Source organism: Hahella sp. HN01 (assembly GCF_018986435.1).
GTDB lineage: Bacteria > Pseudomonadota > Gammaproteobacteria > Pseudomonadales > Oleiphilaceae > Hahella.
In genome coordinates, this window is sequence record NZ_JAHMIN010000001.1 from 57,672 (window position 1) to 115,342 (window position 57,671).

Sequence of the window (57,671 nt, forward strand, 5' to 3'; positions counted from 1 at the left end):
GCCGGTCGGACTCAACGATATTTCAGCCATATCTCGGGGGAGTCGCCTCCCCCTTTCGATGACGCTCTACACATCGATTTCGATTTACGCGCAGCCCGTCTTTACGCAGCGCGGCTGCGGGGTTTGGCGGCGGGCGGATTCATCTTCACCACTTTCGGCCGCAATGCGTATTTATTCAGCCCCGCCACATGGACTTCCCGCAGGTAGTGCGCCCAGTCATACATCCCGGCGTTCACCGGGAATTCGCTCTGGTCGTACTCGCCGAGACGGGTGGACAGCTCCTGCAGGCGACGGTTGCTGAAGGTATAGTTGGGAGAGGTATAGAAAGAAAACACCTTGGACAGTTTCATGGTGGTTTCCATGTTGCTCAGCTTGCGCCCGGACGTTTTACGCCCGAACAAGCCTTGCAGACGCGAACTCCATTTCAGCATGTGGAAGCTGATCGCCATCAAGGCATGAAACACAGTCCCTGGAATCATCACAAAGGGTTTCTTCGGCTTACGGTAAAACAGCTTGTCATGGGCCTGGTAATTATGTTCCGCCTCTTGCTGCACATGACCGATCACCTCACGGATCTTGATCGGGTTAGCCTCACTGCTGCAGCACTGGTAAATGCGGTGCGCGCCGGAGTCCAACAACGCTTCCGTAGCGCTGAGTATGATGCTGTTGGCCACGAGGTCCGCCGGAATGATATCGATGACCGCATTCTTCTTGCCGGGAAACAAAGACACCTTTTCTCTGGCGTAAGCAAGAATGATCGCATCCGCCACCTTGACGCCTTCAATCCAGCCAGGCACCGGCCCCTGCAGCGTACTTTCAACGATAGAAGGACGCAGAATGGTGAGGGTTTTGCCATGCAGCTCTTTCATCAGTAACTGCTCGCCCATCCATTTAGTGAAGGTGTAAGTGTCATTCCAGCCGTATTTATTGGCTTCTTTGATGCCCAGGTCGATCAGGTCCTTTTCCCTGCTATGGTCATCCGCCGCCGCGGCGGAAACCTGCTCCACGTCCTGCAGCAAACGCGCAATCAGCGGCTCCACTTCATAATAGCCCCGCTCTGAACGCTCAATGCGCTCTCCCGCCGGACTGACGATATCCTCTTCCATCACGCCCTGATTGAAGCCGTTGACGTAGCAGGTGGATACCTGTACGACAGGACAGTCCGCCGCGCGCCGCGACAGTTCAATGATATTTTTAAGGCACAGGGTGTTAATGGTGAGAGCCTGATCCAGCGCTTCGCGGAAGTTAACGCTGGCGGCTGAATTGATAATGATGTCGATGTCCGCCGCCAGATCGGTAAAATCCTTCTCCGACAAACCAAACAGAGGCTCAGTCACCTCGCCGGTCACACAGTGGATGCGCGTTTCGCATAACTCGTCGAAACGACTTCCCTGCGATGCTTTGAGCGTATCGAAAATAGATGAGGTCGCGATCTCATTCTGGAACCGCTTTCGCGCTGTAGGGTTCTTTGAATTCCCCCTTATCAGCAAATAAATCTTCCCGACTGTCGGAACGCTGCGCAGCAGCTTCTCCAATACCACCTTACCGACAAATCCCGTTGTCCCCGTGATCAGTACATTCTTATTTGCAAAAGCAGTTAACGTAAGTGATTGCTTCATATTCGCTTAGACCTCTCTCTCCTTAAACACATTGCCGCTTGGCGTCCTAGCTTATGCGAGTCTTTTGATAATGATATTTACATTAGGTTACATCTATATGTGTGACTGTCTCCGCAATTTCCCTAACGAAGGAGCCCCGCAGCGTACCCCGTGATATATCTCACAGCAAAAATCTGACCACCTTTACAACTTGGTCACTGATTGTTTTACAATCGATCGGCGAACCAATCACAAGCCAACCGGATAATCTCCACCTTCTTCTTGTCCATATGTCCTACATGACCGCTGTCAGCGACAATATGCAGCGCTTTGGTTCCCCGCAGGCTGTCATATAAAAGCTTGGCGCTGGCGGGCGGATCAACGCGGTCCTCCGCGCCATGAATCACACAAACGGGGCACTGTACATTCTTTGTGCGCCGAAATGTGTCAACGATGAAGCATTCAATGGCGCCGGGAACCGGTAAGCCTGAGTATGCCTGCACCAAATAGGGGTCGCCGACGACGGCGTCATTGATGCGCGGGTCCACCGCAGCGGGAACCGACTTCAGCGCAAAGGCGAGCGGCAGCCTGAGATCGCCAAATCCCAAGCGACGCTTGAATGATCCAACCAGATTGGCGGTTTTAAAAAACGGCCACTGCCACCAATTCAACACGTTACGCACGGTGGCGCTCAATGTCACCAAGGCGCGCAGAGACGCGCCCTGCGCCGCCGCTTCCAATACAGCCGTACCGCCGGAAGAAAAACCCAGCGCGCCAATGCGGTGAGATTCTATTTCGCGGCGCGATTGGAGGTATTCCAGCGCTGCGACGACATCAGCCCGCCATGCTTGCATGCTCACATGAAAGCGGGGACCCGCCGATTCGCCATGCCCGCGCATATCCAGGGCCAAGGCCGCTACGCCGCGATGCGCAAGCGCTTCAGCCAGTTCATAAAAATGTTCTTTGTAGCCAAAGGCGCCATGACAAATGATCGCCGCAGGAAAGCGCCCTTCCCTGGCGGGCAGGAATAAGCGGCCGACCAGCTCATCTCCCTGGGAGGAAAACTGCACCGGCTCCTGCTGCACAATCGGGAGAAGGTTCTGCATATCCATGCTTAAAACTTACCGTCTGGGCTGTTCGGTTGGCGGACATATGCGCAGAGACCGTCGTCAGTGAAAACCGCTTCCGCGAGTCGACGACATCGGAAACAAAAGACTGCATCATTCCCTGACTCAATCATCTGCAAATAGGATTGTTCGCACCGCTGGTTCGACTCCCAAGCCGCTGACCTTCATCTGCGCCTTCAAACCAATACGGGCGTGGCTATGTTAAGCCCTCGCCGGTAAATATTAAACAAGTTAATTAGAGCACTTACTCTTAAATGCAATACGCCAAAAGTCGCACCCGCTTAGATGCATGTGAACTTGCGCACAACCCTCGTTAACATTGTCTTACAATCCAAATTAACCATTTGAATTTTTATGGTTTTCGCCCTCATTTCGTTAAATCGAGCAAGGTAAAAGTGAGGCCTGACGCACAGTCTTGTTACGATAAGTTAATTTAGTATTCCCCCATAACAATAACTAACAAGGGCGAAACACAACATGACCACCAACGCAGTTGGCGTAAAGAACGCCAGGGATAAATATCGTCTCATCGGTCCGGTCTACGACTTCCTCAGCGCGCTGTACAGCGGCAAATCCATACACCAGTGCAAGATCGGCATGATCAATCCGGAGAACGTCAAACCCGGAGATAAAATCCTGTTCGCCGGCGTCGGACACGGCAAAGACGCCATCCATGCCGCTGAGCTGGGCGCGGAGGTCACCGTCGTTGACCTGTCCGCCACTATGCTCAGCAAGTTTCAGGATGGGCTGAACGCATCCGGCAAGCAGCACCTGAAAATCCGTCAGGTCCATAGCGACATTTTCAAATTTAACGCGGTGGAGCACTACGACATGGTGGTCGCCAACTTTTTCCTCAATGTATTCAGTGAGAGCATGATGGAAGAAGTGTTGCGCCACTTGATTGAGCTGGCCAAACCAGGCGCCGCAATTGTGGTCGGAGACTTCGCCTTTCCTACCGGCAATATCGTATCCCGCGTATTCAAACAGGCCTACTGGTATGTCGCGGTGTCTTTGTTCTGGCTGATGGCGAATAACGCCATGCACAACATCTACAACTATCCCGAGTATATGGAGAGACAAGGGCTGGATATCCGCAGCAAAAAGTTCTTCAAGCTCCTGAACATGAATTGTTACTGGTCCGTACTCGGACGCAAACAAGCCTGACCCGGTTGTAAGGGTTACAAACCCCGACGCCGGCAAAATACAAAATAACAACGAAGGAGTCAGGAAATGAGCAACCAGGCGATAGCGCTGGACTCGCTCGGCGAGTTAGGCGCAGGCAACTTTACTTTCTCTGAACGCGTTAATTACCTTAAAGAGTTCGGTTCCCATTCGCAGGCGTTCTCTACTCTGCAACCGGATATGCAGTATTTCGATATCCGCGGCGTGGGCTACATCGCCTACATGCGCAAGTGGGGACGGATATTCGTGTTGTCCGATCCGGTCTGCGCGCCGCACAACTTCGAGCTGATGCTGACCCGTTTCCACAATCGTTATCCCCACGCCAATCACGTTCAGGTGACCAAGACGGTAGTGGATATTCTGCATCGTCGCTTCGGTATGTATGGCACTCAGTTTGGCTCCGAATCGCGCATTGCGTTGAAAGACTGGAGCTTGAGCGGCAAGAAGAAACAGGTGCTGCGCACGGCGCTGAACCAGGCGGAAAAACAAGGCGTCACAGTAAGGGAACGCTTCAGCGACGACCACACTCGGGAGATTTCCGAAGCCTGGATCAAGACCCGCAAGTGCAAGAGTAATGAAATCCGCTTTCTGATTCGTCCGATGGAGATGAACTACAAGGAGAATGAGCGCCATTTTTATGCGTATCAAAACGGCGAGGCAGTGGGCTTTATCTATTTCGATCCCATCTATTACAAGAATGAGATCATCAGCTACGTGCCCAACATTTCCCGCGCCAGCGCCAATTTCAAACAGGGGCTTTTTTACACCATCATGGCCCACGCCATGGACGTGTTTAAACAGGAAGGCGTTCCTTATCTGGATTTGGGCTTGATTCCGTTGATGCTATCTGCTGATGACGAGGTTCAGGAAGCCAAATTACTGAAAAAGATGCTGCGACTCGTCTACGCCAAAGGCAACTTTCTCTATAACTTCAAAGGGCTGGAGTTCACTAAAACCCGCTTTCGCGGAGAGGTGGAGAAAACTTATTGCTGCCACCACAAGGCGACGCCGTTGTTGGAGTTTTTCTGCATGTTCAAATTGACCCGGCTGTTCTAAGCCCGGTCGACTTCGCTTCGTTGACGCATGGATCGCGTCGTCCTGACTCAGCCAATCTTTTACAACACAATCTGTTCTGCGGAAGAAAAGCCTAACGCTGTCGCGCCCCGCTCCCAGTCGCGGTCCTGTTTAGCGCCGGAATAAAACGCCCGATGGCTCGTCGACTCTATGCTTCTCATCCCCGCTCCATCATCGCTCTGTTGCCCTTGAAGAAGGTAAGCGACCCGGCGCGCAATGGCCTCGCCGGAGTCCACCCAGTTGATGTCCGGCGCCAATTGGCAAAGAAACGGCTTCAACAAAGGAAAGTGAGTGCAGCCAAGCACCACCTGATCCGCCTCCGCATCCAGAAACGGCTGGATGACTGCGCGCAGTCGCGTCATGTCCGGACTGTGTCCGCGAACCCAGTCCTCTCCCCACTGCACCAAGTCCGGCGCGCCGACTTTAATGACCTGACAATGGCTGGCGAAGTCCCGAATCAGTTCGTCGGTATACGCACGGCGTACGGTTCCCTGGGTCGCCAGCAAGCCGATGACCTGCTTCTTAGTGTGCGTCGCCGCCGTCTTGATCGCCGGCACCACGCCAACCACAGGCTGCTCGAAGCGGGCGCGCAAATGATCCAATACGACCGTGCTGGCGGTATTGCAGGCGACGACAATCAACTGTGCGGGATAGCGTTCGCTGATCTGCTCCACAATATGACGCACGCGGGTTTCTATCTCCTGCTCGCTTTTATCGCCATAGGGATAAAAGCCGAAGTCAGCGAGATACAGGGTGGGCAGCCAGGGCGTGTGGCGACGAATATGCCCCCAGATAGAAAGGCCACCGCTGCCGGAGTCGATAATCAACGCCGGTGCGATTGCCCCTGTCGTCTCATGCGCGTTCGCCGTCATCTCAGGCGATCACCGGAACTTGGCCACATAGGCGTCGATCAGGCGACCGGCAATGGTTTTCATCGGCGAAACCGCAGGCAATTGATCAACTTTGAACCAGGCGGCTTCTTTCAATTCCGTCGTGTCGATATTGAGATCGCCGGACACATAACGGGCGTGATACCCCAGCATCAGCTGATGAGGAAATGGCCAAGCCTGGGAGGTGACGTATTCGATATCGGACACCAATACCCCCGACTCCTCCATCACTTCTCTGACCACCGCCTCTTCCGCACTCTCTCCCGCCTCAATGAAACCCGCCAGACAACTGAATGTAGGCAGTTTGCTGAAAGAGCGATGAGACCGCGCCAGCAGAATTTCATCGCCACGGTGCACCACCACGATGACACAGGGAGACACCTTAGGATAGGAAATGTAGCCGCAACCATGACAGCGCAGGCCACGGTCTTTTTCGTTGAAGCTCAGGCGTTCCCCGCAGCGACTGCAGAAATTCTGGGTGCGCAGCCAGTAGAGCAATTGCGAGGCGGCGTTAATCACCCGGAAGTCTTCAATGTCCGCGCAGCCAAGCAGGTAGTCCCGCAAGCCCACTTCCGTCCATCCAGCCGGCGTTTGCTTGAGACTGCCGACACTGCAGCTGACGCCGTCGACTTCTCCCAACAGAAACACCGGGCCTTCCGGGTTATCGACTTCTTCCGCATCCCAGGGTTGAGCATCCGGCGCGGGCAGCAATAGCTTGTCTTCGTGAAAATAAATATGGCGACGGGCGCCGCTTTCCAGACCGCTCACCAGCGCAGGATGATAACTAAACGAAACCGCCACCGCCTGTCTCCTTCAACTTCCGATATTTTATTAAACGCTTTTTTTGACGCCGCGTCTGCGCCACAACATCACGATCAACGCGAGAACCGTCAACGCCAGCGGCGCCATCAGGATATTGACCAGCTTCAACTGTCGTCCGAGATCATCGATATCTCGATCCAGGTTATGTTGCACATCCCGCAGCGCTTTGCGAATACGCAGTTTCTCCTCCTGGAAGTCCTGCAGCGCCTTTTCCTGTTCAGGCGTCAACAATACGCCGCTACCGGCTTCGTCGCCGCCCTGCCGCGCCTGTTGCAACTCCGCCAGTTGTTCTTCCGTTTCCGAGAGACGATCCTGCAGTTCCCTCTGTTGATCCGCGAACTTCTCCTCCGCAGTACGGCGTAGCTCATCCACTTTCTCAAACGGACGGGTAAAACGCCCCCGCGAGCGGATATTGATCAAACTGGGGTTGCCGGCCAAATAATCCAGCGCATTCACCACCAGGTCGCCATTGTTCGCCCAGGGGCTGGCGATGCGCTGCCCAAAAAACTCCTGCACCTGCACCCAGAGACGGTCCGTCAGGATGTCCGTGTCAGCGATGACGACCACATTAATGTTATCGCTTTGGATAACGTCTGGAGCGACATGCCGGGTCACAGTCTTGGGCTCGGCAGGGGCGGCGCCTTCACCCTCAGCGGCGTCTTTCGCCGGATCATCTTGCGCCGCTTCGTCTTTTACTTCTTCAGTGACGTCGATACCGTCAGGAAACGCCGTCTTGGCCGGTCCTTCCACCCGCGCGGCCATGGCGTACTGTTCGCCGGTGGCTTTGAATTTTTCGAACAGCGACTCAGGGTTCTGCATATTGGCGAACGCGCTTTCTTCAATAGGCGCGGACTCGTCGCTGGAAGTCAGCAAAGGCTTGAAGCTGGTGGTCGCGCCTTCGACTTTTTCCAGTATTCCCGGCGTAGAGACATTAATGCTCTCCAGCCCCGCCAGCATGATGTCGCTCTGGGTCATGCTGTCTTCCGCAAGCCCCAATAACGCCAAGTGACGCACCGGCGTACGCGCCTGACCAACGCCGACCACCATGCTGTTTTTAAAGTCAGCCAGCACCGCGTTTTCTTTCAAATTGACGCCCCAGGCTTTCAGTAATGAATCCAGCTGACTGCGACGAGGCATATTCGCCGCCATCATCGGCATGCCGGGTTGATCCTGCTCCGCATTGGGATCGACGAACACCAAAGCGCGACCGCCCTTCAACACAAACTGATCGATGGCCAGCTGCGCCTGCAGGGACAAGTCTTTGGGGTGCACGATCATGAGAACGTCCACATCCTCATCGACTGCGTCGAAGTCCTCGGGCATCCAGCGCACGTCAAACAGGTCTTCAATCTGTTGCATGACAATCCAGGCCGGTTGCTGGGATTGCTGGTACATATCGAAGCCGCCGTTGATCTGCAGACTGGAAATGACGCCAACAACCGGCGGTTGCGCGCGATCCAGGTTGTAGATCAGTTTGCTCAGTTCATACTCAAGAAACTGCTCTTTGTTAGGCTGAAAGAATGCAATGATTTCTTCTTTGTCGCCGGCCTTACCCACCAGTCCGAAAAAGACATTATCGCCCGCCACGCCGACGGGAATCGCCTGCAGGCCAGCGGCGGTGGCTTCATCTTCTTCTTCCGAGAAGGGAACCGGATCGACTTTCTTCAGGGTGATTTTGCCACCGCTGAGTTGCTCGAATTCTTCCAGCAGCTCCTGCACCCGACGCGCATAAGCGCGCAACGCCGGCAGATCCTTGGAGGCGCCTTCGGAGTAGTACACTGTCAATTCGATGTCTTTGGACAACCCGCCCAGAATGGAGCGCGCGCCATCAGACAACGTGTACAGACTGTTTTCAGTAAGGTCCCAGCGGAACCCGCCCATGCCCCGCTGCACCGCCAGATTGAACAGCGCCAGGGCGGCGATCACAACGATTACGACAAAACCCGCTCGCTTCATGACGTCTCCTTAGTTTGATGCCGTACGCTTGACCAGATGCGCCGTCGCCCAGACGCCCAGCACAATAATCGAGCCGAAATAGAGCACGTCGCGCAGATCAATGACGCCTCGGGATATGGCTTCGAAATGACGGAAGAAACTGAGGTCCGCCACTAGGTCCAATACGCCATTCGGCGCCCAGGCGGAGAAGAAATCCTGCACCATGGGGAAGCCGGAGGCCACCAACAGGAAACACACCACCAGCGTAAGAATGAAGGCGATCACCTGATTTTTAGTGGCGGCGGAGAACATCGAGCCCAACGCCAGAAAGCCGCCCGCCATAAACCAGCTGCCGATATAGCCGGCCAGAATAGCGCCATTATCCGGGTCTCCCAGATAGTTGACGGTAAACCAGAAGGGGGTGGTCAGCGCCAGCGCGCCAGCCAGATACACCCAGGCCGCCATGAATTTACCCAGCACCCACACGAAGGGCGGCACAGGCAAGGTCAGCAGCAATTCAATGGTGCCCGTGCTGCGTTCCTCCGCCCATAAGCGCATGGTCAACGCCGGCACCAGCACCACGAACAGCCAGGGAATATAGTTGAAAAACGCCTCCAGATCCGCCTGTCCGCGCTCAAAGAAATGTCCCAGATAGAACGTGAATATACCGCTGAGCACCAGAAAGATGACAGTAAACAAGTACGCCAAAGAGGTCGAGACGTAACTCAGCAGCTCACGTTTGAAAACAATGCCTACACCGTTCATGCCGCCTCCATAGTCAAGCGACGGAATACATCATCCAGTCTGCCGCGTTCTATGTGAAGCTCCTCCACGTCCCAGTTGCGGGAGTGAATAAGCTGATTCACGGCGTGCAACGGCGCTTTGTCCGGGGCCGCGAAAAGAAGGTAGCTCGCATCGTCCACCTGCTCTACGTCCCCCACTTCCGGCAACGCCTCCAGGGACGGCAGCGCCTCATAGGCCTGGGAGAAGCGCAGGAATATCGCCTTGTGGAAACGGGACTGCGTGGCCAGTTCGGTCGGCGTGCTGTTGGCGACGATACGGCCCTTGGAAATGATCACCACGCGAGAGCACAGCGCATCGACCTCTTCCAATATATGTGTGGAGATCACCACGATCTTGTCTTTGGATAGATTCTGAATCAGTTTGCGCACTTCGTGCTTCTGGTTGGGGTCCAGTCCATCCGTGGGCTCGTCCAGAATCAGCACCTGCGGATCATGAATTAGCGCCTGCGCCAGTCCGACGCGACGCTTGAAGCCCTTGGACAGCGTTTCAATCGGTTGTTGCATGACATGCTGAAGGGAAACCTGGGCGACCACCTGCTCCATACGCTGCTTCAGTTGCGCTCCGCGCAATCCGCGCACCCGTCCGACGAACCCCAGAAAGGCCGCCACCGTCATCTCGCCATACAAAGGCGCGCCTTCCGGCAGATAGCCCATGATCTTTTGCGCCTGTTGCGGCGCCTGCGCCACATCAATCCCCATCACGCTGACGGAACCGCCGCTGGGCTGCACATAACCGGTGATCATACGCATGGTGGTGGTTTTGCCGGCTCCGTTAGGACCTAAAAAGCCTAAAACTTCGCCAGGAGCAACATCAAAAGAAATGCCGGATACGGCCTGAATATCGCCGTATTTCTTTTCCAGATTCTGAATTTTTATCATTGAAGGGTCTCGCGTTCGCTATATAAAGGAACGAGCGCCAAAGAGGCGGCGCATAAGTTGTTTAAAACACACCTTGCAACATTCCATTCGCCAATAATCCAGTCCTCACAACAGATTGAAGTTAAATGAAATGTTTGAAAGTTAAGCCGCAACAGGAGGACGCAAAGAAAAAGAAGAATAAGGAGTCACATCCCGCTTTGCAAGATTCCCATTTCGCTTCTACATTACATTGCAGAAAGTTTGCGCAAACCCAATCCTCGCGGAATATAGCCGCTGAAAATCAAGCATTTCCGAGCTTTGCCTGTCTATGGCGGAGCCGTTAAACTAGCGGGCACTTCGCCAGGGCTAAACGGTATTTTACATGCTCGGAATCACTTCTTTTTTCTTTAACCTGCTCCGCAAAATTTTATTTTTATGGGTCAGGACAGATGTTATCGGCAACGACGCCAAGCAGTTGGGACTGGACCCGGAAAAGCCCGTCGTCTACGTTCTGCAGCACAGCTCGCTCAGCAGTCGTTTAGTGCTGGAGCAGGAGTGCCGACTCGCCGGCCTGCCCTCCTCCCAGGCGCCGCTGACCTTGCGGGACGCGGTCCTGTCGCGCAGCCACTTCTTTTTATATGAGAAGCGCGGGCAGATGTTTCGACGTCGCCATACGCCGATTATCACTGAGCGGCTGAAGCAGTTGGTGAGCGCCGCGCAGAAAGACCCGGGACTGGACGTGCAGATCGTGCCGGTCTCCCTATTCTGGGGCCGCACGCCGGAGAAAGAGCGCTCCCTGTTCAAACTGATGCTGGCGGACACCTGGTCCATCGCCGGCCGTTTGCGCCAGTTCCTGACCATCATGATTCACGGGCGCAATACCTTCATTCAGTTCAGCAAGCCGATTTCCCTGCGCTATATCGTCGATGACACTCAGGACCCGCAACGCGCCAACCGCAAGCTGGCGCGTCTGCTGCGCGTACACTTCCGCCGCATGCGGCAGGCGGTGGTCGGCCCTGACCTGTCTCACCGTCGCACCCTGGTGTCCACGCTGATTCGCAGTCCGGCCGTGAAAGACGCGATTCGGGAAACCGCCAAGAAAGAAAATATCCCCCCTCAGAAAGCCAAAGAGCGGGCGCGGAAATACGCGGACGAAATCGCCTCCAACGTCTCCATTGCTGCAGTGCGCTTTCTTGATATCATTCTGACTTGGGTCTGGAACAAGATTTATAACGGGGTCAACATCAATAACATTGACGCCGTGAAAGAGGCCGCCAAGTCCAGCGCGGTGGTCTATGTGCCCTGTCATCGCAGTCACATCGACTACTTATTGCTCTCTTACGTGTTGTACCGCAATGGTTTGATGGTGCCCCATATCGCCGCCGGCATTAACCTGAACATGCCGGTAGTAGGACCGATTCTGCGTCGGGGCGGCGCCTTCTTCATGCGTCGCAGCTTCAAGAACAACAAGCTGTACACCGCCGTATTCAATGAATACATGCACTCCATGTTCACCCGTGGCCACCCGGTGGAGTATTTCGTGGAAGGCGGCCGCAGCCGCACCGGGCGCACTTTGCAGCCGAAAGCGGGCATGTTGATGATGACCGTGCGCAGCTATCTGCGTAACTACAAAAAACCGATCACCTTTGTGCCGGTGTATATCGGCTACGAGAAAATCCTGGAAGCGCGCTCTTATCTCGGCGAGCTGCGCGGCAAGAAGAAAAAAGACGAAAACATCTTCGGCCTGTTCAAATCCCTGCGTAACCTGCGCAACTCCTTCGGACGCGTCAGCGTTAACTTCGGCGAGCCCTTTGCGCTGTCCGACGTGCTCGACAAAGTGCAGCCGCACTGGCGCGATCAGGCCTACGATCAGGAAGCGCGTCCCAAGTGGATGCCGCACATGATCGACGAGCTGGCGGAAATGGTGGCCACCCGCATCAATAACGCAGCAGCGCTCAACCCCATCAATATCGTCGCCACCCTGCTGCTGGCCACGCCCAAGCAGGCGATGGACGAAAAAATGCTGGCGGATCATTGCGACGCAGTGGTCTCGTTACTGCGCATGCACCCTTACAGTAATGAAATGAGTTTCCCGGAAGGCTGCGGCGCGGACTGGGTCAAATACACTGAAAGCATGGGGCTGGCGCTGCGTCAGCATCAAAAGCTGGGCGACATCATCAGCCTGGAAGGCTCCAGCGCTATTTTGCTGACCTACTATCGCAACAATATTCTGCACTTCCTGGCGCTGCCCGCACTGGTCGCCAGTTTATTCCAGAACAACAGCACCATGGACCGCACCAAGCTGGTGTGGCTGGTCAGTTCGATCTACCCCTACATCAAGTCAGAACTGTTCCTGCGCTGGCACAAGGACGATGTGGACCCGGAAATCGAGCGCTGGATCGAGACATTGTGCGAAAGCAACCTGCTGCTGAAGGACAAAGACAACCTGTACCGTCCGATGGCCGGCTCCCGGGAATTCGTTCTGCTCAACGCGCTGGCGAAAACCATCATCCCGACTCTGGAGCGTTACTACATCTCCATCGCTATTCTGCGTCGTCACGGCAAAGGCGCGATCACCGCCAATGCGCTGGAGGAACAGAGCACATCCATGGCGGAGCGCATGTCCATCCTGTATGGCCTCAACGCGCCGGAGTTCTTCGATAAAGCCTTGTTCCGCAACTTCATCAACAACCTGAAAAGTAATGAGATCATTCAGGTAGATGAAGAAGGACATATCGTTTACGACGAAGATCTCGACAATATCGCGGAAGACGCGCGTTTGGTGCTGAATGCAGAGCTGCGTCAGAGCATCCTGCAAGTCGCTATCGAAACACAGACCACGCAGCCCCCCGCCGCCTGACGGCATCCCGCCATCCCGGGGCGCGCCCGAGTGCGTCCTGGGATTGTTCTTCTATCTCGTCGCTCCTCTGCCTCGCCCTCATTAAGCCCCTCACAAGTAGACGCGCTTAATTGCAATCCTTCCGCATCCCATTCTGTTCCCAAAAACTAGCAATCGTTCACTGTTCAGCGTTTCTATCGGCGTATAATTTTTGGTTTATAACAAAAAGAAACGGCGCCGAACGGCGCAGGGAGAGTCAACGTGAGCATAAGCGCCTCTTCAGCGGTTTTTGTACCGAATCATTTACGGGTATTGGTGGTTGACGATCACCAGCTCGTTATCGACGGCCTGCGTGTCGCCCTCACCGCCCAACAGGTTCCCATTGATCTGGTGAACGCCTTCAACTGTCAGGCGGCGCAGACCTTGCTGGATACCGATCAAAGTTTTGACCTGATACTACTGGATCTTTCTTTGCCCGACGGCCGCGGATTCAAGTTTCTCCGCTACCTGACGTGCAAGCGCATTTATATCCCCGTGGCCATTCTGTCCGCCTCCGAAGATATCGAAGATGTGGAGTTGTCTCTGCGCAGCGGAGCCATCGGGTTTATCAGTAAATCCTCCAGCGCCATGGAGATCAATCTGGCGATTCGCCAGATTCTCAATGGCAAACAGTACGTCCCCGACTTCTACACCCATCGCAATCAGGCGCCGGTTCAGGACAGCCAGCTACGGCTGGACTCCATCACTCCCCGACAAATGGAAGTGCTGCAACTGCTGGCCAAAGGGTTGCCGAACAAGAGAATCTGCTCGGAGCTGAGTCTGACGGAAGACACGGTGAAGTCACACTTGAAGGCGTTGTTCATGCACCTGAATGTGCACAACCGAACGGAGTGCGTCAGCGTGGCCACGCGACTGCATCTGGTGGACGCCTGACCAGGTTTATTCAGCGGCGCTTTCAACTACTGCGCGAGCGGACTCTCTGCTCAGGATCAGATATAAGCGCGCCGGGGTGACCGGTTTGGCGACGAAAATAATGCTGGGATAACGTCCGGCCTCCACCTGCAGCATTTCCACATCGGCGGAAATTATCACCGCGGGAATGTCGCGTCCGCTTTGGCGGCGCAACGACAGCACCACGTCCAGCCCGGAAATGGCGCCGCCCAGGCGATAATCCGACAAAATCATATCCGGCGTCTCGTCATGCAGTCTGCCCATCGCTGTTTTGGCGTCAGCGAACGCCGCCACCTGCACGCCCCAGGCGTCCAATAGCTGCCGCATGGCTTCCCGACTGGGTTGATCGTCTTCCACCAGCCACACAGACATGCCGCTCAGGGTACGGGTTTCCGGATAGGCTTCCGGTTGCGGCGCCACCAGGTTGGCGCGCCCGCACGCAATCGTGAAACTGAAATCCGCGCCAGAGCCTGGAGAAGACTTCACCGACAACGCGCCGCCCAGCAATCCCGCCAGCTGCCGCACTATGGCTAACCCCAGACCAATGCCCGTACGGGGTCTGCCTTCCTCATCGCCGCCCTGTTGAAACTCTTTAAATATGCGCTTGATGTCTCTGGAGGGAATGCCGACGCCATCGTCAACCACATGGATTTCAAGCACATTATTGAGCCGGCGGCAGTTCACCCGGATCGCTTTCGCGTCGGCGTGCTGCAGCGCATTCGTGATCAGGTTGCGCAGCATGCGCTCCAGCAAAATAGGATCGGAATAAGCGACCAGCTCCTCGTCACATTCCGTTTCAATACGTTCCGGACGGGTTGAAGGGATGTCTATGGCGTCAAACTCCATCGCCACCCGACGCACCAGCTCATGCAGATAGAAGTGACGGGGGTTGGGTTTAACCACGCCCATGCTGAGCTGAGACATGTCCAGCAGCGACTTGAACAGATCGCTCAACTGACTGAGAGAGCGGCGCAACTTGCCGACAATAACCCCCTCTTCCGAATTACGATCCATCTTTGCGGACAGACTTTCCGCCAACATGCTCATGGCGTTCAGGGGCTGACGTAAGTCGTGGCTGGCCGCAGCCAGAAAACGGGTCTTGGATCGATTGGCGCGCTCCGCCCCACGCTGGGCGATTTTGACCAATTGCAGATTCAGAAACAGCGTCCGTTGCGCGTGCTCCTGAATATACGAACCCACGGCCCCGATCAAGTTGGCGCCGAACAGAAAAAAGGCGTTGAACCCCAGCGTCGTAGCGTCCATGCCGACATCCAGCTCCACCAACAGATAGGCGCCGTAGATCAAAGTGGAAATCGCTGTGGCGACGTAGAAAGGAATCGCCATGAGAAAGTAGCCGTAGATCAGCACCAGGAACAGGCCGTCGTAGGGCACCATGACATTCTGCGAATGCGCAATCCAGATAATCGCCACCACACTCAGACCGCCCAGCGCATAGGTGCCGTTATAAAGCGGCATAAACCAGCGCCGGGGCCAGGAATGCATGCCCGCGTATAACGCCAGGGCGATAATCGGACACACCAGAAACAGGCGAATAGGAATGGTCCAGCTGGCGATCTGCTGAGGGAACAGATAATAGTCCAGCAAAGAATAGATGATGATGAACGCCAGCGCCGTCGCATGCACCAACGGCAAACGCGCCTGCACTCGCTGATTGTGGAACGCGCGATAAGCCTCCTCCACAGGAGGGGCGAACTTAAGCCACTTAAAACCGCGTTGTAATTCTTGTTGTATCAGTTTTTCGTCCATGGGCTTTAGATATATACATCAGCCTCCTAACAAGCAAGCTTTGCTTTCACGCTATCTAATCCATGTCACGTATTTGTTGCGGGCCTTGTCCCGCCTGCGCGTCATACAGCGCTGGCGGCGCATTAGGGGTGATTCCAGACAGCAATCCGGGGCGATTGAATTCAAGCTCCATAGAACGATGCATCCATAACCAAATAGCCATCGCCAGCATAATAAAACAAAGCGCCAACGTGGCCCGATATAGAGTCTTGCGCAACATGCTTTTCTACTATGTCTTACATGACGGAAGTGTTTGAGGAAATTGTCGCCGCCGCAGCGGCTACCGCGGTCCGTTAACGCTTCAGCGTCGCCGCGTTCTATCTGCGTTTTCCGCAAAGCGCAAACTAAAACCGCAACGGACTTCGGGAATTATGCAAGGAAGGGAGTGTCTTGAAATCACCTGTTTGGGTGAATAATACTTGGCGGAAAGCCCCTGGAACGAGGCCCTCCGCCATGGGGCTCAGGCGGAATATCGCCTAGCGCCGGGTTTGACCGGGCTACTGCGACCCCGCACGAATCAATCCGCCCAGTCCATGCTGATCCAGCACTTCGTTCAGCATGGCGCGAATCTCTTTCTCATTGCGCATACGCGAGGCTTTTTTCCAGAGTTTCTCCGCCGTCTGATGCGAGACAGAGCGAATGACCCACTTGGTTTTCGGCAGGTTGTAAGCAGACAGGCTGAGCATCTCCACTCCCATACCCAGCAGCAGCAATACCGCCGCAGGGTCTGACGCCATTTCGCCGCACACGCTGACGGGAACGCCATGCTTCTTCGCCACTTTCACCACACGGCCAATGGAACGCAACACCGCCGGGTTCAACCAGTCGTAGAGGTCAGACACTTTGGCGTTGTTACGGTCCACCGCCAACATGTACTGAGTGAAGTCATTACTGCCGATGGAGAAGAAATCCACCATCTGCGTCAGGTCCTCCAACAGCACCATGGCCGAGGGCACTTCAATCATCGCGCCGACTTGCGGCTCATCGACATCTACGCCAGCTTCCCTGAGCTGACCGATCGCCTCTCGCAGCAGGCTTCTGAAGCTTTCGATTTCATCCAGACGGCTGACCATCGGCAACAGGATTTTCAGGTTGCCGAGGTAACGCCCGGCTTTCAACATGGCGCGAATCTGGCTGATGAAGATACCGGTGTTATCCAGCGTAAAGCGTATCCCCCGCCATCCCAGAAACGGGTTCTCTTCCGTAAAGCTGAAATAAGGCAGATTTTTATCGCCGCCGATATCCAGAGTGCGCATGTACACAGGTCTCGGCGCATAGGCTTCCAGAACTTTGCGGTAGATCTGCACCTGTTCTTCTTCCGAGGGGAAGGACTCGTGCACCATAAATGGTATTTCCGAGCGATACAGGCCCACGCCTTCCGCGCCGCGTAACAGTCCTGGCGAAATATCCGCCAGCAGCCCCGTATTGGCGAACAGTTTGACGCGGAAGCCATCGGGGGTTTGCGCCGGCAGATCGCGCAGCTCGTCCAGCCCTTTGATCAGCTTCTTCTCTTGCTTGGCCAGACGTTTGAATTCTTTGCGCAGGGCGTCCACCGGGTTGAACACCACCACGGCCCGATAGCCGTCCACCACTGCTTCCGCGTTTTCGATCAGTGCGGGTTTGATGTCGCCGATTCCCATGACGGCGGGAATCCCCAGCGCATTCGCCAGTATGGCGATGTGCGACAAGGAGGAGCCGCTGGTGCACACCAGCCCCGCCAGATATTCCGGCGGAAACTGGGCGACATCAGTAATGCTGAGGTTGTTTCCGACGATAATAGTGGGTTCGCTGACAGCAATGACGTCAGGGCTGTCGACGCCACGCAGATTGGCGTAAATGCGATTGCCGATATGACGGATATCGTCCGCCTTGGCGCGCAAATAGGCGTCATCCATTTTCTCGAATACACGGGCGTGCGCTTCGACGGTCTTACGCAAAGCGGAAGAGGCGCATAACCCCGAGTGGATGTGATTGACAGTTTCGGTAGTCAGTTCCTGATCTTCCAGGATCATGCGATACACGCCAAACAGCGCCAGCACATCTTTTGGCAGCGTGCCCGCCATACGCTCGCCGCTGGCGTTCAGTTCCTCTTTCGCCAGCTCCAAAGCCTTGCTGAAACGGGCGATTTCCAGCTCCGCGTCTTTGCCTTCCCGATCCGGCGCTGACGCCAGGTCATGGCCTTTGCCGATCCAGTGCACGCGTCCAATCGCCATTCCCGCGGCGCCTTTGACGCCACGGAATTTCAGATTCGCCTTGAACTTATCACGGCATACTTCGCGGTCAAACACGCCGTCCTGCTGCACCCATTGGCTCAATGGGCCGGCCAATTGGGCGGCGATCGTCACGACGAACGCTTCCTGCTCATCGCTGAAGTACGCGGCTTCTTTCTTTTGCACCGCGATCACGCCGATATTCTTGCGGAAGTTGATAATCGGCGCGCCCAGAAAAGCTGAGAAGCGTTCTTCGCGGGTTTCCGGGAAATATTTGAAGTTAGGGTGCTTTTCCGCGCTGTCCACGTTCATCAGTGACTGATGCTGCGCGATATAACCGACCAGCCCCTGCCCGACAGGCAGACGCACGCGTCCCACGGATTCAGGGTCCAACCCCCGAGTCGCCATCAACACCAATTCCTGGGAGGTTTCATCCAACAAATAAATACTGCATACATCCGCCCGCATGGCGGACTGCACACGGTCGACAATCAGTTCAGACAGGTCTTTGGCGGCGTGTAAATCAGCAGCCTCCTGAAATATTTCCCTAAGAATTTTTAATGGCTCAAGCATGGCAATACTCTGGAGAATCAAGCTACGGCAAACTTAACTAGCTCACCAGTGGTAAACAGGCAGGGATAACTATAAGCGCCAGCCCGTCATATTACCAAGAGGGAATTTCCACTGTTTTCGCATATTTGACATAAATCGGCTTATATCCTGCATGTTGTTTGTTACGATCACGTCATCTCCATCCAGACTTACGCAATCATCACAGAATTACAGTCTACACTTGCCATAGGCTCCGCCATTACGCCGAGGCTGCTATGTGTGGAAGATTCAACGTCACTGACTCCCCTGTCGTGATCGCCCTGATGGACTCGCTCGGATTCGACACCACCGGATTGAAGTCGCATTTTTACCAGGATGATTTGTTCAATATCGCCCCCACGGAAGAAGTGATGGTGGCGGTGCAGGAAGAGCTGAAGAATTTTTTCAGGGGCATGCGCTAGTGGCTGACGCCAAGCTGGGCGCCGGAGCCAACCGCCAAGTACAACATGTTCAACGCCAAAGCGGAGACCATTGAAACCAGCAAGGCCTTCAAAACTTCATTCCAGCGCCGCCGCGCCATTATTCCCGCCAGCGGCTTTATCGAGTGGAAGCTGGAAAACGGCGTCAAACAGCCTTATTACATCAAGCCAGAGTCTGGGCGCTGCTTTTTTGGCGGCATTTGGGATATCTGGAGCAAAGGCGACGCTTATCTCGAATCCTGCGCCATCATCACCACCGAGGCCTCCCCCTCTTTACAGGCATTACACCACCGCATGCCCGTGCTACTAACGCCAGATCAATTTAACGCCTGGCTGAATGCCAACACGCCATTAGTTGATATCCGCCCGATGCTGGCGCCGCGGGAACTGACTAACTGGGTGTATTATCCGTTGAGTACGGCGGTCAATAACGCTAGAAACAAGTCACGCCAGGCAGTGGAACCCACTGACTCCCCCAAGCCGCTAGCAGATAAATAACCAGACCTTTCCCTCTCTACCTCACGTCTGCTGATAGTTTGTCGCCGAGATACGGCATCCTGGGCACAGAAAGGCGTAGTAGGTTCCCTCTCCAAACTCAGTCACCTCCGCCATGTTCAACTGACCAATGAACGTCATGACTTCGTGACATTCGGGACATTCGGGACAGTCAGGATACGCCGCGCGTTGTTCCCAGGTGGGCATACCGCCGATCTGCGAGAATGTTGTGGGGACGAAGGGAACGGCGGCGAAGCGGGCTTTCCTCGGCTGGTAGGACAGCTTCCAATTGAGCGTGGCGAGCGGTTCCACTATCTCAGAGTAGTCAGGAGAATAGATTGACTTTTTGCTGTGCGACGACCAAACAGGCTCTCCCTCCTGGTCATGATGCATGTAGATCGCCTCAGCAAAACAGGCGCAAAGCAGGCAGGTCGACAGAACCAGACGGTTACTCCGCCAGGGGAAAAGCGCCAACCTCGGGTCTTTAAGATTGAGATCAAATAAACGCGTGAGTTCGCCTTCGCACCAAGGGCAGATTGACGCATCAATACCGCCTACGCGAATGGCTTCGCTCGTTTCAGTATCGCTGGGCGCTAGCGCGTAGCAGGCATCCAAGTAGAGTTTTCGCGGCTGATGATGACAATCCAACGTCCAGCCCGCTTCAGCCATATAATTAATCACCGGTACATTCAGACGCGACGCCCAATCCGGCGGCTGTTGCGTCCATTGCGCAATATAGGTCGCAATCCTTCTGTCCTCACTCCACGCAAGGGCTTCAAGAATACGGCCGTCCAGATCAGGGTCTGCTCCCAAGCGTTCTACCAAAAGGTTGACCACCTCTTCGCTCGCGCCGCGAAATAGTATGGCTGGCTCATAACACTCGCTAGACAGGAGACATTTCTGCACAGCCGCCAGGTCCGCATCCGTGAACGCCGCCAGCGTCATGGCGATTTCTATTGCGCTATCGTCTTCATCGGTCTCAAGCTGCTCGGCGGCATATTCCGCCAAGCGTTGCGCTTCATCTCCCGTCAACGCCTGATAAACCTTATCGATAGCCCCTGGAAACGGGGTGAAAGTAATTAAGGGGTCCCCAGGCGCAGGGAGGTGATACGCCTTTATGATATCAACCCTGTCAGTCAGGCCTGCGTAAGGGTCAATAACTTTGCTGTGTTTGCGTATGTACTCTCTCTTCGCTTCCCGCTCCTGCTCTAAGGCGCAGGGCATGCACAAACCACCTGTGCGCTCAGCGGCGCCGGGCAGGATCATATAGTCGCACGACAGGTTTTGACATTTCACACGCTCAGTCATGACTGGAACTCTCATTGCGGTTGATAAAGAAAAAGGGATTGCGGCTCGCTTTTGTTCTTCACGGCGGAAAATTGTAATCTGGCCGCCAGCTCCTGACACAATGCTGTCAGTAGCAGACAGGTAGTATTGTCGTGTCGAGATTAAAGCTGTGACGAAACTATAGCCGTTGCGAAACATACGATAAAACCAAGTAAAAAGTCAGAGGGATACTACATGAGCGAAAGCAAGACTATCGCCGGGCCATTAACCGGCCAATGCCTGTGTGGCGCAGTGAAAGTGGCCGCGAAAAACGTCAATCCTGAATACCATGCCTGCCACTGCGGCATGTGCCGGCGCTGGAATGGCGGTCCGTCCATGGCGATCTCCGCGCAGGAAGCCGTATTTGAAGGCGAAGACAGCATCACTGCTTACGATTCATCGGAATGGGCGCAGCGGGCGTTCTGCAAACATTGCGGAACCAACCTGTACTACCACCTGAAGCCAACAGGCGAAAAATATCTCTGGAGCGGTCTGTTCGATGATCAGTCGCAGTTCAAAATGGCGGGCGAGATTTATATTGACCACAAACCCGCGGGCTATGCCTTCGTCGGGGATCATCCAAGAATGACGGAAGACGAGTTCTTGAAGTCCATTGGCATGAAATAGCCGCCTTTCGCGCACGATGGCCGCCTGTTTTCATCGTGCGCTCAATGCCTCCTCAACGCCGATTCCATGGGCGTCATCAAAAACTTGCCTAACCCTTCCCCGCCACGCTATGGTGGAGCGGCGAACGCTTTGCAAAGAGCTAAAGGACTGAACTCACATCACGAGCATAAAGCGTATGACTGCCCCGATCAGAGAAGAAACCAACGCCCTCGCCCTCGCAGACAAGGCGACTTTTCCCTTTCCGACGCCGGAAGGCCTCGTCTACGAAGCGCATTTCACCCGGGACCAGGAATATCTGGCCTTCTTCAGCGAAGACTGCCCCTACGAAGAAACGCTGCATATACAACACCTAGATGATAGCGGTCAGGTGAAAGAAGAGGTCACGCTCTCCGCCGAATACACTGGGGGCGTATTTCAATTTATTGACGCACGCGCCAATCACATCGATTTCATCTTCTGGCCGGGCCTCAAGATCCGGGCGGAATGGTTGCTGGAACCGCGTTTTATGTGGAAAGCCGAGGCGGTTCCTGGAGTTCAGCGCTCCGATAAGTTTTTCCGACGCACGCAGATAATCATTACTAAAAGCGACTAAAAGGAACCTAGTATGCCGGACAATCAATCCAACAATAACAGCGCGCATGAAGCCATCAGGCAGTTTGAAATCCAGGCGGTCAATTTCGGGCAACGCTTTATTCAAGACAGCAACGTCCGCCGGATGTACATGGAGAAAACCAAAGCCTACGCGGAATCGTTGAAAGACCTCGTCAACAGTCGTCAGATGAGCCCCAGTGAAGCGGCGCAAGCCGCCAATCAGATGCGTAATGAAATCATGGAGTGGGCCAGAACCAAGTCCAGCGATATCGGACGCGCCAAAGCCCGCGCCCTCAAAGCGAAAGGCCTGGATTTAGATGTGTTGTGCGACAAGTACGCCAAGCGTCTGTTCAGCAAATCCTTCTCGCAACTGAGCAAAGCGGACCAGGACCACGTCTTTCTACAGATTGTGGAAAGTTCCGGCAGAGCGAACCCCAAGGTTTCGGCGAAAGCCATTCGCCTGGGTAAAGCCGGTCGCGCCCTCTGGTTGTTAAGCGCCGGCATCGCCATCTACAACATCGCCTCCGCCGAGGACAAAGCCCGGGCGACAGGCAGAGAAGCGGCCAATCTGGGCGGCGGATTCGCCGGCGGCGCAGCGGGAGGCGCGGTAGCGGGATTATGGGCCGGCCCGGTGGGCGTCGCCATTGGCGCAGTGGTGGGCGGCGTTCTGGGTTCCATTGTTGCAGACGAAGCCTACATTGAAGTCGCCGCTTCCAACGATCCGTTCGTGAAAACCTTTCTGGACAAACACACGCAGATGTTCAACACCGACGAGGAAGCCATCGCCCGCGATCTGGTGGAAAAGTGCAGCTACGAAATGGACAAAGTCTACAGCGTCTTCAAAGAACTGGACTGGGCGTATAACTCGGATGCGGACGACGTGGCGTTGCTTTACGTCAACCGAGTGCGCCGGTCGACGCCCATCATCAAAAGCAGCCTGAAAGCGCATACGCCACTGCGCAACTTGCTAACGGCGATATTGGAAGACGGCTGGACCACCTCCAACGAGCGAGACGCCATCCGTTACGTGCAACAACTATAGCCGCCCACCTTTTCCCTTCAAGCAGGCCGACCGCCTCTTTGCGGTCGGCCGCATAACTAAACGATAAGCTCCTTTCTAAACCCTCAGCCTAAACCAAAGCTTAGTCGTTGCGCATACAAAACAGTCTATCACTTCCCTTATAATCGAACTCTGATCTCATCGCTGTAATCACGTTTGCAACCCCACCCAGGACTGGCGACTCACCTAAAACAGGAAGGAGTGATTATGTCGAAGCCCTCGCCCACGGAACCACATTCGTTTCTCTCTGGATCAAAAACCATCAAATTGTTCGCCACCGTCGTCTCTATCCTCGCCGGCGTTGTGACGATCATCTACAGCATCAGCCGCGACCCGACCGCCAGTCAGCACAACAGCGGCGACAATAACGTCATGGTCGGCGGCAATGTAGGAGGAGATATCAGCATCCGCCAGGAGGACTCGCCTTCCTATCGTGTCGACATCATCGGCGAAAAAATGATCAAGCCCGGCGAAAAAGTCTTGGTGAAACTGGACGCAGAGCGCCGACAGCATCTGAGCGGCATGACCTGCCACTGGCAGGTGCTCGGCAAAGAAGGCGCTGTGTTGAAGCAGGCGCCGGATAACTGCCAGATGGAGCTGACCCTTGTATCAATCAGTGAAGCGACCGACTTCAGTCGGGTCAGCATTGTGGTGGAAGCCACCAGTTCCAGCGGTAAACGCTACAGCGCCGTTAACGAACTAATGATCAGGCCAGACCCGAATTCCAGCCAGTACATTGAGCAGCAGCAGGCGTCGCTGCGAGAAAATATGAGCAAAATGTTCGACGACGCCGGCGATACAGTGAACAGTGCGCAGACTGACGCCATGAAGTTTAAGGACAGGCTGCAACAGTTTCAGACCGACGTGCGCCGCAATGGGCTTGCCAGCAAACTGGAGCACAGGCCGGATAGAGTATTCGAATGTTCCCCTGGCGGCTGCAAGGTGGATGCGCGAGAACTCTGCGACGCCCAGGCGGCCGGGCTGGCTTTTGGGCCCACGCCAGGGGAGCGCTTATTTCAAACGTCGCTTGACTGTCGTGATGTGGAAGCGGGCGGCGCCAGCGAGCTTTGCCTCACACCGCCTTTTGATATAATCGGACTGCAACCCGGCGCTGAACTGTATGGCGATATCCTCTTTGCAGACGCTGCGCCTATTCCCTTCAATATCAAAGTCAGCTACAACGCAGACAGTTACGATCATCAAGACCCCAGCTGGACGCCGCTGCGCGCCCGAGGCGCAGACGCCGCCAAAGCGCCATTCGCCGCGCTTAAATTCGAAGCATATAGAAGATCGTTTCAGCTATTCCTGGGAGCGTCCGCCGCCCAGTGTTATGGCGCCCTGCCCAGTCTGGAGATCGCCTACGATTCCGATGGAAAAGGCTTTATCAATACCTCTCAGGGAGGACAGGCGCAAAATGTCTTTCCCATCGTTCCACCCCAGGGCGATGCGATTAAAGTGCGGGTCAGCCATAACGGCGAATCCAGGGAGTTCAGCTACACCTTTGATCTGGAGCAGATCATACGTCAAACCGCCGCCAACCTGGGGCGCCCGCAATTGAATTGCCAACGCAACGCCGACGTCATCGGCTGCGCCCTGCCAGACCATGACCCACTGGTGATTTGGGCGAACGTGCAAACAATTCGCTATAGCGCCAGCAGCGACCAGCTCGAAAACAGCCTGCCCGTGAGCATTAACGGGAGACAGATCTTTGAGAAAAACCCGCGAAATATTCTCAGCGCATACCGATTTACCGTACCGGGCGACTGGAGCGACATATTTTACCAACTGGAGTTCAAAGACGGCCGTTTAGGCAATGTGGAGCAGATTCCGCTGTAAGTTGCAGCACCAGGACTAAAAGTAGCGACTTAATTTAAGAGAAAACGGCTGATCATCAAGATCAGCCGTTTTTGTTACTGCAATACAACCAACATTACGAGAATATCTTCTGCCGCGTTTCGTGCTTGGATTGCGCGATAGCGGACAGCTTGGATCTCACGTCGTCCATGATTTCTTTCATGGTCTGAATGAAATCCTTGGCTTCGTCGATATTCGCCGAATGCTTCTCGGATTCAGCTTCGTATTGCTTCTGCTCTTCCTGATCCTGCTTGGACTGGTAGGTCAACGGAGCAGAAATGACTGTACCGAATCCACCTGCGAACTGAGAGGCTGTTTGCCCCAGGCTGGTCAGGTTCTGCGTCTCCTGGATCTTCAACTGAAACTGCCCTGAATCAAGTTCCTTATTTTTCGTCAACGCCTTAATCTCACTCGTCGACTTCATCGATTGCAGTGAGAACTTAAAAGAAGCGGCGCCGCCTGCGATCTGAAAGGCGCCCTGCACCAGCGACGCCGCCATCTCTTTACTCGCGGAGTCACGCAGTTCCTCGGCCGCGTTTTTGAGCGACTGCCACTTCTGCTGATACTCACCGTGACGAATGTCACGGGCGCCTTTTTTCTGTGTCTGCGCCAGTTCATGAATCAAGCTCATGATGGCGAAGATATCCACTTCCAGGGTCGCTTTAGCATCCAACAACTTCCCGTCAAACTGCTTGCTTGGGGTTCCTGCTTTGCTGTCAGGGCTATCCAATTGCGGTTGGTAGGTCTTGAAACTGAAACGCATCAACGGCACGTCATGCTTACCGTCGCTGAGCACCAGAGAAGCTTCCTGCTTGGGGCCCTTGACCGGTGCGGAGCCCTCCATCTCAATAGTAAAAGTGAATGTATTCGCTTCGTTTACGGAATTAACACTCATAAAAAAGTCTCCTATACCATATTCCTGCTGATCTGCATGCGAGTACTGTGGTCGTTCCCCATGATCTGCAGGATGCGACTGACGCCCTCATTCAGTTTGGCGATGACTTCTTTCAAGCGATCCTGCTCCGCCTCCATGGCGGCCTGCAGCTTGGCTAACTCCTTCTTCATGTCCATTTGATTGGCCCGGGCATCGGTCGCCTGCTTCTTGTATACACCAGTGGTTATCTGAGACGCTCCGCCGCCAACAGAGGCTACTCCACCAGTGAACGCAGCGATATTTCCCACTTTCGCCGCAGCCAACTGAATCTTTTGCACCTGCGACGTCGAAGAGGCCAACTTGGAGATTATGCTTGACCCTGCTTTGGAGGCGGACGCCATACTGGCGCCAACGCAGACAGCGACCATTACAGCCGCGGTGACGACGCCAGCAACAATGTTGGCGACACTCTCGTCCATGCCCATGGCCTGCAACCCCTTGGCTATACCCTTGGTCATCGCGCCCATCAGACTGTGACCGGTGGCCGCACCCACCATTGAATCCGCCGCCAGCGCCAACATGACTGCGCCTGCAACCACCCCCACAGCGGTAACAGCCATTACAACTGCAGCGATACTAGCTATCCATCCGAAAATCTTGCCGAACAAACCGCCTTTTTTGGCTTTCTCGCCGGCTTCGATGGACTTCTGAATTTGCTCCTTCATATCCGCATGCTTTTGATCTTGCTTGGTCCGGTTCAGCTCAATATCCTGTTGGGAGGCCGCGATCTGCTCGTTACTGGATTTGGACTTGATCGTTAATAACAAAGCCACCAGTTCATCGGAAGAGAGGAGTGTCGGCGGCGCCAGGTCTGCCGCAAAGGACTTGCCTAATGCATTTGGCGCGGGACCGGTCTTGGATTCCAGAACATTCAGTGAAACCGGAAGCGGACCGAGCTTTTTCTGCCCTGAGAGTTGAACATCCTGATTATCTGGGTTTCCAACCGGATAATTGAACTGTTGATTGTCACCCACCTTTACCATTGGCCAGGCCCTCCCTTTTCTGTTGCAGTACCGAGCGTAAAAGCTCAGCCTTGGCGCGCACCTGGGAGTATTGCTCCTTATCGCCCGCCCAATGCAACGCTGCTTCAATACCGCTTTCCGCCTTCTCCAGATCGTTCAAAGCCAGATAACAAAACGCCGCATGCATAGGGGGATGAGGATTCTCTACATCCAGAATGGCCATGTATGAATACGCCTGCACCGCCTCCTCATACTTCTGCTGTTGTTGCAGACAGGCGCCCAACCCCATCCAGAACCGCTTGTCTAAATGCCCATACAGGCACAGGAAACGGAACAGCTTTTCCGACTCCCCGTTGCGATTCTGTCGATACAAGTTGTACGCCACCGTGTAGACCGCCTCCAACTCATTGTCAGTGATCCCCTTGATCTCGCCCAAGGTTGCGCGACCATGCACCACCGACTCCAAGAGCGCCTCAAAGCGGGCGTCGGCGTCCGGTTGTATTGCTTGTGCTGATTCAGCCACGAAATATCTCCTTTACTGATTAAGTTCTGTGAGTTCAGTACACACTCAGGCCATCAGTTGATCTTATTGATGGTCGCCATGATGGTGTCGTGCTCTTTCTTCTGGATGTTGGTCATCAACTGATAAGCCTGTTGCTGCTTATTGATCAGGCCCTGCAGGCGAATCATTTCCATCTGAGAGTCGTTGTTGAACCCATCCCGCTTTTGTTTCAGGTCTTCCGCAAAAGAGTTGAGCTGCGCTTTGGTAACCTCTTTACCGGGTACATCAACTCCCTTCGCTTTAAGTTCCGTCACCATCTCGTCCGACAAGGTGACCTTGCTGTCGTCTTTCTCTAGCTTCGCTGCTTCAGTATTCACCTTGGAAATGGTGCTTCCATAATCCTTAATCTTGCTATTAATACTCTGCATCCGCTCGCTTTGGGATTTAACCTGTTCATCAAGCAAAGCAACACGCTCTTCCGACAACAGCATGATTCGAGTAAACGGGTCCATGTTGGCGTCGTCGAATTTAGACGCATTCTTAGGATCGCCAGTAGGCGTAGTGGTCTCGTATGGATTGTAGGGTTGGTTGCCGGTTACAGGAGGTGTACTCATCTCAATTTCCTCGTATTAAATAGGTAAGACCGAAAAAGCTAAGAGCTAAATCGCCAGATAATTACGGTTGGAGTTTTTGCGTTTGATAGGAGTGGTTGTACGGCTACCGGTCTTCATGATATCGGTGATTTCATCCCGCCATTCCTGCAGTTGCTCCATTCCCTGCTGCTTGAACCCTTCGGAAGCCAATGGGTGATTCAATATCTTCTGAGCGCTGCCTCGGGGAATTCCCAGGGATTGAAACAACTTATCTCCCTGCTCACGCATATTTTCCGCTTTACGGATCAACGCTTCGGACTCCGCCAGCGTTTTCTCCACCTCTACATCCATAAATGTCTGGCTCATAGCTTTAACCTCACTTTGATTTAGTCATGAATAACCCTCTCGCCACACCGCTTGGGGATCACCGTCGCGACTAAGGGAGAGGATCATTAGTTGAGTAACGGAAAGACGCAAAAAGTCGCTGTTTTTGGGAATATTAGCGTCTAAATTGGGATTTGCGACGCTGCTTGGGCCAGGTAGGTAGAGGTCAAAGCGGAATGATAAAGAAAGAAAAAGAGCGATGGAGACTATCCACCGCTCTCGGTATTTAGCTAGTTGAGGATTACAGGCAAATACGGCTGATCGGCTGCACCGTGATGTCCTGGGTGAGTTCTTGATAGGACAGCACGCACAGCTCGAAGAAATCGCGTTCGATCATCTTTCTGACATAACGGCGGATATCCATGGATACCAGCAACACCGGCTTATGCGGTAATGCGTCCAGGTCCCCTACTTCCCGATGCAGCTCATTGATGAAATTCTGCGTGGTGTCCGGGTCGAGGGCCAGATAAGCGCCGGAAGAGGTCTGCCTGATGCCGCCGCGAATAGACTCTTCCAGATCCTGATCCAGCATATAGGCAGGCAAGACATTCTGGCCATTGCAGAATTTATAGCTGATATAACGGCTCAGACTCTTGCGTACGTATTCCGTCAGCAGCACCGTGTCTTTTTCCTTTTGGCCCCACTCCACCAGCGCTTCCATAATGGCGCGCAAGTTTCGGATGGAGATATCTTCGGACACCAGCCGCTGCAGGATCTCCGCAATGCGCTGAATCGGCACGACACGCTGCACTTCTTTCACCAGATCGCCATATTGCCCTTCCATCTGATCCAACAGATAACGGCACTCCTGCAAACCGATAAACTCGCTGGCGTAACGCTTCAGAATAAAAGACAGGTGGTAAATCAACAGTCGCGGCGCATCCAGGTATTCAATGCCGGCGTTTTCCATGGCGGGCGCATGAGTCTTCTCCACCCAATAAGGGTTGGCGGACATCGCCAGCTCGCCCTGTTGATGAGGGATGCCAAGGATGTCCAACTGCTCCTGGTCTTGCAGCACCACGACTTTATCCGCTGGTAATCGCCCCTGCGCCACAGGCACTTCGTGCATCAGAATGGTGTAATCGCCATCTTTCATGCTTTCGTTGAAGCGCAGGTGAATGCCGGGAAACGGGACGCCAAGATCCAGATACAGGGCGCGCCTCACTCGGTATAGCTCAGCGTTCAGCTCAGAGGGTTTCAGCATTTGCTGGCAGGACGCCGCGACGTCCAGCAACAGGGGCACCGTCGGAGAAAAGTCATCCTTCTCTGGCGTCTTGCTCTGAGTTCGGGTCTGCCCCGCCGCGGCCATGGCGGGGATATCGTCATCGTCTGTCTCGGAGCGTTTGGATTTGCGGCTCATGATGAACCCCACAGAACTGATCAGCCCCGCCAGCACCAGGAACGTCATGGTGGGGAAGCCGGGGATCATGGCGAAGCCCAGCAGCAAGGCGCCGCCGATAAATAACGCCTTCGGTTGCGCGCCGATCTGTCCGCCGATATCGCGCCCCAGGTTTTCCGACTCATCCGTAGAGACGCGGGTGACGATAAAGCCGGCGGTGATCGAGATAAACAAAGCGGGAATCTGCGCCACCAGACCGTCGCCGATGGTCAACACCGAATAGATGGCGGCGGCGTCGCCGGCGCTCAGGCCGTTTTGCGTCACCCCAACCAGGATACCGCCGAGAATGTTAACCGCGGTGATGATCAAGCCCGCAATCGCGTCGCCTTTAACGAATTTCATGGCGCCGTCCATGGAACCGTATAGCTGGCTCTCCTTCTCCACTTTAGCGCGTCTGATGCGCGCCTCGTCCATATCGATAACTCCGGCGCGCATGTCGCCGTCGATACTCATTTGTTTACCAGGCATGGAGTCCAGAGAGAAACGCGCGCTGACTTCCGCCACCCGCTCGGAGCCCTTGGTGATAACCAGGAACTGCACGATGGTCAAAATAAGGAAGATAACGCCGCCCACCACCAGATTGCCGCCGACGACAAAGTTACCGAAGGTGTAAACGATCTGCCCCGCATCCGCCTGCAGCAGAATCAAGCGTGTGGTGGTGATAGACAGCGCCAGCCGGAACATGGTCGTGATCAGCAACATGGAAGGAAACACGGAGAAATCCAGCGGCGATTTGATATACAGCGCCAGCATCAGAAGTATCACCGATACCCCCATGTTGAGGGCGATCATCACATCCACCAGCATGGTAGGCATGGGCAGGATCATCATAAAGATGATGCCCACCAGGAAAATCGCCAGCACCACGTCGTTGCGCTGGCTGAGCGCGCTCAGAACAGAAGCTCCTCTACTCATACGAAAGAGTTCCTTGTTAGTTGATGATATTTCTTCAGGCTTTTACGCGCTTCCTCCGGACGCTCCAGCGCCCATAGCGCGTGACTGCGTATCAATAGAAACGGCGCGGTCTCCTGTTTCACGCCCAGCTCCCGCAGGCTACGGTCGCTCAGAGTCAACGCATCTTTATAACGCGCCGCCTTAAGGCAGGCGAAAGCAAGTCCGCGCGTCACATAGGCGTCCTCAGGACAAAGTTTGGCGGTAGCCTGCAACAGGGTCAGCGCCTTTTTGTGATGATTCTGCTGGAGATACACGAACGCCAGCGCCAACAGCCATTCACGGTTGGCAGGACTGAGGGAGAGTGGCTCGCTCATCCGTCTAGGCCTCGATTAATGCATTGCGATACTGGTTGAGGTAACGGATATCGTCCTGATTATCCCGCAAGATCTTCTCCGCCTTGCTGAACAACTCACGATCCTCCGGGGACTGCTGCGCCAGCTTTTGGAACAGCCCGCGCACTTCCCCGTACTGACGTTCAAAGTCCACTGGCGACAACAGGCTTTCCGAGCTGACCCGGGGGCGGATGAATGAATCCAATAAAGAGGATTCCTCCCCTTTGCTGTACAACTGGCGCAGATGCGACACCACCTGACCGCCGGCGGGGGTGAATTTCTTATGCGACGGCAGCTGACGTTCGTCCGCTGCGTTGTAAAGAGAAAGCCCTTCAATATTGGAGCGCAAAGAGATGTTGGTCATGCGACAGCCTCCTCGTCCGTCCCGTTTTTAAACCAGTGGTCGAGCCCGGTCAGTCTGAGCGCCTCCAGCAGATTTTCCTGCGCGTCGATCACCCGCCATTGAGGCGGCCCGTAGGGCGCCAGGTGGGCGATGTTCAGCAGCAGCGTCAGCACCCGGGTGGAAGGATGCGGCGTCTCATCACAGCGGATAAGCACCCGCTCTTCGCCCTGCTCCGCCAACTCGCGGCAGCGCATCAGAAACGCTTTCTCCGCTTCTGGGCGCAGGGGCCAGGGCATACTCAGAATGACATCCATCAGAGATTACCCAGTTTGCCGGTCAGTTCCTGATAGCGATAACGCAGTCGGCGGATAGCGCCGTCCAGGAAGTCAATGGACGCCTCGGAGACACTAATGCAAATCGTCATCACCAGACGTCTTTCCCCCATCAGACCAGGCTGGATCTGATAATCCGTGGACGTTTGGTAGTGGGTCAGTTGCAACAGCTTTTCGGCGACTTCCTCCACTTCAAACTCCGGTAATTCATAACTGAGCGACACCGCCAGGCAATCGTCGCGCTGGTCCAGGGTGATGCGCTCGCCGGTTTCGTAGCTCAGTGCGGTGACGCCTTCTCCCACGCCATTGACGCCCATGCTGCGACCATAGGCGTTCAACATGTTGTGAATCGCATTCATTATGTCGACTTACTCCTGTTCTGAATTGATCGTCGCCCCGCTCTCATTCTTCCTGCTCCTTGATAAACAGCTGCTCAAGGGCTTCTCTAGAAACGCCCAGCAGGCGTTCCCGGTCGGAGGGGTCGTTGTAGGTTTTTTCGGGAATTTCGCGAAACACTGTGTCCACTTCCCGTAACAGGTAGATCTGGTTTTCAATGCCCTGCACATTCATTTCCATCGGAATGGAAGCAATCTGGGACGGCTGCACCCAGTCCATGTCCTTGATGTCCAGCACTTTGCCCATCAGGTCCTGGCCGTCTTTGCAGTCACGCTGCTCGTAGATATCGCGCATGGTTCCCATGATGTCGCAGCATTGCTCATGCACGCCGCCCAGCAGCTTGAGCGCATACATGTCGTCCATGATGGCCTTGAGGCGCGACGGTTCAATGGACGGCCCCTGCGCGTTGTAATCGGCGCCCAGGGCTTTCATCAGGAACTTGCGCACGGTTTCAAAAGGACGCCCTTTATGGCGCTCGACAATGGTTCGATAGGTCTGAGTAATGCCGCCGTAGTTCAGCACTGCATCGCGATAGGCGTCCCGCAACATCTGGACGTCCGTCTTCAAACGATCGGCGAACTCAGAAGCGGTCAGCGATACGTTCAGTCCCGCCCGCACCGATTCGCCTTTGGTGTTCATCAGTTCCGTGGCGGCGTTTTGAATCAGCTTCAACTGCTCCGTTTTATCCGCTCCGCCGGCCTTGGCCTCTTTCTCCAGCACCTGCAAGGCCACGAATTGCAATGTCGGATCTTTGGAGAATTCCTCCAACCGTCGCATCAATTGCTGAGGGGTGGAAGGAAAGTTACTGGCCATGCGCTCAATGAGCACTTTCATTTTGACGTTCTTCAGCAAGTCGGGAACCTGATCCATCATCTCCCGAATTTTCTCGATCAGGATCTGCTGAGTGTTCTCTTTCTTGCCGGTGGACATTTCCCGCCGCGCCAACGTTTTCTCCGCTCGCTCCTTGAACAGAAGGGACACTTCCTCTTTGGCGTCTTCCAGTAAAGAGGACGCGCTCTGTTTCACCTGCACATTTTCCCCGTGCAGCTTGCCCTGTCGGGTAACCGCTTCATTCGTGGACATCGACCCGCTCTGCAGAACAGGCGCGCTGGTCCGGTTGACGATTTGCTCACTCAAGTTTGCGATCTCCGGCAATTGAACATGCAACTTTCTCCTTGTTGGTAACACCCATAAGAAGAAAGTTTTTCTGCGAAAGTTAATTTCCGCTTACAGGAGTCAAACGTGAGCCAGTTGAGCCATGTGTTATCAGACCTGCGCTCGGCCATCGCCGAGGTGCAACCGGTCGGCCTGCGCGGCCGGGTGACCAACGTGGTCGGCACCATCATTCGGGCGATCGTTCCCGGCGCGCAAATTGGCGAGCTTTGCTATCTGGAGTCCGAAGGTGCCCCGAGATTGCTCGCCGAAGTGGTGGGGTTTCAGGAAAAAGAAGCTCTGCTGACGCCTATGGGGGACATGCTGGGCATATCCACCGCTACAGAGGTGATCACCACAGGACAATCCCATCACATCGCCGTCGGCACTCATCTGCTGGGACGCGTGCTGGACGGCATGGGCAATCCGATGGACGGTAAAAACGCGGATTTTCCGTCAGACCTGCAGCATTATCCGGTCTACGCCGATGCGCCGTCTCCCATGATGCGCCGCATGATCAGCGAACCGCTCAGTCTCGGCGTGCGCGCCCTGGACGGCTTGCTCACCTGCGGCGAAGGCCAGCGGATGGGCGTATTCGCCGCCGCCGGCGGTGGTAAGAGTACGTTGCTGTCCATGCTGGTCATGGGGGCGGATGTGGACGTCATCGTTATCGCCCTGATCGGGGAACGGGGCCGCGAGGTGCGGGAGTTCATCGAGCATAACCTGGGTCCGGAGGGCCTGGCCCGTTCAGTGTTGGTGATCTCCACATCGGACCGCCCGTCCATGGAGCGCGCCAAAGCCGCGTATGTGGCCACTACCATCGCCGAATATTTCCGCGACCAGGGCCAGAGAGTGTTGTTGCTGATGGATTCAGTCACGCGTTTCGCCCGGGCGCAACGGGAAATCGGTCTCGCGGCGGGCGAACCGCCCACCCGACGCGGCTTCCCGCCTTCCGTCTTCGCCACCCTGCCCAAGCTGTTGGAACGGGTGGGCTTCAACGATAAAGGCTCCATTACCGCGCTCTACACCGTGCTGGTGGAAGGGGATGACATGTCCGAACCCATCGCCGACGAGGTGCGCTCCATTCTCGACGGCCACATTGTGCTCTCACGCAAACTGGCCGCCGCCAACCACTATCCCGCTATCGACGTGCTCGCCAGCACCAGCCGGGTAATGACCGCCATCACCAGCCCGGAGCACCGTCAGGCGGCGGGCAAGATGCGCGAGCTGATGGCCAAGTACGTGGATGTGGAGCTGCTGGTGAAGATCGGTGAATACCAGCGCGGCAGCGATCCGCTGGCGGACGAGGCCATCGCCAAGATCGATCGTATCCGCGGCTTTCTGAAACAGCCGACGGATGAGAAGTGCGACTTCCAAACCACGCTGAGCGCTCTGGCGCAGACGGTGTAAACCATGCTGTCCGCGCTGGCCGACATTAAAAAGCTGCGCGAGCGCAACGCACAGGCGGAGGCGCTTAAAAAGCGCCAATTTCTGGCGCAGAAGCAGGCGCAGGTTGAGGAAGCCAAACGCGACCTGCAACAGTTTGAGATATGGCGAGTACAGGAAGAGCACCGTCTCTACGACGGCATCATGGGGTCGGAGGTTGGCCTCAAGGAAATCGACAAAGTCAAACATCAGATCGGCATGCTGCGCCTGAAGGAAGTCTCACTGGCGGAGCAGGCAGAGAACGCAAAACAAGAACAAAAACAAGCAGAAGCGGCGTTGCGTCAGGCGGAACAAGCCCTGGCGGAAGCCGGCAAAGCCGTAGAAAAGTGTCAGATGCTTATTGAGCAGGTGACTGCCGAAGCCAACGCGGAGGCCCAGCGACTCGAAGATCTCGAGCTTGAGGAAGCCAGCGAAACCAATTTTTCACGCCCCCAAAACTAAACACAGAAATCCAGAATCATTATGAGAATATCCAATCGTACATCAGGTTCCTCGGACAGGGAAAAAGAGTCGGAAGCGGTCTCGGAAAGCTCCCTGCAACAGTTCAGCAAATTAATGGAGACCAAGTCCGTCAACCCGGATAAGTTCCGGCAAACGGAAGAGCAGTCACAGGAAAAACCGGTGCCGGATAAAGTTCGCAACGCCATGATTGAAATGGTGAAAAATGCGTTCAAAGCGACGGAAAACCTGGCGCAGCCCTCCAAGCCCGGCCAGATGGACCCCAAGACCTCCATCCCGTCTTTGACGCAGACTTTCGCCCAAAAATCTCCGACAGGAGAGAAAGGCGGACTTCTGGATAAACCAGAGCTGGCGCAGCCCAAGCAATCACTGCCGCAAGAGCAAACGCCGCGGGAACTCAGCCTTTTCGCCTCCCGAGACAACAACGGCGCTGAACTCAGCCAGCTCGACACGTTACAGAGCAAGCTGCCGCTGCCCGGAGACAAGCCGGAGCTTTCTCCACCCAAAAACGATGAACAGTTCGGTCAGCTCAAGACGGAAACCACCGTCCCGGAGTACGCCAAGTCGAATCCTGGCGCACAACCCTCCTCCGTTCTAAATAACCCGGATAAAACCACATCGGAAACCTCAGGGGACCCGAAAAATCCATTGCAAGAAGCTAAGCCCGACTCATCCGGTCGCAAGTCTGTTCGGCTGGAAGGAGACCAAACTCAGGCCAAACTTGAGACCATCAGAGACCCCAAAGTCGTCTCAGATAAGCTGCGGCCGAAGGCGGAAAAACAACCCAAACAAGAAGAGCCGAATAAATTCGAGTCCGGACAATCAAAGCTGGACGCCAAGACAGAAACAACTCCAGCAACCCAGGAGTCATTGCAAACCAGACTAGACAACAAAACAGATCCTAAACCCAAGCCTGACATGACGAACAAGTCAGAGCCAGCTCAAACCAAATCTGAGAACACCCCGCCTGAAGCGGACACCCATACTAAAACAGAACCCGCTCAAACTAATCGCGAGCACGCGCAATCCAAACCGGAAAGCAAGCAGGAGTCTCGGCCCAAGCCAGATGTGACTGACAAGCAGGAGATCGCTCAGTCGAAATCTGAGAACACGCCACCGAAGTCCGACGCGAGCACAAAATCCGGGGCGGCTCAGCCTAATCACGACGGCGTGCAAACCAACAAGCCGGAAACCCCTCAGACGAAATCGGAAAACACGCCACCCAAGGCCGACGCGAGCACAAAATCCGGGGCGGCTCAGCCTAATCACGACGGCATGCAAACCAACAAGCCAGAGAACAAAGCCGATACTCATCCTAAATCTGAGGTGACGAACAAGTCAGAGCCAGCTCAAATTAAGCCTGAAAACACCCCGCCTAAAGCGGACACCCATACTAAAACAGAACCCGCTCAAACTAACCGCGAGCACGCGCAATCCAAACCGGAAAGCAAGCAGGAGTCTCGGCCCAAGCCAGATGGGGCAGACAAGCCAGAGACCGCTCAGACGAAGTCTGAAAACACACCAGCCAAGCCCGACGCGAGCACAAAATCCGGACCGGCTCAGCCTAATAACGACGGCGTGCCAACCAACAAGCCAGAGAACAAAGCCGATACTCACCCTAAATCAGAGGTGACAAACAAGTCAGAACCGGCTCAAACCAAGCTTGATAACACCCCACCTAAAGCGGACACCCATACTAAAACAGAACCTGCTCAAACTAACCGCGAGCCCGCGCACCCAAAAGCGGAAAACAAGTCTGAGTCTCAGCCCAAGCCAGATGTGGCTATCAAGCCAGAGACCGCTCAGACGAAATCTGAAAGCATGCTCCCCAAGACCGACGCGAGTACAAAATCCGGACCGGCTCAGCCTAATCACGACGCGGTGCAAGCCAACAAGCCAGAGAGCAAAACTGATACTCATCCTAAATCTGAGGAGACGAACAAGTCAGAGCCAGTTCAAACCAAACCTGAGAACACCCCGCCTAAAGCGGCCCCTCATGCTAAAACAGAGCCCCCGCAACCAAATCCGGAAAACAAGACTGATGCGCCAGCAAAAAGCGATACTCAATCGAAATCCGAGCCTCGAAAGGTTGATCATACCCGTCCACCACAGACGCCCGCACACGCCGATATAGATGGGCAAAGCAAACATCAATCGCAAGAAAAGGCAGGGCTGCATCAAGACAGAAGCGCTTCACGCCAGCATGTAACTGGTCCCTCTGAGCATCACGTTTCTATGTTGAAGAACGGAGACAAGCCAGGTCAGGTGCCTGAGCCAATCGGCAAGCCCGGCGCTCAGCAGAGCTATCAGAATTCAGCAGAGCGACCATCGTCGGTGATAAAAGCAGGTGGCCCTGACGCAGAGGCGGTTACGCCACACAAAGCGCCCGTCGCCGGGCCACATCAGGTTAGTCAGGATGCAGATAAGGCCGGGCTTTCCTCGGAGCGCGCCATCAAGTCTCAGCAGGCGCCCCACTCCAAGACCGCCCCCATTGACGCCAATGTGCTTCAAGCTAATAGCAAAGCGTCACCTAAAAGATCGGAAGGCGGCGTTCACAGCAAAGTGGAAACAGGCAAACCTGAGCTGCACGCCGGCGAGTTTCAGCGTCTAGGCAGCCCTCTCGCCAACAAAGTGACGAGCAAGGGCTCCGCCTCTTCCGATCATCAGGAGCGCCGCGAGAAGCCCTCCGCGCCGCAGAAAAACAAAGATAAAACGGAGCAACCACAGGAGCGTCGCGAAGGTCAGGTGGAAAACTTCCAGGTGCAGCCAGCGCAGCAGAAGCAATCCCGCGACCCCGTCGCCAACACCAGCGCAACGGAGACCAGCAAGGTCTCCACGCAGGAGAAAGTGGCGGAAATGCAGAAGATCGTCGATCAGATCGTGAGTCGCGTTCTGGTCAGCAAACCAGGCTCTGGGCAGCCGGAAGAGCTGCGTTTGATGCTGAGTTCCGGACCGCTGAAAGGCACGGAAATCGCCATTATGCGCAAACATGGCGACATTCAGCTGAGCTTTAATACTCCCAATCCTGAAACTCAGGCCTTCCTGGTGTCACTAAAGGGAGAGATGAGCACATCCCTGAGGAGCAAGCTGCCGAATGAACGTTTCGAGGTCAGGATTCAAGAAAGCAAAAAAGCCAGCCCATACGGTAAAGCGCCAGTGCGCCGCGCCAAAGGCCAGCAGCAATGATTAAGCCGCTGAAGCTACCCCGGCTGGGGCGAACGCAGGTGAATCTGGATAACCTGATCTGCGCCCGCCGCCGCCCGTTTGCGGCGCAATTGCCTGAGCATACCGCCCAGTTCAATCTGCGCCGACTGGAGATGCTGGAGACTTACGCCAGCATCGCCTTTTACGCCGAGGGGCGTCGCGGTCATCTGCATTTGGACATCCGCGCCATCAGCGCGCTGCTGGGTGAGCATCAGGACGCCGCCATCTATCCGGAGGCCCTTCTATCAGCCTTACTGGCGGCGCAACTGAATGGCCCTCTGCAGGCGCTTTCCTCTGTCTTACAGACTGAGCTGGAACTGGACGAGATCAGCCAGGACAGCACCATGGTTCTGGCCGGCGTCCGCATCGGCATGCAAATAAGCGCCGCCGGCAATACCGGACTGGGGCTGCTGACGCCGCCACCGCATCTTGCCGAGCGCATCGCCGCATTGCTCGCCACCCTGCCCGCTGAACCAGCGCCAGCGCCGATCACGCCAATGGCGTCGGCGCAATTGCTGCTGGCGGAACGCCGGATGTCTCTCAATGACTTCAAAGGCCTGGAGCCCGGAGACGTGCTGATGCTGCCGCCAGGCGCGTCCGCAGATCTGGTGACGCTGCGCCTGCCTGGATACGGCGCCTGCCGCGCCCGCTTAGATGATCACAAATTAGTACTGGTGACGCCCATGACTTCAGAAACACAACACATTTCCGAACCTCTCGACGCCCCATCCGACCTGGGCAACCTGGAATTGAAGCTGGAGTTTCATCTCGGCTCTCTCAATCTGACTCTGGCCGAGCTATCGCAAATGACCGAAGGCGTCGCCTTTGATCTCGGCCTGAGCCTGGAAGCGCCGGTGGCGATGAAAGTGAACGGACAAACCGTAGCCCGCTGCGAGCTGGTGGAAATCGATGGGCGTCTGGGGGCGCGCGTAGTACGGTTGACCGGCGGCGACAGCGAGGTCGGCGGGCATGACTGATATACAGGCGATTCCTCTTATCGGGACACTGGTCCTGCTGTCGCTGATCCCGTTCATCGCCATCATGACCACCTCCTTTATCAAGCTCGCCGTGGTGTTCAGTCTGCTGCGCAACGCTCTCGGCATACAGCAGATTCCACCAAACATGGCGTTGTACGGGCTGGCCATTGTGTTGTCGATCTACATCATGGCGCCGGTGGGCTATCAGATTGCGGACACCGTGAAAGAAAAAGGCTTTGACCTGAGCCATGCGGAGTCGCTCAAGGAGCTGGCCAACAGCGCCATCGAGCCCATGTCCGACTTTCTGACCAAACACTCTTCGGAAAAGGAGCGCGGCTTCTTCATGGAAAGTGCGGCGACCCTGTGGCCCAAAGAGTACGCAGCGCGCCTGGACACCAACAGCATGCTGGTGCTGGTGCCTTCATTCACCATCAGCGAGTTGAAATCCGCCTTTGAAATCGGCTTTCTGCTGTATCTGCCCTTTATCGCCATCGACTTGATCGTCTCCAACATCCTGCTGGCCATGGGGATGATGATGGTGTCGCCGATGACGATCTCGCTGCCCTTTAAATTACTCCTGTTCGTGCTTCTGGACGGCTGGACCCGATTAACCCATGGCCTGGTGTTGAGTTACCAATGAGCGAAGCGGAAGTCATTCATTACGCCAGTCAGCTGCTGATGTTGGTGCTGGTGCTGTCGATGCCCACCGTCATCGTCGCGGCGGTGGTGGGCACGCTGGTGAGTCTGGTGCAGTCGCTGACCCAGATTCAGGATCAGACCCTGTCCTTCGCCATCAAGCTGATCGCAGTATCCATTACCATCATGCTCACCGCGCGCTGGCTGGGCATTGAAATCTACCACTTTTCCATGAACATCCTTGACCACATTGAGTTGATCGGCCCCTCATGATGACCCATTTGATGAGCGACACGCTGACGCTGTTCATGTTCACCGTGCCGCGTCTGCTGGCGGCCATGTCAGTCATGCCGTTCCTGAGCAAAAGCTTCTTCGGCGGCACATTGATCCGCAATGGCGTGGTGCTCAGCCTGTCCCTGTTTCTGTTCCCCGTGGTGGACGAAGGCTACAAGCCGGAAACCATGGCGCCGCTGATGTATGCGCTTATTATTTTCAAGGAAATGATCATTGGATTCTGCCTTGGCTGGCTGGCGGCGCTGCCCTTCTGGGCGCTGGAGGCGGTGGGGTTCTTTATCGACAACCAGCGCGGCTCCACCATGGCCAGCGCCATGAACCCGCTGACCGGCTCTCAAGCCTCCCCTGTCGGCATTCTGTTCGTACAAACCTTCACCACCCTGTTTTTCCTGGGAGGCAACTTCCTGACGCTGATGGGCGCTATTTACGCCAGCTATCACGCCTGGCCGATCTTCTCATTTTTCCCAAGGATCGAGCTGTCGGCAGCGGGCTTTTTCTTCGCCCAGCTGGATTACTTCATGAGTATCGTCGTGTTGTTCGCCGCCCCGCTGATCGCCTGCATGTTTCTGGCGGAGTTCGGCCTCGGTCTGGTCAGCCGCTTCGCCCCCCAGCTAAACGTTTTCTTCCTGTCCATGCCGGTAAAAAGCCTGGTGTGCATGGTGATGCTCACTTTCTATGTGGGCGTGTTGATGCGTATTTTCGACGAGCGCTATCTACGCACCTTTGATCTGTTCAAGCAGCTCAACGTGCTATGGGGGTCATGACGCATGAGCGATGAAAAGACCGAAAAGCCCACCCCCAAAAAGCTCCGCGACGCCCGAAAAAAAGGCCAGGTCGCCCATAGTAAAGACGTGGTGTCCACCGCCACTATCTGCGCGATGTTTCTGTTGTTGCTGGCCACCTCCGACACCTATCTCTCGCACTTGAGCATTCTGATCGAACTGCCCGCGCAATACATGGACAGGCCATTTCTGGAGGCGCTGCCCATGGTGGTCGACAATGTGCTGCATGAGCTGATTTATCTGACGCTGATGCCCATCGGTGTGGTCATGGTCTCCGCAATTCTGGCCAACTTTCTGCAAGTAGGCGCGTTGTTCGCCGTAGAGTCACTGAAGCCTGACCTCAAGAAGCTCAATCCGGTTGAAGGCTTCAAGAAAATCTTCTCCGTCAAAAACCTGATCGAGTTCATCAAATCGCTGATCAAAGTGGGTGTGTTGTCCTATCTGGTCTATATGCTGATCAAGGAAAACCTCAATGACTCCGCCCGGCTGCACTACTGTGAAGTCGAGTGCATCCCAAACTTTGTCGGGACGTTGCTGAAGCAGCTCATTCTGTATTCCGCCATTACTTTCATCGCTCTCGCAGCGGCGGATTTCTTTATTCAGAAACAACAGTTTATCAAACAGCAGAAAATGAGTAAGGACGAGGTCAAGCGGGAGTACAAACAGATGGAGGGCAGCCCGGAAATCAAGGGCAAGCGCAAACAGATTCACCGGGAAATGATGAACACCTCCGTCCCGGCTCAGGTGAAGAAGTGCTCCGCCATCGTCACCAACCCCACCCACCTGGCGGTCGGCATTTATTATGAAAAAGGCGTGGAGGACGTGCCCAAAGTCATCGTGAAAGGCGCGGATCAAATGGCAAAAGTCATCCGCAAGATCGCAGAAGAAGAAGGCATTCCCATGATGGAAAACGTGCCGCTCGCCCGTGGTCTGTGGAAACGGGCTCAGGTCAACGACTACGTGCCTCCTGATCTGTTCGAAGCCGTTGCGGCGGTGCTGCAGTGGGTGGACAGCCTCGATCAGCAAAAACAGCGACGCTGATTTCCACAATAGCTAAGAAACCTCTGAAAAACGTTGCCGAGGCCGCCAGGGCAAGGAAAAAGCCGGCGAAAAAACGCCGCAGGCAGTTTTTCAGAGGTCCCCTAAAACCGCTGAATGCACATTTTAGCGCCCTATCCATTGGGCGCTTTGCAGGATTCCTTCTAAACTTAATTTACCAACCTCACTGATGTAGCTGCGTCATGCCCAAGTCCACCGTCCTGGCTATTGGTCTGCTGCTGTTACAAGGATTGTGGACGCCAACCGCACTGGCGGAGCCGCCGCCAATCCGGATCTGTTATGAATCAGATCCCATGCCCCCCTATTCTCTTTCCGATGCTGACGCTTTACGCGACCGGGCAGGCGTTCTACCTGAGCTGATTCATAACGCCGCCGAACGAGTCGGCTTGCTGTATAAGTTTTATCGACGCCCCTGGAAGCGTTGCATTCGCGACCTGGAAGAAAACCGCCTGGATGCGCTCTTCGCCGCAATCTGGCTAAAAGAAAGGGAAGCCTGGGGCGTCTATCCGTACATCAATGGCGAGCTGGACGCCAGCCGACGCCTGTGGAGCTCCATCTATCCCATCTTTGTTCCCAATAACAGCAAGCTCCAATACACCGATGGGATCTTCCAGGGCATTAAATTCGGCGTCTCTGCGCCGGTAGGCTACGTCGCCTACCAAAAACTGGAGGTAATGGGAATTCTGGCGCCCAGCAATCCGACGCCGGAAACCGGCTTTGAACTGCTCATCCGCAACCGGCTCGACGGCTATGTCATCGACCAGGCCATCGGCCGCACGCTGGCGAGAAACATGGGACTCAGCGACGCCATCACCACGCTGCCGGAGCCCTTCCTGGTCTCCGATTGGTATTTGGTCATCTCGCACAAATTTTACGATGAACGCAGCCAGGATTCTGAAACACTCTGGAACGCCCTGGCGCAAACACGCGAGGAAATGGGCGAGTATTTGCTGGAAAAATATATGAAAGAAGAATGAGCGACGCTTGGCTGTCTGGGCGGTAGAATGAGCGCCCAAGACCAACAAGAACGCTCCTTTTACTCGTGAATGCACTGCTCGCTTATTCGCCGCACTACGATTTCCACCTCCCGGGCATAGCGGCGCTGCATCCATTTGACGTCAAAAAATACAGTCGGGCCTGGGGCGTCCTGCTGCAACGCTTCGGGGACAAGCTCGCCAAATACCAGCTCCAGATCGACACGCCGGTTTCACTGGAAACGCTGGGGCTTGCGCATTCTCACGAATATCTGGCGTCCCTGAATCACTCAGCCGCCATCAGCCGAGTGGTGGAAAGTTCACTGGTGAAATGGCTGCCCGCCTCGCTATTACACAAGGGCCTGCTCATTCCCGCCAAATACGCCGTGGCGGGAACCCTCGCCGCCGCTCGCACAGCCATTGATGACCAGGCCATTGTTTTCAACTTGGGAGGCGGTTTCCACCATGCCTTCAGAGATCGTGCCGAGGGCTTTTGTTTCTTCTCGGATGCGGCGCTGGCGATCCAGTTGTTGCGAGCGGAAAAGCGCCTGGGGAACGCCGATGAGGTGCTAATGATCGATCTGGACGCGCACCGGGGTAACGGATTCGAAAGCTACATCGCCTCCGACGCAATGGTCCACAACTTTGATATGTATAACTTTCAGACGTATCCGGGGCTACATCCGGGCGATGCAGATGAGTTTCCGTTTATGCTTCCCTTGCGAGCCGGCACGGAAGCCGAGGGCTACCTGGATATCCTAAGAGAAGAACTCCCCCGCCTCTTTGCCCATGTCAAACAGCCCAAGCTGGCCTTTTACAATGCAGGAACGGATATATTCAAAGGCGACAAACTCGGTGGCCTGAGCGTTGATTATAACGGGGTGAAAGCGCGGGACCATTTCGTTCTGGACATACTGGCCACACACAAGATTCCAACGGTCATTATGACCAGCGGCGGCTATTCCAAAGATTCTTACCGGCTGATCGCAGATCTGGCTCAGCACTTATTGGAAACGCCTTAATGGCTCGTGTGAGAAGCGAACGTCATCGTCCGCCGCTCAGGTAGAGAACGAGCCGCTATTACAACGGCTCGGCTTCACCTACAACACCTACAACTCGATAGTCATGAACAGACTATTGGGGTCTTCGATGTAGTCCGCAAATGGGCCGCACAAAGTAAAGCCATAGTTTGCGTAGAGCTGGTGGGCGGGTTGAAAGGCCGCCATCGAGCCGGTTTCCAGGCTTAGGCGACGGTAATTACGTTGACGCGCCGCCTCTAGAATATGGCGCAATAAATGGGAAGCGACGCCTTTGCGAAGGTGCGCAGTCGCCGTGCGCATGGACTTCAACTCACCGTGCCCAGCGTCCAGTTCTTTGAGTGCGCCGCACCCCATCAACTCAGCGCCGTCCCAGACAGTCCAGAAGGTGACCTCAGGCTTTTTGAGACCCGACAGATCCAACGCATGTATGCTCTCCGGCGGCGAATTCTCCGCCATTCCTCGAAGATGTTCCTGTAACAACTCAGCCACTTCAGGGCCGCTTAGATCATCAATCCTGATTTCCATAACAAACCATTGCATTAAGTGGAAAACAACGCAGGCGCAATCGCCGGCAGGTTATACAACCCTGTACGCTCGGAACATGTGCGGATATTTATGATTATTGCAGCAGGATTCTAATGCAGCGTCGCGAGTTTGGCGACGCTGTCAGGGAGAGAAATATGTAGATTTACGCCGAGGAGGCTTACAAAGTCTGACTTTCCAATATCCGACTGTTCATCGCCTGGGTCAGCGCTTCCATTTGGTCGTCTACATTGGCGCGGATAACGCCGAAGTTGCTTTCGATCTGGCAATCGCCGTCGCCCAGATTGGGGTCGGCGATGACTTCAAATTTTTCCAGGCCTGGATAGAATTCCAGCGCCTCCTTGATCTTGGCGCGCACCGGCGCCGCCACGTCGGTGGCGATCTTGACCGTCACCTGTGCGCCTTCGCCAATGTGATAGAGCGCTTTACGCACGACCTGATAGGCGAGCTCTTCCTTATCGAATTCATTGAGGATCTTGCGCACGGATTCAATCACCAGATTGGTCAGCGTCTGCTCGATTTCCTGATAGGAGTGAATGATTTGCGCGGCGTTAGCGAGCATCAGCTCCACTTGTTTATGACGCGCTTCGCGCAGGCCTTCCTCGAAGCCTCGCTTTTTCTCTTCCTCATAGGCTTCCCGCGCCTGCTGCATAATCATGTCAGCCGAATGCCGCGCCTCAAGTATGGTCTGCTCAGTATCTCTTAGCTGGCGATAATCCTCTGACTTGAGTACGCCTGCGGGGCCAAAGTCAGCCTGGGAGTCGTTCAATCGAATAACAGAAAGCATGATGGGTCAATCTCCCGGTAGAGTTTAAGCATGAGGCGTTGCGCTTCCTGGATCTGCTCAGGCGCAGCCTGACGCATGAATGCCGCGTCGCACATGCCGCTAACTGCATGAGGTAATTTCAACGCCAAGCGTTTGACGACGGATTGGGGAACGCCGTTCAGCGCGCAGGCCAGCATATTCATGCCTGCGGAGCGCAGCCCCTGTGACATCGCTTCCTGATCCATCCAGTCCGCAATCCCGAGATCTATACAAAAGGTCGGCGCATTTCTGGCCAGAAACGGCGCTTTCGACACCGCGAAGCGATGCAGTTCCGTCGGCGCCGCCACCGCTTCCGCGCGTTTCGGGATGCGTGCCGAGTAGGCTAAGGCGCCCCCCAGCATGATCATGCGTTGCAATGCCTCACCCGCCAGCAAAGGCAGTCTCTGATAAGAGGCGGCGAAGTCGCAATCCATGGTTTTAGCCAGCCCGCAACGCTGCAGAATATAGTCGGACATAATCTTGCGGCTGTCCGGCCGCCGCCACAGTCGCTCAATCGCTTCCCAATGCGGGTCGTCGCTCAGCCAACTGGAATCCAGATAGTCCGCCGGATAGCGATAAAAATCGTGGACCTGTCGCAACATCAGGTTACGGTAGCGGGCCGAGGTGGGAATAAGGTCGATCATGCCAGTTTCTGGATGGCCGGAGTCTGGATTTTACGTGGAATCCAACCCGCTCTCACCGCGTAGTACAAGGCGCCGACAAGCAGCAGCACCAGCAGCGCGCCGATACCCGCCCACAGATACATCATGCCGCCATTGGAGACTTCCTCAGGAGACGTAATCCGCTTCAGGCTCGATGGAAACAAAGCGACGGAGACTTGGTCGTAATCCAGGCCGAGAATACTGTTGGAGACCAGCGCTTTAATCTTCGGCGTCAGGGTTTCGATCGGCGCATCCTCGACGTATTTGATAAATACCGAGGCGGTGCTGGGCTTGGGATTCTTGTCGAATTTATCCCCTTCCTGCATCACCACATGCACCCTCGCCACCAACACGCCGTCGATGTTCGACAATGTGTGCGACAACTCCTGGGAAATGGCGTAGATGAAGCGCGCTTTCTCTTCAGTGGGCGAAGAAATCAGGCCGTCTTTAGCAAAAATATCCCCCATGGTGGCGAAATGCTGCTTTGGATAGCCCTGTCTCTGCAACACGCTGATGGCGCGAGCCACCTGCTGCTCGGGCAGCTTCAGACGCACGTTCTGGTCTTTACCGGCGCCGAGCACTTCCATCTCCACGTTAAAGCCCGTGGAACGGAGAATCGCATACATCTCATTGCCTTCCTGCTGGCTCAAACCGCTGTACAGCTCGGTTTTACAACCGCCCAGCAGCAGTAACAGCAAACACAGTCCGGACCGCCAAATCTGTCGCTTTTTCATAGCATACCCTTCAGTCTATTGCGCTCTTAACAGGCTTTCCGCATTTTTGTTGACCTTACTGGTCACCGCCAACGCCATCTGCTGTTGAATGGAAATCTGACTGACTTCAAAGAACAGCTTGTTGGCTTCCGCCGGCGAGCTGACAGGCTGATTCATACGTTGCTCCAACGCATGAATACGCTCCTGATAGCCTTTCCCCATGGCCTGCAGCTTGTTCAGAATGGTGTCGCCCAAGCTGATGAACGGTTTTTCCGCGTTCTGCGTCGCATAGGTTTGATGCACCACCTGCACATTGCTTGCCGCATGCGGGCGCCCCGCTTCCATCACCTCAGTAAAGCGGGCGATTTCATGAGCGTTGGCGCCGGAGCTGACCGGCTGCGCATAGTCTTTCTGAAGCGCCTGATCCGGCGCGACGGCGGCTATTGCTGCGTCCATTGCTTACCCCTCAGCCGCCAGCAGAATTTCTTCCGCCAGGGAGCCTTTGAAGTCAGGATTGGAGGTCAGGCGAGGTATCAGCTCTTCCGCATCCCGCTCGCGTCCAGACCGTTTCATAGCAAATACCAGCAACGCCAGCGCGTCCATGTTTTCATAGTCCAGCGCGGCCAGATTATCGGACAGCAGCTTGACGCCGCTTTCAAAATCGCCGCCGGCGATCTTGGTCGCAGCCATACCCAGCCCTGCGGCAGTATGGCTGGTTACATCGTCAGCGATCGCCGCCACACCGCCGAAAATGACTTCAGCGTCCTGTAACCTGCCCTGCTCACAAGCCAGCACGCCGATTTCCGACACTCGCTTGATGAGATTTTCAGGATATAACATAAGCAAATCCTCTCAGTGTTCCTGATATTCCCGCCGCCGCTCTCACATGAAAGCCTGCGGCGGGGATAACCGGGCCCAAAATATAGGGCCCAAGCAATCGAGTGGCCGTTAAGCCGCTTGACCGATTTTCTTGATGGAGTCCATGATCAATTTGTGAATCATGGTCATGATCTCCCGTTCAAGTGCAAGCTTCTGCGCCTGTGCAAACGCATCTTTCAGCATGTCGTTCATAGCTTTGGGAGAATCCGGCATCTCAGGGATGTCATTCATAGAGCGATTAGCAATATCAAGACCGGTGTCCGCCATAGTGTATTCCTCACTAAAAAGTCATTTAATATAAGTTGGTTTTTCATAACGCCCGTCTTCTGCCGAGCGAACCTTCAACCAGTGACCTCCTGGGCCACCTATCGCTGAAGCTTGGTCCAGGTCTGCTCCAGCACGACGATGGCGCGGTCAATACTTTCTTTAAAAGCATTGTGACGCTTGAAATCGTCCTGGTTCAGACCGGAGTTCAGTTTGCGCCGCACGCTGGCGGACGCGTTGGTTAATTCATTCATCACGTTTCTCAGCATGACTCCGCCGGAGTCCTTACTGATATTTTCCGCATTAATTTCGGTGTCTACGGGTTGATTTCTTAACATTGGATTTAACATGCCTAGTCCACTCCTAATCGATATTGGATCAGTTTGTCTCCTCTGCGGAGCTGCAACATATGGGGGGTGATTTCCTCCACCCGATAGCCGTAATTAAGCTGGCTGCCGACGAAGTATTTCTCCCCGTTGCTGAGTACGAAGAACGGGGTTTTGCCCATGTAAATGCCTTTCACCACCAGATTGGGCAACGGCGCCAGCGCCATCTTGGTGTCCGCAGTGACCATATCTTCGAACCCGATCACGCCAGGCACATCCACCTGCAAACGTCCGCGGTTCTTTTTCCACGCCACGTCATCGTCCACGTTGCCTTTCAGCACCAGAAAGCCGGGGCGGTCCCCCTTGAACACAGACACGTTGGAGTATCCAAGGGCGGTCAGCGCAATTTCGGCGCCTTTAATCAGCTCATCGGTCACTTTCACCTTGAGCGTGGCCTGCAGATTTTTAGACTCCAGCCAGCGCGCCAGGCGATTTAACTCTCCGGCGTCGTTCACGTAGCCTTCCACCAACCAGCTCATCCCATCCGCAAGCGCGAGCACTTTCACATTGGGCAATCCCAGTGTTTGCGACAGCTCGCTTTGCAGGTTGGCGCGGTCAGCGGCGACAACGCCTTCTTTGGATTTCTCCGCATTGGACATGGAGCCTACCGCCAGCATCATCAGCAGACCGGCGCAGGCGCCCATCACGCCCAGCCCCACCTTCATGCGATTGAAGGTTTCCGACCAGCTGCGGCTGGGCAGCGGCGTTGTTGGCGCACTGGCGGGAGCATCCGCAGCAGCTGCGCCAGACGCGGGCTTAGGCTGCGCCGCCGGCGCTGCGGGGACCACCGGTTGCGGCCATTCCGCCGGACCGTTGGCGACGGCGAACTGGAAGTCATCGACGGCGACCGGAGTCACCTCTTCCACCACCAAATCTCGTTGCTCGGACACTTCGCCATTCAGTAACAAGCGGCTACCCTCCTGCAGCAGAGTCAGGCGTATTTGCTGTTCTTCGACTTGCAGTGAAAAGTGCGCCGCGAGCAGGTTAGGCTCCTGAAACACCAGATCATCGTTATCGTCGCCGCCACACACATACTTGCCGACGACCAGATCCAGTTCGCTTCCTGCGTGAGCTCCGGAGAGAATTTTCAGCTTCCAGTCAGACATACGCGCTCTTACCAGTTATTTACCTGTTGCCGGTCAGTTCACTGCTTGCAGTCACTTAACCGTTGAATCGCTCATTCATTTCGCCGCTCCGCTGACCCGTTGCGTTAACGGGTCAGCGGATGGCAGCTGTTGATCATGTTTGCGTCGCCTTTTAGTGCATCAGGGAACGCCTTCGCTACTCTTTGAGTGTCATCGCAGCGGGAATAGTTTCCGATGGCGACGGAATAAATTGGCTTTTCTCCGTTTTTCTCGACTTCCATCTGAGTAGGGAAACCACGCGAGTCGAAGTACTCACGAATCGCCACCGCACCCTCTTTGTTGGAGCTGCCCACCTGGAAGGCGTAGCCGTAGATCTTGCGACCGTTAGAAGCCAGTCCGCCGGTAGGGATATCAATGACCTTCGGCGTCATCAGGAACAGCTTGACCATCTTCTTGCGGTTATGGTTCGTAGTGCGAAACAGCATGCCCAACAGCGGGATATCCTTGAGCAACGGCACGCCGCCGACGGACTCGCTCTCATAATCCTGGAAGAAGCCGCCGATCAGCAGACTCTGCCCCAGCCCCACCACGGTTTGCGTATTGATGCTGCTGGTCTTGATAACGGGAATGCGATCCACTTCTTCGCCGGTTTGCTGACCGTCTTCGATAGTGACTTCCAGGTTGATGCCTTTCTGTTCCTCGCCACGCTGAATATGCGGCGTCACACGCAGGACCGAGCCCACCGTGACAGGAAACAGATCGACCTGTTCATTCCCCTGCACGCGCACATGGAAGGTAGTGCTATCGTCCAGAACCGCCTCCAAATGCTCGCTGGTGACTACCGATGGCCTCGACACCACCTGCGCATCGCCGTCCTCCACCAAAGCGTTCACCTTGGCGATGAAGTAATCCAGGCCGGAATCCAAGACCGTGGAGAAGGTCGCGTCGGCGCCACCCAGGATCGCCAGTTGGTTTTTGCCCGGCGCAGGAGTCTGCTTGTCGATGCCGCCGTAGCCGAATTCGCCCAGCTTCCGGTCGCGGGCCTGCCAGCTCACTCCCAGCTCTTTCAGGTTGGTGGCGCTGACGCTGATAATGGAGACATTCACTTCCACCTGCTCGGAGGGCTGATCCAGATTGCGCACCAGCGCCTTGTACATGGGCATGCGCTCCAGACGGTCGTACACGATGATGGAGTTAGTGCGGCCATCCGCCTCCACCCAGGCGCGCTCGCCGGTTCCGGGCATATCCGAAGTCACCGGACTGGACGTTCTCTTACCTTCCAGAACGCCAACAGGCCCGCCAATGCTGGTTTCTCCGCTTTTACCCTGCCCTGCGGCCAACGCGCCCCGCAACACAGAAGCCATACCGGGAACCACGACCTCTTTACCGCGATAGCTTTGCACGCGATCCGCCGCCGTGGCGTAGCGCAGGCGGAACATCTGCATGGAGTACTGATCGCGGCGGGGCATGGTCACCACCTGGCTTTCCAGCACGGAGGCGGTTTCCTGAATCAGGTCCACCATGGAGGACGGGCCGGAGATATAGACCATGCCTTTGTCCGGCATTTCCTTCCAACTGAAGCGTTCGTCCCAGATGCCGACTTTCTCTACCGCACTGCGAAGTTGCGACGTTTTGATGTTGGTCAGCGTGATGATGCGGCTGACGATCTCATCGCCGCGGAAAAAGTGCAGCGTCGAGCCGTCGTAGTACCACTCAAACTCAAAGGACTTGCCCAATATGTCCAGGAACTGACGCGGCGACTCCCCTTTGAAGCTGCCGTTAACCGTCCCCGCGATGCGGGAGCTAACCGTTACCGGAATACCGTAACTGGCGGCGAAGTTCTTCAATACGTCCGTCAGCGATTCACCGTTGGCGTACAACTCATAAGGCGAATTGTTCCAGCGGGGTTCAGCGGCGAATGCGCCGGAGCAAACCAATGTCAGCAACAGAGCGATTAAGCCTTTAAATTTCATGCCTTACTTCCATCAATGTCTTTAGTTACTGTTTTTCAGGAAGACAAATAGCTTCCTTTTATTTGTCTACAACGACAGGCCTTGTCTCCCGCGGCTGGCCGCCGCGCAGGCGCATCCATGCGTCTGATTATTCCGAAGTCATCCCATTCAGAACCGGGTATGCGGGGCCAGCACAGGAATATCTCGGCGAGCGTAGCCGCCAATAGCGCCAGTGATCTCGGTCATGCAATCCAATGCGTGCATGAAGGACTCCAGCAGTTTTTCAAAATCGAACAGGGACAATTCTTTCGACGCCATACAGCGATACAGACACAACGCATCCTGATTGACGTCGATATAGAGGGATTCACGATGGGAGTCGGCATTGGCCAGCGCCGCCTTCAATGCGGTTCTGACGCACTCGCCGCGCTCTCGCTTTTCATCCGGTAGCTTGCGCACCTGGGCGGCGACGTAGATCTTGCCGGCGGACTCAAAAAACCGCACCGGATTGGCGTCCACATACCATTCAAAATGGCCTTCCGGAGTCTGCTCCAGATCCGGCATGCCGTATTTCTTCGCAAACTCTGCAATCAGTTTGTTGAGTGTCGTGCTCATAGTTCCGTCCCGTTTCGCCTGATGCCTTAGGTCTATCGGATTGGTAACGGCTAATTGCGAACGGTTGCGAAAATTTTTACACGACCACTTTTTCCTGATCTCTGCGCAACTTCACCGGCGCAGTGGTTACTCACCTTGCGGAAGCAGTTGTAACTCCAAACGGAATATCTAACCCATAACAGGTCGGGTCCGCGGGTATTTGATGCAACAGCGGTCCGGCATTACTTGCGAAAGGCCGCTTTTATGAATATCGATACTCTGATCGCCGACCTGGCGAAACAGCTGCAGTTAGAAGATTCACTGCAACTGGACGAACACGGTTACCTCTCCCTGGAAGTCAACGACACCCTGGTTGTGAATCTGCAGTGGCACGCAGCGGACGAGCATCTGATCATTTTCTCCCCTCTGTTCAAACTCCCTGACGACAGTGAAGAACCCGAGACGCTACGAAGGCAGAACGCCCTATTGAAAATGTTGCTGGGGGCAAATTTGTTCTGGCAGGGGACGGAGGGTGGAACCCTCTCTCTGGACAACGATTCCGGCTGGCTCTGGTTGATGGACAAGTACCCGTTCAGCGTTATTACGCCTCCCGGCGTATTGAGCCAACGCCTCCTCCAGCATATTGAAGCGGTGAAAGCCTTCGCGGAAAAAGGCCCTGAACCGGCGCCCGAAGGCAAACAGGTTGGCGATGACTCTCAGGTCAACAATCAGTGGATTCAGGGTTAAAGGAGCAGGAAATGGAAGTCAACCGTCCCTCCGCATCCGTCCCCCAGAATGTCGTACCTGAGCAGATATCATCGCAAAATACTCACTCTGTCCCAGGGCGGCTCGGGGAAAACAGCATCCGCCCCGCGTCTCCCGAATCTGCGCCGACGCTAACGACGCCGGAGAAATTCAAGGCCTGGGCGGAAAATCATGACCTAAACCTGACCGGCTACCCGCAGACCAAAATAGAACGCTATAGCGAAATTATCATTCAGGACCTGGAGCGAAAAAATCTTGCAGAAGTGCTGGAGCAACCAAAGTCCTCCGCCGGCAATGAAGCCATTGTTAAGAACCTTTTCGAAAAGCTTAATCTGCAAGAATTCATGGGCAAAACGCCAGCCCCAGGTCTGGATCTCTCCACGCCCAAAGAAATCGGCAAACTCACGCAAGCGTTGCAGGACATCTTGACCAGTAAACTTGATGAGTCGCAACTCAGGGTCTTTAACGAGAAGTTCAACCCTCCCCGGGAAATCCAGACCGCTACGGATCACCTGGAAGCGTTGAATCAGATGAACTTCGCGTTAAAGGAGGTCAACCAGCTCATACCCTCCAGGTTCAGCGTAGAAACCGCCGAGGTCACCAAGCCTCTCGCCAAACATGTCGCCAACCGCATCGTCCAGCAGGAGCGCGAAAAAATAAAAGAAGAGGTGCTGGATAAACTGAAATACCTCAACAATTCCGGCGCCAGCAACAATCTGGCGGTGGAAATGGATCTGGGCGTGAATATTCTTCACACGCCGCTCAAAGCAACGGTCAACCTCAGTCACAAAGAGACAGCGCAAACCTCACAGGCGCTTGGCGTGCTGCGAGAAAGAACCGATGCAGGCAAGTTCGGGTTTGAAGTCAAGCTGCCAATCATTGAGGCGGGTCCATCCGTCGGAGCGACAGTCAATCTGTCCCGCACCTCAGGCAGAGGGTTCGATAACGTCAGCGACTTTGTCGATCACTTCACTAACAGCGTGCTGGATCTCACTTTGAGTTCTCCTGGGGCGGCGAAGTCAGCCAAAGCGCTCAAGAAAGCCGTGGCCAGCGATAGCGATATTCTCACTCAAAGCGATCAAATGAAGCTGAAATTACAGGACTTCCTGAGAGTTCACGGCGAGGGCGCGTCCAATTTAGACGAGTTGCGAGACTGGCGTAACGGATCAGTCGAGCTAGCCGTGCCGGAACCGCGCAGCATACCCGCCTCTGCGGCTTACAAAGTCAATTCTCTTTCCTACGGCGGTTTCGGTAAGCTTGGATTCAAGGCCGCGGATGTGAAAGTCAGTTATGAACACAAACATACTCACATTCATGTCAAAGGTGAGACCTCGCTAACCAAAAAGATGATGGAAGACGAGGATCTACTCAAATCCCGTACGGAAAAGTTTGAACATCGCGCCCAGGATGACTTTTTTGAGCGACTCGGCGCGCTCAAAGAGCACATATCCCATATTGAAAGCGCTTCCACAACCTCAGAAGAAACTCATACTCAAAACCCGGTCAACGCTCTGCCTCTCACTGCAGCAAATCTTGAATTATTCGGAAGATCTCTGAATCGCAGCCCTTCCGCCGCCTCCGAAGAAAGCTTTCATACGGCGATGCAAGAGCCCCCTTCCCCGGGCAGCCTTTCCGGCAGAGCCAGCTCGGAGTCGCTGAATTCCATGGATGCGCTGAGTAACAACGAAGTAATCGTCAACCGCAATCCAACCGTTGTAAGCGGGGAGTCCTTTTACACCGCCAGCCAGGGCAGCCCTTCCGTCATCAGCGAAACCAGTTCTATTGCGAGCTCCGAGGAGCGGCCTGCGATCGATCTGGTTCGCGACCAGCTCAAAGATATGGCCCTGGAAAATTTTGACAAATTGCTGCAGTACGAGGGGAACACACGCTCACATGATACGTTGACCAAAGGCTTCGGGCGCGTAGAGCATAACCTGCGCAAAGTAGTTGGCATGGGTCCCAAGCATCTTGAATCCGCAATCAAAAGAGAGATGGAGAAAGAAGTCGGCGTAAAAGGCAGAGCGTCTCTGGTGGAAGGCTTGACCGTTCGCCACGCCAATATATTCAACGAGTTCGTCAAAACCTATCGAGAGGAAGCGGGAGAACCGCCGGAAACCACACTGGCGAAGGCGCGTGAAGAGGCGCCGGAAGCCATCATGGCGCTTGAAACCATCAGCAAACACCTTGAAACGCCGCAAATGAAGTTCAGCAAAAACGACTTCGCGCAAATTCGTGCGCTGGAGTACAGCCAGCCTAAGGAAAGAAGCCACAAAACCACCCTCACCCTGGACATCGCCTCAACTGCGACGGTAACAGTCGAACATACCCGCAGGAAAATGCGTGACAACGCCAATATCAATTACAACGGCGCTTTTCGCGATATCAAAATAACAATAAAGGGCGCTCTAGGCTCAGAGGGCATTACAAAAATTCAGGATATGCTCAGTAAGAAAGCCCCTGAGATAAAGGACCCAGAAGTCACTGACTTGCTTTCAGAGGCTGCGGAGTCAGCTTCAGGCCAAGCCACGGGTTCTGGTGCGGTTACAGTTTCCGCCTATTTTGAGTTCAAGGACGGCGGCCTGAGTTTCGGGAGGTTCCTGGCCGGAGGTGAGTTGAAGGCCGGTGGAAAAGCGAAAATCCCCACGGACATCGCTACGGTGGAGATCGGCGGTAGCGTCGCCGCAACCCACGAACGCCCCGTCAAAGAATATATCGGCAAGGACAATCTCAACTATTTCAAGACCCAGTTTGACGGCCTGGTAAGCCGTAAGACCATAGCGGAAACGCCTCGCGCGGGCGATGGCTGGGAAGAGCTCACGAAAAAGTTTGATGGACACATGGACACCATGTTGATCAACATGGCGAATCCCTCCAGCAAGATGCGAAAACAGGTGGATGAGCTATTCGCAACCTGTCAGCCTCACGCGCTAAAAGAACATATGGAAAAGGCCGAAAAGGCACGAGATGAATTCTTTGTCGCATGCGAAAAAATGGCTCAGGGACCGCAGGAAGGCTCATCTGCGACAGCGGACGATCTGAAAAAGGAAGCCTTGAGCGCATTCCGCCTATTCCTTTACGACTTCAAGGGTGGCGTGCAGAAAGATTATGAAAAAGCAGTCAAGAAATTGAGTTAAGTCTTACAGAGTGATCCTGCGCCCATGATAGCAGGATCACTCTGCCCCCTTGACGTAGCGCTTACATCAGCGGCATGACTGACTCCTTCAGCGACGTACGCGCCCGGAACAAACGGCTTTTCACACTGGGAACAGTAATGCCCAGTTCATCAGCGACACGTTGATAGGGATAGTTTTCAATCGCCACCCACTCAACAATCTGCTGCATGTCTTTCGGCAGCATGCGAATGCTGTACTCCAACTGCTTGATGCGATGCTCCTGCTGCAGGCTGGCCTCCGGCGTGTCGGATTCGTTGTGCACCTGATCCAGCACATCATCGGAAACAAAGTCATATTTGTACTCCGGAGAGCGGTTGTAGTGATTGCGGATCAGGTTGTTGGCGATGCCCAAAATCCAGGTGGAGAAGCGGGATTTACCTTCAAAAGAGCTGAGCCCTTGTTGCGCCCAAAGGAACGTATCCTGCACCAGGTCTTCGATATCTTCCTGGCGCGACACACGGTTACGAATAAATCTGTGCAATTTGGGACGCTGTTCACGAAAAAGCATATCCAATGAATTCGGGCAACCGCTTCTGGCCTGACTAACTAACTGATTGGTCTCATCGTATTTTATTTCCATCGTTCCCATTCCTTTTGTTGACGGGGGGTTGATGGAAACGATGGTCGGTCACACGGCCTTTTGAACCAGTTTCAGATAAGCGTCAGATTCGACGCAGATGCATCTGAACCCTTGAACTGAACCGATCTGACACTGACGGTTCATTTACTCAATAAAAAGTGAACCTGACATAATTAACTTAATCCGATATACGCGCGCAAAGATATAAATGACTGCCGGTCAGAGTTAGAGAACATATCGAAAACTCAAACTTCAATTAAAACCGGCATGCTTTTAACTTTTTGTAATTGAATAAGAAAAAATATTACCGCCATATTTTTAATATATTTCTTAAGTAACGTGAAACCCCGCGAAGTTTCTGGGCCGTATAGATAAATGGTTAGTATGATAGACTTAAATGGCCTAACCAGTGGACTATTTGCATAGGCCAAATTAAGCATTTAAATAATCTCTCTGAGGGATAATCCTATGGCTTTGTAACGGAATGTAAGGCCGACTTCGTATAAAAACGTATTTTTCGCCTTTTGTATCCTAAGTAACTTGATGTACTGTTAGGTTTCGTTACACAAAGAAGGTCTGTTGTTTCGAACGATAACAGGGAGCGCATTCATACGATCTCTGTGCGACGTTGATGTCTGGAACTCTATTACTCGCGTCGCTATACACTGGAACAGCCACATTCCGCCTTCTGTAAAACAGATAGAAAAAAATAGCGGAAAGCTAAGCGTTATCAGCGTCTCATACAGGCGCATTTCGAGGCGCAACTCTGAAAAATATTGATAGTTTTTTATTGAAAGAGAACATCTAAAAAGTAAATGACGTTTTTATTGTTCTCGTGTCGCTTACCCTGAAAGCCAGAATGAAAACGTATTCATAAAAAGCTCGAAAATTGAGTTATAAAACTTATAAAACAATGAGTTACCAAAATTTCAAGCTCACAAAAAGGAAGCGCTTGAGGTAAATCGGAGAAAAAACGATCAGCATTCGTCAACGCTCAACGTAGTAAAGGATAACAATACGCGCCAGAGTTGCAGACC

At 54.7% G+C, this 57,671-nt stretch carries 56 protein-coding genes; 22 read left to right on the top strand and 34 right to left on the bottom strand.

The genetic code is table 11. The annotated features are described in order from the left end of the window. Positions 1–101: 101 nt before the first annotated feature. A complete protein-coding gene (locus KP814_RS00250) occupies positions 102–1,619 on the bottom strand; it encodes a fatty acyl-CoA reductase (protein WP_216734868.1) in 1,518 nt (505 codons plus the stop codon). A 206-nt stretch (positions 1,620–1,825) separates the two neighbouring features. Continuing rightward, positions 1,826–2,704 (bottom strand): alpha/beta hydrolase, encoded by an 879-nt coding sequence (locus KP814_RS00255; protein ID WP_253938078.1) that lies wholly within the window; start codon positions 2,702–2,704, stop codon positions 1,826–1,828. A gap of 498 nt (positions 2,705–3,202) precedes the next feature. Between KP814_RS00255 and KP814_RS00260 the strand changes: the two genes are divergently transcribed. Beyond that, the gene (locus tag KP814_RS00260; protein WP_216734870.1) at positions 3,203–3,889 is read left to right on the top strand and encodes a class I SAM-dependent methyltransferase; all 687 of its coding nucleotides are present in this window, start codon (positions 3,203–3,205) and stop codon (positions 3,887–3,889) included. Between the two features lie 66 nt (positions 3,890–3,955). Then, entirely contained in the window at positions 3,956–4,963 is a 1,008-nt protein-coding gene (locus tag KP814_RS00265) for a DUF2156 domain-containing protein (protein ID WP_216734871.1), read from the top strand. Positions 4,964–5,022: 59 nt separating this feature from the next. On the opposite strand, the gene murI is transcribed toward KP814_RS00265, so the two are convergent. Genes murI through KP814_RS00290 form a run of 5 tightly spaced genes read right to left on the bottom strand, consistent with a single transcriptional unit; the run spans position 5,023 to position 10,310 of the window. After that, a complete protein-coding gene (gene murI / locus KP814_RS00270) occupies positions 5,023–5,853 on the bottom strand; it encodes a glutamate racemase (RefSeq protein WP_216734872.1) in 831 nt (276 codons plus the stop codon). A gap of 9 nt (positions 5,854–5,862) precedes the next feature. Next, on the bottom strand, positions 5,863–6,672 hold the full coding sequence (gene nudC / locus KP814_RS00275; RefSeq protein WP_216734873.1) for an NAD(+) diphosphatase: 810 nt from the start codon (positions 6,670–6,672) through the stop codon (positions 5,863–5,865). 30 nt (positions 6,673–6,702) lie between these two features. Next, complete coding sequence (locus KP814_RS00280) at positions 6,703–8,649, bottom strand: Gldg family protein (RefSeq protein ID WP_216734874.1); 1,947 nt, start codon at positions 8,647–8,649, stop codon at positions 6,703–6,705. 9 nt (positions 8,650–8,658) lie between these two features. Further along, entirely contained in the window at positions 8,659–9,393 is a 735-nt protein-coding gene (locus tag KP814_RS00285; protein WP_216734875.1) for an ABC transporter permease, read from the bottom strand. Beyond that, on the bottom strand, positions 9,390–10,310 hold the full coding sequence (locus tag KP814_RS00290; RefSeq protein WP_216734876.1) for an ABC transporter ATP-binding protein: 921 nt from the start codon (positions 10,308–10,310) through the stop codon (positions 9,390–9,392). The genes KP814_RS00285 and KP814_RS00290 overlap by 4 nt, the downstream gene beginning before the upstream one ends. Before the next feature lie 361 nt (positions 10,311–10,671). On the opposite strand from KP814_RS00290, the gene plsB reads away from it, so the two are divergent. Both plsB and KP814_RS00300 read left to right on the top strand, forming a co-directional pair. Continuing rightward, positions 10,672–13,149, top strand: coding sequence for a glycerol-3-phosphate 1-O-acyltransferase PlsB (gene plsB, locus KP814_RS00295; RefSeq protein ID WP_216734877.1), 2,478 nt, complete (start codon positions 10,672–10,674; stop codon positions 13,147–13,149). Positions 13,150–13,389: 240 nt separating this feature from the next. Then, positions 13,390–14,061, top strand: coding sequence for a response regulator transcription factor (locus KP814_RS00300; RefSeq protein WP_216734878.1), 672 nt, complete (start codon positions 13,390–13,392; stop codon positions 14,059–14,061). Positions 14,062–14,067: 6 nt separating this feature from the next. On the opposite strand, the gene KP814_RS00305 is transcribed toward KP814_RS00300, so the two are convergent. The 3 genes from KP814_RS00305 to ptsP all read right to left on the bottom strand — a co-directional run bounded on the left by KP814_RS00305 (position 14,068) and on the right by ptsP (position 18,668). Beyond that, positions 14,068–15,846, bottom strand: coding sequence for a hybrid sensor histidine kinase/response regulator (locus tag KP814_RS00305; protein WP_216734879.1), 1,779 nt, complete (start codon positions 15,844–15,846; stop codon positions 14,068–14,070). Positions 15,847–15,901: 55 nt separating this feature from the next. After that, complete coding sequence (locus KP814_RS00310) at positions 15,902–16,105, bottom strand: hypothetical protein (protein ID WP_216734880.1); 204 nt, start codon at positions 16,103–16,105, stop codon at positions 15,902–15,904. 277 nt (positions 16,106–16,382) lie between these two features. Next, positions 16,383–18,668 carry a phosphoenolpyruvate--protein phosphotransferase gene (gene ptsP / locus KP814_RS00315; RefSeq protein WP_216734881.1) on the bottom strand — a complete coding sequence of 762 codons (2,286 nt, stop codon included), beginning with the start codon at positions 18,666–18,668 and terminating at the stop codon, positions 16,383–16,385. 254 nt (positions 18,669–18,922) lie between these two features. Between ptsP and KP814_RS32630 the strand changes: the two genes are divergently transcribed. Next, positions 18,923–19,108 carry an SOS response-associated peptidase gene (locus KP814_RS32630; RefSeq protein ID WP_253938079.1) on the top strand — a complete coding sequence of 62 codons (186 nt, stop codon included), beginning with the start codon at positions 18,923–18,925 and terminating at the stop codon, positions 19,106–19,108. A gap of 3 nt (positions 19,109–19,111) precedes the next feature. Continuing rightward, on the top strand, positions 19,112–19,624 hold the full coding sequence (locus KP814_RS00320; RefSeq protein WP_256445942.1) for an SOS response-associated peptidase: 513 nt from the start codon (positions 19,112–19,114) through the stop codon (positions 19,622–19,624). Positions 19,625–19,645: 21 nt separating this feature from the next. Here the strand turns inward: KP814_RS00320 and KP814_RS00325 are convergent, their stop codons facing one another. Beyond that, positions 19,646–20,929: a hypothetical protein gene (locus KP814_RS00325; RefSeq protein WP_216734882.1), complete on the bottom strand. Its 1,284-nt coding sequence runs from the start codon at positions 20,927–20,929 to the stop codon at positions 19,646–19,648. Positions 20,930–21,142: 213 nt separating this feature from the next. Between KP814_RS00325 and KP814_RS00330 the strand changes: the two genes are divergently transcribed. The 4 genes from KP814_RS00330 to KP814_RS00345 all read left to right on the top strand — a co-directional run bounded on the left by KP814_RS00330 (position 21,143) and on the right by KP814_RS00345 (position 25,061). Continuing rightward, complete coding sequence (locus KP814_RS00330; protein ID WP_216734883.1) at positions 21,143–21,574, top strand: GFA family protein; 432 nt, start codon at positions 21,143–21,145, stop codon at positions 21,572–21,574. A 175-nt stretch (positions 21,575–21,749) separates the two neighbouring features. Then, positions 21,750–22,166 carry a hypothetical protein gene (locus tag KP814_RS00335; RefSeq protein WP_216734884.1) on the top strand — a complete coding sequence of 139 codons (417 nt, stop codon included), beginning with the start codon at positions 21,750–21,752 and terminating at the stop codon, positions 22,164–22,166. Between the two features lie 12 nt (positions 22,167–22,178). Further along, a complete protein-coding gene (locus KP814_RS00340; protein ID WP_216734885.1) occupies positions 22,179–23,207 on the top strand; it encodes a hypothetical protein in 1,029 nt (342 codons plus the stop codon). Between the two features lie 225 nt (positions 23,208–23,432). Beyond that, positions 23,433–25,061 carry a hypothetical protein gene (locus KP814_RS00345; RefSeq protein ID WP_216734886.1) on the top strand — a complete coding sequence of 543 codons (1,629 nt, stop codon included), beginning with the start codon at positions 23,433–23,435 and terminating at the stop codon, positions 25,059–25,061. 94 nt (positions 25,062–25,155) lie between these two features. On the opposite strand, the gene KP814_RS00350 is transcribed toward KP814_RS00345, so the two are convergent. The 11 genes from KP814_RS00350 to sctW all read right to left on the bottom strand — a co-directional run bounded on the left by KP814_RS00350 (position 25,156) and on the right by sctW (position 33,347). Then, entirely contained in the window at positions 25,156–25,974 is an 819-nt protein-coding gene (locus KP814_RS00350; protein ID WP_216734887.1) for a hypothetical protein, read from the bottom strand. Positions 25,975–25,985: 11 nt separating this feature from the next. Next, complete coding sequence (gene sctE, locus KP814_RS00355; protein ID WP_216734888.1) at positions 25,986–26,996, bottom strand: type III secretion system translocon subunit SctE; 1,011 nt, start codon at positions 26,994–26,996, stop codon at positions 25,986–25,988. After that, positions 26,980–27,498 carry a SycD/LcrH family type III secretion system chaperone gene (locus tag KP814_RS00360; RefSeq protein WP_216734889.1) on the bottom strand — a complete coding sequence of 173 codons (519 nt, stop codon included), beginning with the start codon at positions 27,496–27,498 and terminating at the stop codon, positions 26,980–26,982. Before KP814_RS00360 ends, sctE begins: the two co-directional genes overlap by 17 nt. A 53-nt stretch (positions 27,499–27,551) precedes the next feature. Then, positions 27,552–28,091, bottom strand: coding sequence for a hypothetical protein (locus tag KP814_RS00365; protein ID WP_216734890.1), 540 nt, complete (start codon positions 28,089–28,091; stop codon positions 27,552–27,554). Positions 28,092–28,136: 45 nt separating this feature from the next. Continuing rightward, the gene (locus KP814_RS00370) at positions 28,137–28,436 is read right to left on the bottom strand and encodes a hypothetical protein (RefSeq protein WP_216734891.1); all 300 of its coding nucleotides are present in this window, start codon (positions 28,434–28,436) and stop codon (positions 28,137–28,139) included. A 259-nt stretch (positions 28,437–28,695) separates the two neighbouring features. Then, entirely contained in the window at positions 28,696–30,768 is a 2,073-nt protein-coding gene (gene sctV, locus KP814_RS00375) for a type III secretion system export apparatus subunit SctV (protein WP_216734892.1), read from the bottom strand. Then, positions 30,765–31,121: a M48 family metallopeptidase gene (locus KP814_RS00380; protein ID WP_216734893.1), complete on the bottom strand. Its 357-nt coding sequence runs from the start codon at positions 31,119–31,121 to the stop codon at positions 30,765–30,767. The genes sctV and KP814_RS00380 overlap by 4 nt, the downstream gene beginning before the upstream one ends. A 4-nt stretch (positions 31,122–31,125) precedes the next feature. After that, the gene (locus KP814_RS00385) at positions 31,126–31,503 is read right to left on the bottom strand and encodes a hypothetical protein (protein WP_127969164.1); all 378 of its coding nucleotides are present in this window, start codon (positions 31,501–31,503) and stop codon (positions 31,126–31,128) included. Continuing rightward, the gene (locus tag KP814_RS00390; protein ID WP_127969163.1) at positions 31,500–31,796 is read right to left on the bottom strand and encodes a hypothetical protein; all 297 of its coding nucleotides are present in this window, start codon (positions 31,794–31,796) and stop codon (positions 31,500–31,502) included. Before KP814_RS00390 ends, KP814_RS00385 begins: the two co-directional genes overlap by 4 nt. Further along, a complete protein-coding gene (locus KP814_RS00395) occupies positions 31,796–32,173 on the bottom strand; it encodes a hypothetical protein (RefSeq protein WP_216734894.1) in 378 nt (125 codons plus the stop codon). Before KP814_RS00395 ends, KP814_RS00390 begins: the two co-directional genes overlap by 1 nt. A gap of 43 nt (positions 32,174–32,216) precedes the next feature. Further along, complete coding sequence (gene sctW, locus KP814_RS00400) at positions 32,217–33,347, bottom strand: type III secretion system gatekeeper subunit SctW (protein ID WP_216734895.1); 1,131 nt, start codon at positions 33,345–33,347, stop codon at positions 32,217–32,219. Positions 33,348–33,452: 105 nt separating this feature from the next. Between sctW and sctN the strand changes: the two genes are divergently transcribed. The 10 genes from sctN (at position 33,453) to KP814_RS00450 (ending at position 44,215) form a co-directional block, all read left to right on the top strand. After that, on the top strand, positions 33,453–34,772 hold the full coding sequence (gene sctN, locus KP814_RS00405; protein ID WP_216734896.1) for a type III secretion system ATPase SctN: 1,320 nt from the start codon (positions 33,453–33,455) through the stop codon (positions 34,770–34,772). 3 nt (positions 34,773–34,775) lie between these two features. Further along, complete coding sequence (locus KP814_RS00410) at positions 34,776–35,249, top strand: type III secretion protein (RefSeq protein WP_216734897.1); 474 nt, start codon at positions 34,776–34,778, stop codon at positions 35,247–35,249. Positions 35,250–35,270: 21 nt separating this feature from the next. Next, positions 35,271–38,453 carry a hypothetical protein gene (locus KP814_RS00415; protein ID WP_216734898.1) on the top strand — a complete coding sequence of 1,061 codons (3,183 nt, stop codon included), beginning with the start codon at positions 35,271–35,273 and terminating at the stop codon, positions 38,451–38,453. Next, the gene (locus tag KP814_RS00420; RefSeq protein ID WP_216734899.1) at positions 38,450–39,448 is read left to right on the top strand and encodes a FliM/FliN family flagellar motor switch protein; all 999 of its coding nucleotides are present in this window, start codon (positions 38,450–38,452) and stop codon (positions 39,446–39,448) included. Before KP814_RS00415 ends, KP814_RS00420 begins: the two co-directional genes overlap by 4 nt. Continuing rightward, complete coding sequence (gene sctR, locus KP814_RS00425; protein ID WP_216734900.1) at positions 39,441–40,088, top strand: type III secretion system export apparatus subunit SctR; 648 nt, start codon at positions 39,441–39,443, stop codon at positions 40,086–40,088. The genes KP814_RS00420 and sctR overlap by 8 nt, the downstream gene beginning before the upstream one ends. Continuing rightward, a complete protein-coding gene (gene sctS / locus KP814_RS00430) occupies positions 40,085–40,357 on the top strand; it encodes a type III secretion system export apparatus subunit SctS (protein WP_011398858.1) in 273 nt (90 codons plus the stop codon). Before sctR ends, sctS begins: the two co-directional genes overlap by 4 nt. Next, positions 40,354–41,142: a type III secretion system export apparatus subunit SctT gene (gene sctT / locus KP814_RS00435; RefSeq protein WP_216734901.1), complete on the top strand. Its 789-nt coding sequence runs from the start codon at positions 40,354–40,356 to the stop codon at positions 41,140–41,142. The genes sctS and sctT overlap by 4 nt, the downstream gene beginning before the upstream one ends. Positions 41,143–41,145: 3 nt before the next feature. Next, a complete protein-coding gene (gene sctU / locus KP814_RS00440) occupies positions 41,146–42,201 on the top strand; it encodes a type III secretion system export apparatus subunit SctU (RefSeq protein ID WP_216734902.1) in 1,056 nt (351 codons plus the stop codon). A gap of 200 nt (positions 42,202–42,401) precedes the next feature. Continuing rightward, positions 42,402–43,196, top strand: coding sequence for an ABC transporter substrate-binding protein (locus tag KP814_RS00445; protein ID WP_216734903.1), 795 nt, complete (start codon positions 42,402–42,404; stop codon positions 43,194–43,196). A gap of 65 nt (positions 43,197–43,261) precedes the next feature. Further along, complete coding sequence (locus KP814_RS00450; protein ID WP_216734904.1) at positions 43,262–44,215, top strand: histone deacetylase; 954 nt, start codon at positions 43,262–43,264, stop codon at positions 44,213–44,215. An 87-nt stretch (positions 44,216–44,302) separates the two neighbouring features. Here the strand turns inward: KP814_RS00450 and KP814_RS00455 are convergent, their stop codons facing one another. From KP814_RS00455 to KP814_RS00505, 11 genes are all read right to left on the bottom strand, one after another. Next, positions 44,303–44,758 (bottom strand): GNAT family N-acetyltransferase, encoded by a 456-nt coding sequence (locus KP814_RS00455; RefSeq protein ID WP_216734905.1) that lies wholly within the window; start codon positions 44,756–44,758, stop codon positions 44,303–44,305. Positions 44,759–44,936: 178 nt separating this feature from the next. Further along, entirely contained in the window at positions 44,937–45,563 is a 627-nt protein-coding gene (locus KP814_RS00460; RefSeq protein ID WP_216734906.1) for an HrpE/YscL family type III secretion apparatus protein, read from the bottom strand. Next, complete coding sequence (locus KP814_RS00465) at positions 45,542–46,225, bottom strand: SctK family type III secretion system sorting platform protein (protein WP_216734907.1); 684 nt, start codon at positions 46,223–46,225, stop codon at positions 45,542–45,544. Before KP814_RS00465 ends, KP814_RS00460 begins: the two co-directional genes overlap by 22 nt. Beyond that, positions 46,222–46,977, bottom strand: coding sequence for a type III secretion system inner membrane ring lipoprotein SctJ (gene sctJ, locus KP814_RS00470; protein ID WP_127969145.1), 756 nt, complete (start codon positions 46,975–46,977; stop codon positions 46,222–46,224). The genes KP814_RS00465 and sctJ overlap by 4 nt, the downstream gene beginning before the upstream one ends. Before the next feature lie 15 nt (positions 46,978–46,992). Beyond that, on the bottom strand, positions 46,993–47,412 hold the full coding sequence (locus tag KP814_RS00475) for a hypothetical protein (RefSeq protein WP_216734908.1): 420 nt from the start codon (positions 47,410–47,412) through the stop codon (positions 46,993–46,995). 3 nt (positions 47,413–47,415) lie between these two features. Further along, positions 47,416–47,796 carry a hypothetical protein gene (locus KP814_RS00480; protein ID WP_216734909.1) on the bottom strand — a complete coding sequence of 127 codons (381 nt, stop codon included), beginning with the start codon at positions 47,794–47,796 and terminating at the stop codon, positions 47,416–47,418. Positions 47,797–47,904: 108 nt separating this feature from the next. Beyond that, complete coding sequence (locus KP814_RS00485) at positions 47,905–48,102, bottom strand: hypothetical protein (RefSeq protein WP_216734910.1); 198 nt, start codon at positions 48,100–48,102, stop codon at positions 47,905–47,907. 98 nt (positions 48,103–48,200) lie between these two features. After that, a complete protein-coding gene (locus tag KP814_RS00490; protein ID WP_216734911.1) occupies positions 48,201–48,449 on the bottom strand; it encodes a hypothetical protein in 249 nt (82 codons plus the stop codon). Between the two features lie 2 nt (positions 48,450–48,451). Then, the gene (sctD, locus tag KP814_RS00495; protein ID WP_216734912.1) at positions 48,452–49,591 is read right to left on the bottom strand and encodes a type III secretion system inner membrane ring subunit SctD; all 1,140 of its coding nucleotides are present in this window, start codon (positions 49,589–49,591) and stop codon (positions 48,452–48,454) included. A 104-nt stretch (positions 49,592–49,695) separates the two neighbouring features. Next, complete coding sequence (gene sctC / locus KP814_RS00500) at positions 49,696–51,543, bottom strand: type III secretion system outer membrane ring subunit SctC (RefSeq protein WP_216734913.1); 1,848 nt, start codon at positions 51,541–51,543, stop codon at positions 49,696–49,698. Between the two features lie 147 nt (positions 51,544–51,690). Beyond that, positions 51,691–52,137, bottom strand: coding sequence for a CesT family type III secretion system chaperone (locus KP814_RS00505; RefSeq protein WP_216734914.1), 447 nt, complete (start codon positions 52,135–52,137; stop codon positions 51,691–51,693). 243 nt (positions 52,138–52,380) lie between these two features. Between KP814_RS00505 and KP814_RS00510 the strand changes: the two genes are divergently transcribed. Both KP814_RS00510 and KP814_RS00515 read left to right on the top strand, forming a co-directional pair. Continuing rightward, positions 52,381–52,863: a type III secretion system chaperone gene (locus tag KP814_RS00510; protein WP_216734915.1), complete on the top strand. Its 483-nt coding sequence runs from the start codon at positions 52,381–52,383 to the stop codon at positions 52,861–52,863. Positions 52,864–52,874: 11 nt separating this feature from the next. Then, positions 52,875–56,015: a hypothetical protein gene (locus KP814_RS00515; RefSeq protein ID WP_216734916.1), complete on the top strand. Its 3,141-nt coding sequence runs from the start codon at positions 52,875–52,877 to the stop codon at positions 56,013–56,015. A 61-nt stretch (positions 56,016–56,076) separates the two neighbouring features. On the opposite strand, the gene KP814_RS00520 is transcribed toward KP814_RS00515, so the two are convergent. Beyond that, on the bottom strand, positions 56,077–56,634 hold the full coding sequence (locus KP814_RS00520) for an RNA polymerase sigma factor (protein WP_216734917.1): 558 nt from the start codon (positions 56,632–56,634) through the stop codon (positions 56,077–56,079). Positions 56,635–57,671 lie beyond the last annotated feature (1,037 nt).

Coding starts and splice junctions, on each gene's coding strand:
- KP814_RS00255 (WP_253938078.1), bottom strand. CDS start 2,704: ATGCAGAACCTTCTCCCGATTGTGCAGCAGGAGCCGGTGCAGTTTTCC.
- KP814_RS00505 (WP_216734914.1), bottom strand. CDS start 52,137: ATGAGCACGACACTCAACAAACTGATTGCAGAGTTTGCGAAGAAATAC.
- KP814_RS00520 (WP_216734917.1), bottom strand. CDS start 56,634: ATGGAAATAAAATACGATGAGACCAATCAGTTAGTTAGTCAGGCCAGA.
- ptsP (WP_216734881.1), bottom strand. CDS start 18,668: ATGCTTGAGCCATTAAAAATTCTTAGGGAAATATTTCAGGAGGCTGCT.
- sctR (WP_216734900.1), top strand. CDS start 39,441: ATGACTGATATACAGGCGATTCCTCTTATCGGGACACTGGTCCTGCTG.
- KP814_RS00260 (WP_216734870.1), top strand. CDS start 3,203: ATGACCACCAACGCAGTTGGCGTAAAGAACGCCAGGGATAAATATCGT.
- KP814_RS00415 (WP_216734898.1), top strand. CDS start 35,271: ATGAGAATATCCAATCGTACATCAGGTTCCTCGGACAGGGAAAAAGAG.
- sctC (WP_216734913.1), bottom strand. CDS start 51,543: ATGAAATTTAAAGGCTTAATCGCTCTGTTGCTGACATTGGTTTGCTCC.
- plsB (WP_216734877.1), top strand. CDS start 10,672: ATGCTCGGAATCACTTCTTTTTTCTTTAACCTGCTCCGCAAAATTTTA.
- KP814_RS00280 (WP_216734874.1), bottom strand. CDS start 8,649: ATGAAGCGAGCGGGTTTTGTCGTAATCGTTGTGATCGCCGCCCTGGCG.
- KP814_RS00325 (WP_216734882.1), bottom strand. CDS start 20,929: ATGACTGAGCGTGTGAAATGTCAAAACCTGTCGTGCGACTATATGATC.
- sctD (WP_216734912.1), bottom strand. CDS start 49,591: ATGTCTGACTGGAAGCTGAAAATTCTCTCCGGAGCTCACGCAGGAAGC.
- KP814_RS00330 (WP_216734883.1), top strand. CDS start 21,143: ATGAGCGAAAGCAAGACTATCGCCGGGCCATTAACCGGCCAATGCCTG.
- sctU (WP_216734902.1), top strand. CDS start 41,146: ATGAGCGATGAAAAGACCGAAAAGCCCACCCCCAAAAAGCTCCGCGAC.
- KP814_RS00420 (WP_216734899.1), top strand. CDS start 38,450: ATGATTAAGCCGCTGAAGCTACCCCGGCTGGGGCGAACGCAGGTGAAT.
- sctV (WP_216734892.1), bottom strand. CDS start 30,768: ATGAGTAGAGGAGCTTCTGTTCTGAGCGCGCTCAGCCAGCGCAACGAC.
- murI (WP_216734872.1), bottom strand. CDS start 5,853: ATGACGGCGAACGCGCATGAGACGACAGGGGCAATCGCACCGGCGTTG.
- sctJ (WP_127969145.1), bottom strand. CDS start 46,977: ATGAAAAAGCGACAGATTTGGCGGTCCGGACTGTGTTTGCTGTTACTG.
- KP814_RS00385 (WP_127969164.1), bottom strand. CDS start 31,503: ATGACCAACATCTCTTTGCGCTCCAATATTGAAGGGCTTTCTCTTTAC.
- KP814_RS00475 (WP_216734908.1), bottom strand. CDS start 47,412: ATGGACGCAGCAATAGCCGCCGTCGCGCCGGATCAGGCGCTTCAGAAA.
- KP814_RS00345 (WP_216734886.1), top strand. CDS start 23,433: ATGTCGAAGCCCTCGCCCACGGAACCACATTCGTTTCTCTCTGGATCA.
- KP814_RS00395 (WP_216734894.1), bottom strand. CDS start 32,173: ATGAATGCGATTCACAACATGTTGAACGCCTATGGTCGCAGCATGGGC.
- KP814_RS00365 (WP_216734890.1), bottom strand. CDS start 28,091: ATGAGTACACCTCCTGTAACCGGCAACCAACCCTACAATCCATACGAG.
- KP814_RS00485 (WP_216734910.1), bottom strand. CDS start 48,102: ATGGCGGACACCGGTCTTGATATTGCTAATCGCTCTATGAATGACATC.
- KP814_RS00410 (WP_216734897.1), top strand. CDS start 34,776: ATGCTGTCCGCGCTGGCCGACATTAAAAAGCTGCGCGAGCGCAACGCA.
- KP814_RS00370 (WP_216734891.1), bottom strand. CDS start 28,436: ATGAGCCAGACATTTATGGATGTAGAGGTGGAGAAAACGCTGGCGGAG.
- KP814_RS00390 (WP_127969163.1), bottom strand. CDS start 31,796: ATGGATGTCATTCTGAGTATGCCCTGGCCCCTGCGCCCAGAAGCGGAG.
- KP814_RS00285 (WP_216734875.1), bottom strand. CDS start 9,393: ATGAACGGTGTAGGCATTGTTTTCAAACGTGAGCTGCTGAGTTACGTC.
- KP814_RS00445 (WP_216734903.1), top strand. CDS start 42,402: ATGCCCAAGTCCACCGTCCTGGCTATTGGTCTGCTGCTGTTACAAGGA.
- KP814_RS32630 (WP_253938079.1), top strand. CDS start 18,923: ATGTGTGGAAGATTCAACGTCACTGACTCCCCTGTCGTGATCGCCCTG.
- KP814_RS00265 (WP_216734871.1), top strand. CDS start 3,956: ATGAGCAACCAGGCGATAGCGCTGGACTCGCTCGGCGAGTTAGGCGCA.
- KP814_RS00350 (WP_216734887.1), bottom strand. CDS start 25,974: ATGAGTGTTAATTCCGTAAACGAAGCGAATACATTCACTTTTACTATT.
- sctS (WP_011398858.1), top strand. CDS start 40,085: ATGAGCGAAGCGGAAGTCATTCATTACGCCAGTCAGCTGCTGATGTTG.
- KP814_RS00310 (WP_216734880.1), bottom strand. CDS start 16,105: ATGTTGCGCAAGACTCTATATCGGGCCACGTTGGCGCTTTGTTTTATT.
- KP814_RS00480 (WP_216734909.1), bottom strand. CDS start 47,796: ATGTTATATCCTGAAAATCTCATCAAGCGAGTGTCGGAAATCGGCGTG.
- KP814_RS00290 (WP_216734876.1), bottom strand. CDS start 10,310: ATGATAAAAATTCAGAATCTGGAAAAGAAATACGGCGATATTCAGGCC.
- KP814_RS00465 (WP_216734907.1), bottom strand. CDS start 46,225: ATGATCGACCTTATTCCCACCTCGGCCCGCTACCGTAACCTGATGTTG.
- KP814_RS00305 (WP_216734879.1), bottom strand. CDS start 15,846: ATGGACGAAAAACTGATACAACAAGAATTACAACGCGGTTTTAAGTGG.
- sctT (WP_216734901.1), top strand. CDS start 40,354: ATGATGACCCATTTGATGAGCGACACGCTGACGCTGTTCATGTTCACC.
- KP814_RS00340 (WP_216734885.1), top strand. CDS start 22,179: ATGCCGGACAATCAATCCAACAATAACAGCGCGCATGAAGCCATCAGG.
- KP814_RS00460 (WP_216734906.1), bottom strand. CDS start 45,563: ATGCTTTCTGTTATTCGATTGAACGACTCCCAGGCTGACTTTGGCCCC.
- KP814_RS00250 (WP_216734868.1), bottom strand. CDS start 1,619: ATGAAGCAATCACTTACGTTAACTGCTTTTGCAAATAAGAATGTACTG.
- KP814_RS00515 (WP_216734916.1), top strand. CDS start 52,875: ATGGAAGTCAACCGTCCCTCCGCATCCGTCCCCCAGAATGTCGTACCT.
- sctE (WP_216734888.1), bottom strand. CDS start 26,996: ATGGTAAAGGTGGGTGACAATCAACAGTTCAATTATCCGGTTGGAAAC.
- KP814_RS00510 (WP_216734915.1), top strand. CDS start 52,381: ATGAATATCGATACTCTGATCGCCGACCTGGCGAAACAGCTGCAGTTA.
- KP814_RS00380 (WP_216734893.1), bottom strand. CDS start 31,121: ATGAGCGAGCCACTCTCCCTCAGTCCTGCCAACCGTGAATGGCTGTTG.
- KP814_RS00335 (WP_216734884.1), top strand. CDS start 21,750: ATGACTGCCCCGATCAGAGAAGAAACCAACGCCCTCGCCCTCGCAGAC.
- KP814_RS00455 (WP_216734905.1), bottom strand. CDS start 44,758: ATGGAAATCAGGATTGATGATCTAAGCGGCCCTGAAGTGGCTGAGTTG.
- KP814_RS00490 (WP_216734911.1), bottom strand. CDS start 48,449: ATGTTAAATCCAATGTTAAGAAATCAACCCGTAGACACCGAAATTAAT.